General features: G+C 70.9%; 57 protein-coding genes, 1 tRNA gene and 2 pseudogenes (2 of these 60 running past the window's edge). 32 read left to right on the top strand and 28 right to left on the bottom strand.

Going from position 1 to position 55,413, the window contains the following annotated elements:
* Positions 1–71, top strand: the 3' end of a protein-coding gene (locus tag AB0I21_RS09470) for a Swt1 family HEPN domain-containing protein (RefSeq protein ID WP_360559887.1). It extends 3,346 nt beyond the left edge of the window; the window shows 71 of its 3,417 coding nt (coding positions 3,347–3,417); its start codon lies beyond the left edge, outside the window; its stop codon occupies positions 69–71.
* A gap of 62 nt (positions 72–133) precedes the next feature.
* Here AB0I21_RS09470 and AB0I21_RS09475 read toward each other — a convergent pair.
* A pseudogene (locus tag AB0I21_RS09475) lies at positions 134–260 on the bottom strand (IS5/IS1182 family transposase); the annotation flags it as partial.
* 384 nt (positions 261–644) lie between these two features.
* Here AB0I21_RS09475 and AB0I21_RS09480 point away from each other — a divergent pair.
* The 3 genes from AB0I21_RS09480 to AB0I21_RS09490 are packed head-to-tail and all read left to right on the top strand — an operon-like array spanning position 645 to position 4,749.
* Complete coding sequence (locus AB0I21_RS09480) at positions 645–1,664, top strand: hypothetical protein (RefSeq protein WP_360559888.1); 1,020 nt, start codon at positions 645–647, stop codon at positions 1,662–1,664.
* Complete coding sequence (locus AB0I21_RS09485) at positions 1,661–2,941, top strand: hypothetical protein (protein WP_360559889.1); 1,281 nt, start codon at positions 1,661–1,663, stop codon at positions 2,939–2,941. The genes AB0I21_RS09480 and AB0I21_RS09485 overlap by 4 nt, the downstream gene beginning before the upstream one ends.
* Positions 2,938–4,749: an Hsp70 family protein gene (locus AB0I21_RS09490; RefSeq protein ID WP_360559890.1), complete on the top strand. Its 1,812-nt coding sequence runs from the start codon at positions 2,938–2,940 to the stop codon at positions 4,747–4,749. The genes AB0I21_RS09485 and AB0I21_RS09490 overlap by 4 nt, the downstream gene beginning before the upstream one ends.
* A gap of 124 nt (positions 4,750–4,873) precedes the next feature.
* Here AB0I21_RS09490 and AB0I21_RS09495 read toward each other — a convergent pair whose 3' ends face one another.
* The 4 genes from AB0I21_RS09495 to AB0I21_RS09510 all read right to left on the bottom strand — a co-directional run bounded on the left by AB0I21_RS09495 (position 4,874) and on the right by AB0I21_RS09510 (position 8,158).
* Positions 4,874–6,331: a site-specific integrase gene (locus AB0I21_RS09495; protein WP_360559891.1), complete on the bottom strand. Its 1,458-nt coding sequence runs from the start codon at positions 6,329–6,331 to the stop codon at positions 4,874–4,876.
* A gap of 105 nt (positions 6,332–6,436) precedes the next feature.
* The gene (locus AB0I21_RS09500; protein WP_354899651.1) at positions 6,437–6,649 is read right to left on the bottom strand and encodes a helix-turn-helix domain-containing protein; all 213 of its coding nucleotides are present in this window, start codon (positions 6,647–6,649) and stop codon (positions 6,437–6,439) included.
* Positions 6,636–7,337 (bottom strand): hypothetical protein, encoded by a 702-nt coding sequence (locus AB0I21_RS09505; RefSeq protein ID WP_360559892.1) that lies wholly within the window; start codon positions 7,335–7,337, stop codon positions 6,636–6,638. Before AB0I21_RS09505 ends, AB0I21_RS09500 begins: the two co-directional genes overlap by 14 nt.
* On the bottom strand, positions 7,334–8,158 hold the full coding sequence (locus AB0I21_RS09510) for a replication-relaxation family protein (protein WP_360559893.1): 825 nt from the start codon (positions 8,156–8,158) through the stop codon (positions 7,334–7,336). Before AB0I21_RS09510 ends, AB0I21_RS09505 begins: the two co-directional genes overlap by 4 nt.
* 1,062 nt (positions 8,159–9,220) lie before the next feature.
* Between AB0I21_RS09510 and AB0I21_RS09515 the strand changes: the two genes are divergently transcribed.
* Both AB0I21_RS09515 and AB0I21_RS09520 read left to right on the top strand, forming a co-directional pair.
* A complete protein-coding gene (locus AB0I21_RS09515; RefSeq protein WP_360559894.1) occupies positions 9,221–9,610 on the top strand; it encodes a helix-turn-helix transcriptional regulator in 390 nt (129 codons plus the stop codon).
* A 104-nt stretch (positions 9,611–9,714) separates the two neighbouring features.
* A complete protein-coding gene (locus AB0I21_RS09520; protein ID WP_360559895.1) occupies positions 9,715–9,942 on the top strand; it encodes a hypothetical protein in 228 nt (75 codons plus the stop codon).
* Between the two features lie 35 nt (positions 9,943–9,977).
* Here the strand turns inward: AB0I21_RS09520 and AB0I21_RS09525 are convergent, their stop codons facing one another.
* Positions 9,978–11,201: a type II toxin-antitoxin system HipA family toxin gene (locus AB0I21_RS09525; protein ID WP_360559896.1), complete on the bottom strand. Its 1,224-nt coding sequence runs from the start codon at positions 11,199–11,201 to the stop codon at positions 9,978–9,980.
* A 43-nt stretch (positions 11,202–11,244) separates the two neighbouring features.
* Entirely contained in the window at positions 11,245–11,556 is a 312-nt protein-coding gene (locus AB0I21_RS09530; RefSeq protein ID WP_360559897.1) for a helix-turn-helix transcriptional regulator, read from the bottom strand.
* Between the two features lie 186 nt (positions 11,557–11,742).
* Here AB0I21_RS09530 and AB0I21_RS09535 point away from each other — a divergent pair, with 186 nt between their 5' ends.
* From AB0I21_RS09535 to AB0I21_RS09550, 4 genes are all read left to right on the top strand, one after another.
* Positions 11,743–12,171 (top strand): hypothetical protein, encoded by a 429-nt coding sequence (locus tag AB0I21_RS09535; RefSeq protein WP_360559898.1) that lies wholly within the window; start codon positions 11,743–11,745, stop codon positions 12,169–12,171.
* 651 nt (positions 12,172–12,822) lie between these two features.
* Positions 12,823–13,638 carry a hypothetical protein gene (locus AB0I21_RS09540; protein WP_360559899.1) on the top strand — a complete coding sequence of 272 codons (816 nt, stop codon included), beginning with the start codon at positions 12,823–12,825 and terminating at the stop codon, positions 13,636–13,638.
* Between the two features lie 32 nt (positions 13,639–13,670).
* Positions 13,671–15,797, top strand: a complete 2,127-nt coding sequence (locus tag AB0I21_RS09545; RefSeq protein WP_360559900.1) for a DEAD/DEAH box helicase — start codon at positions 13,671–13,673, stop codon at positions 15,795–15,797.
* Positions 15,798–15,861: 64 nt separating this feature from the next.
* Positions 15,862–16,554, top strand: a complete 693-nt coding sequence (locus AB0I21_RS09550) for a hypothetical protein (RefSeq protein ID WP_360559901.1) — start codon at positions 15,862–15,864, stop codon at positions 16,552–16,554.
* Between the two features lie 352 nt (positions 16,555–16,906).
* Here AB0I21_RS09550 and AB0I21_RS09555 read toward each other — a convergent pair whose 3' ends face one another.
* A complete protein-coding gene (locus tag AB0I21_RS09555; protein ID WP_360559902.1) occupies positions 16,907–17,239 on the bottom strand; it encodes a helix-turn-helix transcriptional regulator in 333 nt (110 codons plus the stop codon).
* The gene (locus tag AB0I21_RS09560; protein ID WP_360559903.1) at positions 17,236–17,607 is read right to left on the bottom strand and encodes a type II toxin-antitoxin system RelE/ParE family toxin; all 372 of its coding nucleotides are present in this window, start codon (positions 17,605–17,607) and stop codon (positions 17,236–17,238) included. Before AB0I21_RS09560 ends, AB0I21_RS09555 begins: the two co-directional genes overlap by 4 nt.
* Before the next feature lie 245 nt (positions 17,608–17,852).
* Here AB0I21_RS09560 and AB0I21_RS09565 point away from each other — a divergent pair.
* Together AB0I21_RS09565 and AB0I21_RS09570 are read left to right on the top strand one after the other, a co-directional pair.
* Positions 17,853–17,928, top strand: a tRNA-Arg gene (locus AB0I21_RS09565).
* A gap of 398 nt (positions 17,929–18,326) precedes the next feature.
* Positions 18,327–19,376 carry an ATP-binding protein gene (locus tag AB0I21_RS09570; RefSeq protein ID WP_360559904.1) on the top strand — a complete coding sequence of 350 codons (1,050 nt, stop codon included), beginning with the start codon at positions 18,327–18,329 and terminating at the stop codon, positions 19,374–19,376.
* Here AB0I21_RS09570 and AB0I21_RS09575 read toward each other — a convergent pair.
* Positions 19,360–19,803, bottom strand: a complete 444-nt coding sequence (locus AB0I21_RS09575) for a hypothetical protein (protein ID WP_360559905.1) — start codon at positions 19,801–19,803, stop codon at positions 19,360–19,362. The two genes, AB0I21_RS09570 and AB0I21_RS09575, sit on opposite strands and share 17 nt — an antisense overlap.
* Positions 19,804–19,920: 117 nt before the next feature.
* Between AB0I21_RS09575 and AB0I21_RS09580 the strand changes: the two genes are divergently transcribed.
* Genes AB0I21_RS09580 through AB0I21_RS09595 form a run of 4 tightly spaced genes read left to right on the top strand, consistent with a single transcriptional unit; the run spans position 19,921 to position 23,868 of the window.
* Positions 19,921–20,778, top strand: coding sequence for an ABC transporter ATP-binding protein (locus tag AB0I21_RS09580; protein WP_360559906.1), 858 nt, complete (start codon positions 19,921–19,923; stop codon positions 20,776–20,778).
* A complete protein-coding gene (locus AB0I21_RS09585; RefSeq protein WP_360559907.1) occupies positions 20,775–22,280 on the top strand; it encodes a hypothetical protein in 1,506 nt (501 codons plus the stop codon). Before AB0I21_RS09580 ends, AB0I21_RS09585 begins: the two co-directional genes overlap by 4 nt.
* Positions 22,277–22,768 carry a SigE family RNA polymerase sigma factor gene (locus AB0I21_RS09590; protein ID WP_360559974.1) on the top strand — a complete coding sequence of 164 codons (492 nt, stop codon included), beginning with the start codon at positions 22,277–22,279 and terminating at the stop codon, positions 22,766–22,768. The genes AB0I21_RS09585 and AB0I21_RS09590 overlap by 4 nt, the downstream gene beginning before the upstream one ends.
* The gene (locus AB0I21_RS09595) at positions 22,765–23,868 is read left to right on the top strand and encodes a hypothetical protein (RefSeq protein WP_360559908.1); all 1,104 of its coding nucleotides are present in this window, start codon (positions 22,765–22,767) and stop codon (positions 23,866–23,868) included. The genes AB0I21_RS09590 and AB0I21_RS09595 overlap by 4 nt, the downstream gene beginning before the upstream one ends.
* A gap of 19 nt (positions 23,869–23,887) precedes the next feature.
* Here AB0I21_RS09595 and AB0I21_RS09600 read toward each other — a convergent pair whose 3' ends face one another.
* From AB0I21_RS09600 to AB0I21_RS09610, 3 genes are all read right to left on the bottom strand, one after another.
* Positions 23,888–24,523, bottom strand: a complete 636-nt coding sequence (locus AB0I21_RS09600; protein ID WP_360559909.1) for a response regulator transcription factor — start codon at positions 24,521–24,523, stop codon at positions 23,888–23,890.
* 11 nt (positions 24,524–24,534) lie between these two features.
* Positions 24,535–25,086 carry a DM13 domain-containing protein gene (locus AB0I21_RS09605; protein WP_360559910.1) on the bottom strand — a complete coding sequence of 184 codons (552 nt, stop codon included), beginning with the start codon at positions 25,084–25,086 and terminating at the stop codon, positions 24,535–24,537.
* A gap of 72 nt (positions 25,087–25,158) precedes the next feature.
* On the bottom strand, positions 25,159–26,601 hold the full coding sequence (locus AB0I21_RS09610) for a VWA domain-containing protein (protein WP_360559911.1): 1,443 nt from the start codon (positions 26,599–26,601) through the stop codon (positions 25,159–25,161).
* Between the two features lie 167 nt (positions 26,602–26,768).
* Between AB0I21_RS09610 and AB0I21_RS09615 the strand changes: the two genes are divergently transcribed.
* Positions 26,769–27,254 carry a hypothetical protein gene (locus AB0I21_RS09615; protein WP_360559912.1) on the top strand — a complete coding sequence of 162 codons (486 nt, stop codon included), beginning with the start codon at positions 26,769–26,771 and terminating at the stop codon, positions 27,252–27,254.
* A gap of 78 nt (positions 27,255–27,332) precedes the next feature.
* Positions 27,333–27,743 carry a hypothetical protein gene (locus AB0I21_RS09620; RefSeq protein ID WP_360559913.1) on the top strand — a complete coding sequence of 137 codons (411 nt, stop codon included), beginning with the start codon at positions 27,333–27,335 and terminating at the stop codon, positions 27,741–27,743.
* Positions 27,744–27,798: 55 nt separating this feature from the next.
* Here AB0I21_RS09620 and AB0I21_RS09625 read toward each other — a convergent pair whose 3' ends face one another.
* Together AB0I21_RS09625 and AB0I21_RS09630 are read right to left on the bottom strand one after the other, a co-directional pair.
* A complete protein-coding gene (locus AB0I21_RS09625; protein ID WP_360559914.1) occupies positions 27,799–28,392 on the bottom strand; it encodes a DUF308 domain-containing protein in 594 nt (197 codons plus the stop codon).
* A gap of 80 nt (positions 28,393–28,472) precedes the next feature.
* Complete coding sequence (locus AB0I21_RS09630) at positions 28,473–28,829, bottom strand: DoxX family protein (RefSeq protein ID WP_344501383.1); 357 nt, start codon at positions 28,827–28,829, stop codon at positions 28,473–28,475.
* Positions 28,830–28,937: 108 nt separating this feature from the next.
* On the opposite strand from AB0I21_RS09630, the gene AB0I21_RS09635 reads away from it, so the two are divergent.
* Complete coding sequence (locus AB0I21_RS09635; protein ID WP_360559915.1) at positions 28,938–29,312, top strand: helix-turn-helix domain-containing protein; 375 nt, start codon at positions 28,938–28,940, stop codon at positions 29,310–29,312.
* Between the two features lie 23 nt (positions 29,313–29,335).
* Here the strand turns inward: AB0I21_RS09635 and AB0I21_RS09640 are convergent, their stop codons facing one another.
* The gene (locus AB0I21_RS09640) at positions 29,336–30,097 is read right to left on the bottom strand and encodes a thioredoxin family protein (RefSeq protein WP_360559916.1); all 762 of its coding nucleotides are present in this window, start codon (positions 30,095–30,097) and stop codon (positions 29,336–29,338) included.
* A 204-nt stretch (positions 30,098–30,301) separates the two neighbouring features.
* Between AB0I21_RS09640 and AB0I21_RS09645 the strand changes: the two genes are divergently transcribed.
* Together AB0I21_RS09645 and AB0I21_RS09650 are read left to right on the top strand one after the other, a co-directional pair.
* Positions 30,302–30,970, top strand: coding sequence for a sugar transferase (locus AB0I21_RS09645; RefSeq protein ID WP_360559917.1), 669 nt, complete (start codon positions 30,302–30,304; stop codon positions 30,968–30,970).
* 4 nt (positions 30,971–30,974) lie between these two features.
* Positions 30,975–32,126 (top strand): annotated as a pseudogene (locus tag AB0I21_RS09650) (glycosyltransferase family 4 protein); the annotation flags it as partial.
* 96 nt (positions 32,127–32,222) lie between these two features.
* Here AB0I21_RS09650 and AB0I21_RS09655 read toward each other — a convergent pair.
* Positions 32,223–32,993 carry a DeoR/GlpR family DNA-binding transcription regulator gene (locus AB0I21_RS09655; RefSeq protein WP_360559918.1) on the bottom strand — a complete coding sequence of 257 codons (771 nt, stop codon included), beginning with the start codon at positions 32,991–32,993 and terminating at the stop codon, positions 32,223–32,225.
* Positions 32,994–33,082: 89 nt separating this feature from the next.
* Here AB0I21_RS09655 and AB0I21_RS09660 point away from each other — a divergent pair, with 89 nt between their 5' ends.
* The 5 genes from AB0I21_RS09660 to AB0I21_RS09680 all read left to right on the top strand — a co-directional run bounded on the left by AB0I21_RS09660 (position 33,083) and on the right by AB0I21_RS09680 (position 38,146).
* On the top strand, positions 33,083–33,958 hold the full coding sequence (locus AB0I21_RS09660) for a sugar isomerase (protein WP_360559919.1): 876 nt from the start codon (positions 33,083–33,085) through the stop codon (positions 33,956–33,958).
* Between the two features lie 8 nt (positions 33,959–33,966).
* Positions 33,967–34,815: a PfkB family carbohydrate kinase gene (locus AB0I21_RS09665; protein WP_360559920.1), complete on the top strand. Its 849-nt coding sequence runs from the start codon at positions 33,967–33,969 to the stop codon at positions 34,813–34,815.
* Positions 34,796–35,629 carry a class II fructose-bisphosphate aldolase gene (locus AB0I21_RS09670; protein WP_360559921.1) on the top strand — a complete coding sequence of 278 codons (834 nt, stop codon included), beginning with the start codon at positions 34,796–34,798 and terminating at the stop codon, positions 35,627–35,629. The genes AB0I21_RS09665 and AB0I21_RS09670 overlap by 20 nt, the downstream gene beginning before the upstream one ends.
* A 140-nt stretch (positions 35,630–35,769) precedes the next feature.
* On the top strand, positions 35,770–37,206 hold the full coding sequence (locus AB0I21_RS09675; RefSeq protein WP_360559922.1) for a DUF1996 domain-containing protein: 1,437 nt from the start codon (positions 35,770–35,772) through the stop codon (positions 37,204–37,206).
* A gap of 190 nt (positions 37,207–37,396) precedes the next feature.
* The gene (locus AB0I21_RS09680; protein ID WP_360559923.1) at positions 37,397–38,146 is read left to right on the top strand and encodes a hypothetical protein; all 750 of its coding nucleotides are present in this window, start codon (positions 37,397–37,399) and stop codon (positions 38,144–38,146) included.
* A 15-nt stretch (positions 38,147–38,161) separates the two neighbouring features.
* On the opposite strand, the gene AB0I21_RS09685 is transcribed toward AB0I21_RS09680, so the two are convergent.
* Positions 38,162–38,401 (bottom strand): hypothetical protein, encoded by a 240-nt coding sequence (locus AB0I21_RS09685; RefSeq protein ID WP_344501373.1) that lies wholly within the window; start codon positions 38,399–38,401, stop codon positions 38,162–38,164.
* 137 nt (positions 38,402–38,538) lie between these two features.
* Positions 38,539–40,461 (bottom strand): CHASE3 domain-containing protein, encoded by a 1,923-nt coding sequence (locus AB0I21_RS09690; RefSeq protein ID WP_360559924.1) that lies wholly within the window; start codon positions 40,459–40,461, stop codon positions 38,539–38,541.
* A 41-nt stretch (positions 40,462–40,502) separates the two neighbouring features.
* Between AB0I21_RS09690 and AB0I21_RS09695 the strand changes: the two genes are divergently transcribed.
* Positions 40,503–41,162: a response regulator transcription factor gene (locus AB0I21_RS09695; protein ID WP_344501371.1), complete on the top strand. Its 660-nt coding sequence runs from the start codon at positions 40,503–40,505 to the stop codon at positions 41,160–41,162.
* Here AB0I21_RS09695 and AB0I21_RS09700 read toward each other — a convergent pair.
* From AB0I21_RS09700 to AB0I21_RS09730, 7 genes are all read right to left on the bottom strand, one after another.
* Positions 41,128–41,484, bottom strand: coding sequence for a response regulator transcription factor (locus AB0I21_RS09700; RefSeq protein WP_360559925.1), 357 nt, complete (start codon positions 41,482–41,484; stop codon positions 41,128–41,130). The genes AB0I21_RS09695 and AB0I21_RS09700 overlap by 35 nt on opposite strands.
* 191 nt (positions 41,485–41,675) lie before the next feature.
* Positions 41,676–42,677 carry a hypothetical protein gene (locus AB0I21_RS09705; RefSeq protein WP_360559926.1) on the bottom strand — a complete coding sequence of 334 codons (1,002 nt, stop codon included), beginning with the start codon at positions 42,675–42,677 and terminating at the stop codon, positions 41,676–41,678.
* A gap of 64 nt (positions 42,678–42,741) precedes the next feature.
* Positions 42,742–44,781 (bottom strand): ATP-binding protein, encoded by a 2,040-nt coding sequence (locus AB0I21_RS09710; protein WP_360559927.1) that lies wholly within the window; start codon positions 44,779–44,781, stop codon positions 42,742–42,744.
* Entirely contained in the window at positions 44,778–45,140 is a 363-nt protein-coding gene (locus AB0I21_RS09715; protein ID WP_360559928.1) for a response regulator, read from the bottom strand. The genes AB0I21_RS09710 and AB0I21_RS09715 overlap by 4 nt, the downstream gene beginning before the upstream one ends.
* Positions 45,141–45,190: 50 nt before the next feature.
* Entirely contained in the window at positions 45,191–46,543 is a 1,353-nt protein-coding gene (locus tag AB0I21_RS09720) for a hypothetical protein (RefSeq protein ID WP_360559929.1), read from the bottom strand.
* Positions 46,540–46,761 (bottom strand): hypothetical protein, encoded by a 222-nt coding sequence (locus AB0I21_RS09725; protein WP_360559930.1) that lies wholly within the window; start codon positions 46,759–46,761, stop codon positions 46,540–46,542. The genes AB0I21_RS09720 and AB0I21_RS09725 overlap by 4 nt, the downstream gene beginning before the upstream one ends.
* Positions 46,762–46,820: 59 nt before the next feature.
* Complete coding sequence (locus AB0I21_RS09730; RefSeq protein WP_360559931.1) at positions 46,821–48,044, bottom strand: MFS transporter; 1,224 nt, start codon at positions 48,042–48,044, stop codon at positions 46,821–46,823.
* A 12-nt stretch (positions 48,045–48,056) separates the two neighbouring features.
* Between AB0I21_RS09730 and AB0I21_RS09735 the strand changes: the two genes are divergently transcribed.
* Positions 48,057–48,653 (top strand): VTT domain-containing protein, encoded by a 597-nt coding sequence (locus AB0I21_RS09735; protein WP_360559932.1) that lies wholly within the window; start codon positions 48,057–48,059, stop codon positions 48,651–48,653.
* 78 nt (positions 48,654–48,731) lie between these two features.
* Entirely contained in the window at positions 48,732–49,739 is a 1,008-nt protein-coding gene (locus AB0I21_RS09740; protein WP_360559933.1) for a hypothetical protein, read from the top strand.
* Positions 49,740–49,743: 4 nt separating this feature from the next.
* Here AB0I21_RS09740 and AB0I21_RS09745 read toward each other — a convergent pair whose 3' ends face one another.
* Together AB0I21_RS09745 and AB0I21_RS09750 are read right to left on the bottom strand one after the other, a co-directional pair.
* Entirely contained in the window at positions 49,744–50,817 is a 1,074-nt protein-coding gene (locus AB0I21_RS09745) for a branched-chain amino acid aminotransferase (RefSeq protein WP_360559934.1), read from the bottom strand.
* Between the two features lie 149 nt (positions 50,818–50,966).
* Positions 50,967–51,812 carry a fused MFS/spermidine synthase gene (locus tag AB0I21_RS09750; protein ID WP_360559935.1) on the bottom strand — a complete coding sequence of 282 codons (846 nt, stop codon included), beginning with the start codon at positions 51,810–51,812 and terminating at the stop codon, positions 50,967–50,969.
* A gap of 121 nt (positions 51,813–51,933) precedes the next feature.
* Between AB0I21_RS09750 and AB0I21_RS09755 the strand changes: the two genes are divergently transcribed.
* The 3 genes in view from AB0I21_RS09755 to AB0I21_RS09765 are tightly spaced (at most 2 nt apart) and all read left to right on the top strand, a layout consistent with a single transcriptional unit that may run on beyond the window.
* The gene (locus AB0I21_RS09755; protein WP_360559936.1) at positions 51,934–52,824 is read left to right on the top strand and encodes a xanthine dehydrogenase family protein subunit M; all 891 of its coding nucleotides are present in this window, start codon (positions 51,934–51,936) and stop codon (positions 52,822–52,824) included.
* A gap of 2 nt (positions 52,825–52,826) precedes the next feature.
* Positions 52,827–53,312, top strand: coding sequence for a (2Fe-2S)-binding protein (locus tag AB0I21_RS09760; protein ID WP_344501358.1), 486 nt, complete (start codon positions 52,827–52,829; stop codon positions 53,310–53,312).
* Positions 53,309–55,413: the 5' portion of an aerobic carbon-monoxide dehydrogenase large subunit gene (locus tag AB0I21_RS09765; RefSeq protein WP_360559937.1), read on the top strand. It continues 265 nt past the right edge of the window; only the first 2,105 of its 2,370 coding nucleotides appear in the window; its start codon is at positions 53,309–53,311; its stop codon lies beyond the right edge, outside the window. Before AB0I21_RS09760 ends, AB0I21_RS09765 begins: the two co-directional genes overlap by 4 nt.

Consider the following 55,413-nt stretch of genomic DNA (forward strand, 5'->3'; position numbering starts at 1 on the left):
AGGTCCGCACGGTCTCGGAGAACAGCAACGCGCTGAAGTTCGACCAAGCTGCCTTCGAGGAAGGGCATTGAGTACGACGATGACCGGGCCGACCGGTCGACGCCGGGTGCGGCCGCGCGGTCGGTCTTGATGAGGTGCCGTCGATGGTGACGTGGCCGTAGCCCGCGGCTTTGGCTGCCAGGAGCGCCCCGTGCAAGACACGGTGAACGACCAGCGAGCACGTCGATGTCCTCGTGCAGGTAGTCGTAGCCGGTGGCCCGGGCTGATCGCATTGTCCCGGGCCAGTCGCGATATGCAGTGGTAGGGCCACCTTCACGCCGGGATGCTGCGTCTTTTCGTTGCACCGCAACGGTTTTAGCGTGCCGCAGTGCTGTCGACTGGACGGCTACTCAACGTTACCCGTCGTTACGCGGAATGCCTCACTGGGTGTTGCCACCCGCACAGGGGCCGATGAAGATCGTACTGGCTATCATGAGTCGTCCTGGCGCCGCGCCCCGCACGGGTGCGGTCCCGTCCAACGTCGCAGGCGGGGAAGAATGGGATTCTGGCACACGGGTTACATGGAGTTCCACGAGCTCCCCCATATCGTGCCAGAGCTCGGACCGCCACCGCCGCCCACATTCCCATGCCCCAAATGCGGCGTCGTGTTCGAGTCTGACGAGGACCTGCGCGTCCATCAGTTCGGCGGGCATCACACGATTCAGCCGATGCTCGTTTTTCGCGGACGTGAATGCGGTCGAAGTCGACTCGCCATCACCAAAGAGACATCTACGTCCGATTGGGTGTTTCGCAACGCCAAGGCGATCAGCGTGAACGGCCGCAATTTCTCCGCCAACACCGCGGCGACGTATCTGAGCGAGCAACGCAGCGGTGTGCACGACGTCACGCTGGTCAACGGCGGAGCACGGCAGGAGTTCCAGTTCGCCTTCGCGTTGGCCGACGAGGAGGACCTGCAGAACGTCGACGTAGCGCTGCGGCAGCTCGTGGACAGTGGGGAACTCTCCCACAGCTCGATCAATCACTTCATCATGCGAGGCAAGCATTTCCCGACCGCCCTCTCCTACCTGTCGGGACTCGCGAACTATCTGTACGGGGTGCTGGCGCGCGAGGGTTCGGCCGAATCCGGGCTGGCAGGCCGCCAGGGCGAGCAGGGATATGAGGGCCGGTACAACCAGGCCGTCACTACGCTCGGCGACTTTGACCGTCACCCAGCCGAGGCGATCTGCGGGATCGTGGCGTTTCATTACAGCCAATTCCCGCGGGCCGCTGCCAGAACAAGGAGCCGGCGGGTGGCCGCCGTCTCCCTACGGTTTCGCGAGATCCTCGAAGGCGGAATCCCATCAACCCAACATGATTTGAGGGCCGAGTCGCACACCAGCTGGGACCACGTGCTCAGCGACACGGTCATCGAACGCGTCCTGGCGTGGAGCGCACTGCCACTCGACGGAAGCGCGGGCGAGGCCGTCGAGGAGTTTGGGTCGGTGATCACCGCCCAGCGCCCCCACGACGCTTTCAAACTCCGCCTGGTCGCCGCCGAGCATTACCTCGCAGTCGGCGACCATACCGCAGCGATCCGCAATGCCGACCTCCTGCGTCACGGACGAAACACCGAGCGCTGGTATGAGAACTTCCGCACACGAGTACAAGGAGCGTTGCCCCAGTGAACACCGACCCGAACGGTGCCGGCACAGACGGGCCAGCCGGGGACCCGGCGGACGAGGCCGCGACCGTGCCAAGGCTGGAAAGTCCAGACGCTTCCGAATCAACGGTTGACGCCGACAGCGCTCCAGCATCGCCCGGGCAGGCCGAGCAGGTGCCAGGGTCGGGCGAGCGGGAGCCGCGAAAGGACGCGGCGAGGGCCGGCGCCAAGGCGCCGACGACGGCCAGGAAACAGACGCCGGCGCGTGCGTCCAAGCCCGCCAATCTCCGCGAGCTGATCGAGCGCGCTTACCAGGATCCTCGCCGACATGTGCGCCTGCCGAAGAACGAGCTGTCGGCACTGGTGGTCACGTCGGGTGCGGACATGCCTGGTCCGCAATGGCTGCCAGACCTAGCGAGGAAGGACCCGTTTCTGAGAGTGCCGCCCCGGCTCCTGGCCACGGCGGCAACCTTGGATCCCAACCACCCCGTTCGGCAGGCCCTGATCGACCTGACCCACAGGATTCTGACGATTCATCCGCTCTACCGCCACTACGTTGCCAACCCGACTGGCACGGACCCTGATCAGCCGCCCATCGCCTCAAGCGCGAAGGTGTCGGACGCGGCCAAAAAGGTCACGCCCGAAACCCTCGACGTCGAGCCCAGCGACTACCGGAACGACCAACGCGGACTGCTGAGAGACAACGCAGTCGTTTCGTTTGCGTTGCTGTGGGTGCTGCAGGGCCACTGGACGATCGCCCAGTTCATTTCAGAGATGACCTCGGCCGTGTGGAGCCGGCCGACCACCGAAGCCGTGTCGAGCGCGGACATCGCAGTCGCACTGGTCACTGTCGGTGAAAGACATGCACTCAACCATCTGGTCGGACACTTCCTGGTCGAACTCCAGAAGCTGACCGCTCAGCTCAACCGAGCCAAGGACGAGACCAGCGCCGAGCGGCAACGAGCGGACCGCTCGGAGGCCGACAATCTTGCTCTTCGCGAAGCCCTTGCGTCGGAGCGGTCACGCAGCGAGAGCCTGGCGGATCAGGTCACCGCTCTGACATCTGACATTGAGACCGAGCGCACCAACCGTTTCGTCGACAACAGCCACATGGTCGACGACTACGAGATTCTGCGGACCCAGGTGATCCGGCGGCTGGGCAGCCAAGTCGCACTCCTCAGCGATGGCCTTCACGCCCTGCGTAGCGGCAGCACACCCGTGGCGGAAGAGTTCGTCGATCGCGCGTTGACATCGATCCACCAGGAAGTCGCAAGGCTCAAGGAACTCGGAGGAACACGGTGATCGTCGGCTTCGACTTCGGGACCACCAACAGCCTGGTATCAGTGGTCGTCGGCGACCGTGTCATCGACGTGCTCGACGAGGAAGGCATGCCCCACCCGTCCGTCGTCCGCTACGAAGGCGAGGAGGTCATCGTCGGGCGGGAGGCCCGGCACGCCCTCGAAGAGGCTGGCGTCGGCGTCTACGGCAACACGGTCAAGTCGCCGAAGTTTCTGCTCGGCGAGGAGGTCATCACCGTCGGCGGCGTAGAACGGAACCCGATCGACATTGTCGCCGACGTCATCCGTTTCGTGCGGAGCGAGTCACTCAGAAGCGCGCAGCGGCGGGCACTCGGACAGCTCGACCGCGCGGTTGTGACGATTCCCGTCAATATGAATGGCCCCCGGCGCGCTGCTCTGCGGGAAGCGTTCGCTCGGACCGGCATCACCATCGCCCAGTTCGTCCACGAACCACTGGCGGCGCTCTACGGGCACCTTCGCGGCTCTGCCGACCCGAAGGGGTTGACGAGGAGCTTGATGAAGCGCGACATCCTCGTCGTCGACTGGGGTGGCGGCACACTCGACCTCACATTGTGCCGGCTCCAACCAGGCCGCATTCTCCAACTTCGCAACGGCGGCACCGACGAGGTCGGCGGCGACAGATTCGACCTGGTCATCCGCGATGAGGTCGTCAAACGCTTCTCACTCAAGAACGGCATCACCGACAGCGATCACCCATCGCCCGAGGCCAGGCGCAGATTGCTGCAGGATGCCGAGCGCAACAAGATCGCACTTTCCGAGCGCACGAACGTCACGTTCTACCGGCCGGGCTATTTCCCTGAGTCCGGGAAGACCCTTGAGTATTCGCTAAGCCGCCAGGAACTCGAGGAGATCACCCGGCCCCTCGTGGTCGGCGGAATACGCCACATCGAGTCGCTCCTGGACAGCGTGAACATGTCGCCTGCGCAGGTGTCACTATGCCTGGTCGCCGGCGGTATGGCCGCCATGCCCAGTGTCCGTGGCCGGCTCCACGAGCTGTTCGGGCCAGAGAAGGTCGTCGTACCCAGCAACAGCGCCACACTCATCTCCCAGGGCGCCGCGTGGATCGCGAAGGACTCTCAGCGGCTGGTCCTGGCCAAGCCGCTGGAGCTAGAGATGGCACGAGGCTCGCGCCTCCCGCTGCTACACGCCGGCACTGAGATGCCTGGCGACGGCGAGGTCCGAAACGTGCGAATCCACCTGTACTGCACGGACCCCTCTGACGGCGTCGTCAAGCTGCCCATCGAGGCGCCCACGGCACTGTCCGACCATCCGCAGGCCAGCGACCCTCGGACCAATCTGGGTGTGGTCACCGTTCAGGTTGACGATAAGGCGCCACCGCTGACCGAGAGACTCGAACTCGACGTCATGGTCGACGACGACCTGATTCTCGAGGTGACGGCCACGTCGAGCCAGAAGAAGGACCGGCGAAGCGCACAGTTCCACGACCTGGAGTTCGGAATCGGGCTCCCAGAGTCATCGACCGCCGAGAAACCACCCCCGAAGCCGAAGCGGCGCACACCCCAGCAGCGCGCCCACGGTGTGGGTATACGCGCCAACAGCGCGGTCGAGAAGGACCAGTCACTCGTGCCTGGTGACGTCCTGTACAAGCACAACCCGCGGGCATTCGCAAGGATGCCCGGCACCGACCAAGCAACCCAGCAGCAGTTGCTCGAACACCTCTACTACCAGCCCTGCGCGGTCTGCAAACGTCCCTGGGGGCACGAGGCATGCCGATGCGGCTCAACCCCGAGCCGGTCAACCGGCAAAGCCGGTCGCCCAACGCGACGATAACGGGAACTTCGGACGAGTCACTACGGGAGCGGGCTATGGATGACGAGGAAGCTGATCAGCGACGGAGACGGCTTGGAGGTTATCGGGGGACCTGACGGCTTTCGCGGAACCCGCAACATCCCGATCACAAGGCGGCGGATTTGCCCGCGATTCTGGCGGCGACCGCGTCGGCTGCGTCTTGGTGCATCTGCTTGGTGACGCTTTGGTATGTGTCGCGGGTCAATGTGGTGGTTGAGTGCCCGAGCTGCTCGGACACAACCTTGACGTCGATCCCCGCGTCCAGTGCGATGGTCGCCGCCGAGTGCCGTAGGTCGTGCAGCCGTACCGGTGGCATCCCAGCCTTCCGGGCCAGCAGCCGGAACCGCGCGCTGAACGCGTTCGGATGCCACGGCTGCCCGTCGGGGCGAACGAAGAAGAGCCCGGTGTCCGGCCATGCCTCCCCGGCGGCGAGCCGCCACGTCGCGCGAAGCGCCCTGTACGCCGTGAGCGCTCGAACGGTGTCAGCGTCGAGGGCGATGTCACGGTTCCCGGCCCGGCTCTTCGGCGGTTTCTGGATGGTCCGGTGGCCCATGATGGCGATCTGGTTGTTGATGGTCAGTTCGCGCTTGGCGAGCCGTACCTCAGTGTCCCGCAGGCCGACGGTTTCACCTCGGCGGAGTCCGCGGTACGCCATCAGGTGCAGCATCGGGTGGATCACCTGGTCGTGGTCGGCGACGTAGTCGAGGAATGTGGCGACCTGTTCGGCGGTCCAGACCATGACCGGCCCCGGGACCTCGCCGGTGACCCGCCACCGTTCGACGCGTTCGTCCTCCCACACGATCGGCAGGGCGCGGTCGGCGGGTGTCTTGACGAGCATGGCGGGGTTGGAGCCGACGATTAGTTCGTCGGCGAGGGCGTCGTTGATCGCCTTGCGTAGTACGGCTCGGATGTGGTGCCGGGTGACCGGCCCGGTGGGGCGGACTCGTGCGACGGTCCTGCGCACGGCCGGGTCAGGGCTGGCTTTGAGTGAGCGGATCTCGGCGTTGCGGTGTTCCATGGCGACGAACATCGCCCGTAGGTGGCTGGTGCGCAGTTTGTCGAGGGGTACGTCGCCGAGGTGCGGGATGAGGTGGTTCCGGACGATCGACTCGTACCCGTGGATGGTGTTGATGTCGGCGGTGAGGTGTTCGAGCCAGGTGGTGAGGTACTCGCCGACGGTGGGCATGTCGCCGAGGGGTCCGTCGCCGCGCAGGCGTTGGCGGACGCGGTCGACGTCGGGGAACGGGAGGCGGTGGCGTACCGCGTTCTGGATGACGTCGCCGATCTCGATCTGGCGGCGGCGGTCGCGGCCGGCGAGCGCGAGCAGGGCGCGGGCGTGGTCGCGTTCGGCGACGGCCTGCTGGCGGGTGGCGATGCCGGAGCGGCGCAGCAGCCGCCGTTGCCCGTCAAGCGTGGGTGGGAGTTCGAGTTGGTACGCCCAGTGGCCGTGCTGGGGGTTCCAGGAGCGGTTCGGGCGGCGGAGCTGGGGGCAGTGGGTGCCGTACGGCTTGTCGGTGTGTGGGTCGCGGCAGCCGCAGCGTTTGAAGATGCTTCCTTCTGCCATGGTCGGTGGTGTGCTCCGATCAGGGTGGGCAACGGTTTGTCGTGGTCCATCGACGCTCGCCTCGCCAGCGTGTTCAAGTCGTGGCGAGCGAGCGCCGGCGGTTGCTTACGCGTCGAGGTGGATGGCGGCGAGCAGCGGCGCGGTCGGTACGCGGTAGACGGCGCCGACCTTGAGCAGCGGCACCGGGAACGCGCCACGGCGGGCGAGCTTGTACGCGGCGGACCGCGAGATGCCGAGGATCTCCGCGGCGGTGGTGAGGTCCGTGGTCGGCCCGAGCGCCCGGAGCCGCTCGGGAGTCCAGGCGCTACGCGCGGACATATGAGTACCCGCCGTCGGCGACGGCCTCGTCGGACGGCCGCTGCGGGTCGTGGATCGGGTGCACCGACGGGTCGAGCTGCTCCGCCTCGGGGAGTTCGTGCAGGGCGAGGCGTTCGCCGCGGACGTGCCAGGCGAGTTCGCCGGGGCGGCTGGTCGCGACGGTCAGCCCTCCTGAGTGGCGTCCGAAGCGGTCCGGGTCGTCGGTGGTGACGAGCAGCAGGCTGACACCGGTGTCGGCGGCGAGGCAGCGGTACCGGCGCAGCCAGCGCGACGGCGGTCCGCCAGGGTCGCGCTGGTACCAAAACCCGATGCGCTTGCCGCGGTGCAGGTACTCGCCGTACGGAGCGGGTACGGACCGCCAGGCCCGAAGGTCAGTGCCGGCCTGCGTGCGGGCATGGGCGGCCAGGTCGACGAAGAACTGGTTGACGGTGAGATCCGGCTCGCCGGGAACGGGCCGGCGCAGCTGGACGCCGAACCGCCCGAGCAGCCAGGTCGAGTCGACGCGGACGAGCCAGCCGCGGCGGGCCAGGGTCCGCAGCCGCCGCCCAGCGCCGGCTGACGTGGAGTCGTAGCCGAGCGCGGTGAACTGCTCGGTGGTCAGGGCCCGGTGCTCGGCGAGCATGTCGATGGCCCAGCGGTCGCGCGGCATGAGGCCGCGCAGGTCGGTGAGGGAGAAGGTGGTCTTCACGGTTGTGCGCCTCCGGTAGGAAGGTCAGCGAGGGTGAGCGGGCCGGGGTGGCCGTGCAGCCACCAGGGCCCGGTGGCGGGGTGGGTGCCGGGGACGCGGGCGGCGGTGGCGACCGGTGCCCCGAGCGGGCCGAGATCGGCGAGCCGCTGGTGCAGGTGGTGTTCACGATCGGGGGAGTGCAGCCACAGCAGCACCGGCCACGCCGGCCCGCCGAGCGCCGTGAACCGGGCGTACCCGGCGACCTTGCGCAACAGCTCGGTGAGGGGTTCGCCGCCGGTGTCGTACTCGAGGAAGAACGGCACCCCGGACCAGACGCCGTGCCCGTCAGGGCGGATGAGGGTCTGCGTGATGAGCTCCACCCGGTCGCCTGGTCCGGCGAACGCGCCGGGTGTGCTGCACCGCGACTCGGGCCACCACCGTTCCAATGCGTGTGGGGAGTGGCCGGCGAGTTGGGTGAAGAAGCCGTTGACCCCGAGGCGGTGCTGCAGGATCCGGGAGGCGGTCCAGCGGCGGCGGATCGCCTTGGCGTATCCGGGTCTGGGTATCGGCTCGTCGCGTTGCGCGGCGACGACCTCGGCGCCGAGCTGGTCGATGACGTAGTGGAACGGGTACGAGCCGCCCTCGGCCCGGAACGGCCGGAACCGGTCCACCACCTTCAGCGCGGTGAGCCGGTGCAGGCGGTGCTGTGCGAAGTCCAGCGACGGGAACAGCGCCTCAGCGATCTGCCCGGTCGTCAGGACCCCGTGGTCGTAGAGCCAGTCGAGGAGTTGATGGTCACGGGCAGTCAACACCGACTGCACCCGCAAGACCTGATCAGGCACGGTGATTCCCTTCATCTGGTACAGGGGGAGAGGGGGAACACAACGTGTCTCTGAGCCGCCGCACGAACGGCGGGACGGGCCACGTGCTGCAGGGACAGCGGCCGGCGACCTCCGTTGCGGGGTCCGGATCAAGACGGACGCCATGACGGCGGTCAACAAGGACGCCAGCACCGACGGCAAAACGCCTACCGACCTCACGGGGGCCGTGGTTGACGGCGGCGGCACCTGCTCGATCGGTCCGCGGGGACCGTCACCGACCGTCGAGCCCCTCATCCCCCTATCCGCCTTTGTGAGCGCTGGCGAACACCCCCCACCGCTCACAACCGCTCACAGGCGTTCCGGGCCGGGTTTGTGAGCGCGCCGTGAGTCGCTGTGAGCGCCGGACCGGGCTCCCTGTGAGCGTCACGTGGTACGGCAGGATCCGCCTTGTGAGTGCGTGCGAGCTGCTGTGAGCGCCGGGCGTGCGAGCCGCTCACACCGGAATCGGCCGCTGTGAGCGGTTGTGAGCGCCGACGGGCCGGTCAACGCGCGGCCGTCGTGTCACGCGGACTGCTGACTACCGGCGGCAGAGCGTGGACATGCACACGTCAACGACGAGCATCAATGACATCACTCGCGTGTCATCGCTGCGTCAACGACACAAGTCGATGTCAGGAGCCGCCTGTCACGGCGCGCCGCCGGATGTCACTCGCGTGTCAATCCACTCGCGCGCAACGCGCGGTGGGTCGATGTGACATGTCACCCCCGACGAGACGGCATGTCAAACAGCAGGTGAGGCATCAATTAACCTTGATGGAGGGCTACACCGCGGCGGTCATGTCAGCCGTGACACCGCGGAATGTCGGCGAAGATCATCGATTGACATCGCCGCAAGCTTGGGCGTGACACGCCCCGCTGTCACAGTCGCCGCATTCGATGTCATTCCCCGGTGACACGATCCCCGCCAGTGTCGCGTCACGCGCCGGTGACGATGTCACAGCGCTGTCCACGCCGCGTGTCACAACCGTCGCGTCCCGTGCCGGTCCCCCTGCCGGCGGTGGTGCCGCGACGGCCGGCCGAATCATGTCCATCGACAGCGACGACTTGACTCCGTGGCAAAGGCGAGCGTTCATCGACGTCCAGCCATCCCGGAAATTCACCGGCAGGGGAGGACTCGTGTCAGACGTACCGCCGCGCCACGACCCAGCGACCGCAGGCAGCTTCGGCCAGCTGATCACCCGCCGTAGGCACCAACTCGGCCTGACCCAAGGCGACCTGGCAGACCAGCTGTGCGCCAGATCCGGACGCCCGACCTTCACCCGCCACGAAATCTCGCGGTACGAACGCGGCCTGCGCATCCCGACCACACCGCTGCTGACCGCCATAGCCGACTCACTCGATCTTCCCATGGCTGTCCTGCGCCGGACCGCAGCCGCCGACCGGAAACGCCGGCACGCGGGGAGCCGACGTTGAGCGCCACCCACCGGGTCGTCCGCCCATCCTGGACCTGCGCCGCCGACGGACTTCCATGGCCGTGCACCGAGGCGCAGCGGAGCCTGCGAACCAACGACCCGGCCATGCTGCGCCAGACCATGGCCAACCTCATGGCCATCGCCCAACGAGAGCTGGACGACACCGACCCCGCAACGCTGTACCGGCGCTTCCTCGCCTGGACCCTCGAACCCGACCAGCGATGCGCCATCTGCGGCAGCCGCCGCCACGCCGTGATCCCCGGCGTACCGCCGCGCCTCATCCCGTGCGACGGCCTACGAGCAGTCGTTGCCGACAGCGACCGACCCGCGTGATCGTCGAACGCGGCGACGGTGGCAGTTGCCGATGGTCAGGCCTGGTCGTAGTGGATGTACGGATTCAGGACCTGCCGCTGCCACAGCTGGCTGCGCTCCGCCGCCGTCAGCTGCGCCTCATCGGCGGCGTCCTGCCACTCACGGCGGATGACCTCGATCTGGGCCTCGATGATCTGGTCGGCGTCTTGGCTGGAGAGCAGGAAGTCGGGCGCGGCCTTGCGGCACAGCCGCAGCTGGCTCGCACGTTCGCCGGGCACTCGGGTGATGTTCAGGGCCTGATTGGCGATCTCGCCGCTGCGCGGCTGGGGGCACAGGTCGTACGCGGGGGTCAGCGACAGCTGCGCGCCGTCCCAGAACGCGGCGTGGTTGCGCAGGTGATCATCGGTGTTGCCGATACAGACGTTGAAGACCATCCGCGCGAACAGCTCACGCAGATGCTGGCTGGGGTCGGTGAACTGCTTGCGGACCGCGTCCGCGAGATCCGGGTAGCCGGCGTGCCGCGCGCCCATCTCGTCCTCGCCCAGGATGGTCAGCGCCGAGACCATCATGCGCCGCTGCCCGGGTACCGCGGTGCGGTCGAAGCGTTCCACGAGCAGCACGCCGCGGCCGGCGCAACGGATGACCTCGCAAGCAGCGACGTTCAGGCCCACCCGCCGAGCCAGGATCATCCCGACGGCCTCCGCCTTGACCACGGGGTAGTAGTCACTCGTCGAGGACAACTTGGCGATCAGGTGGTGCCCCCGGTCGAGCACGGTGACCTTGGGACGCGCGCCACCGATGGACGTGCCCCGCGTCAACGCCTCGCCCAGCGCGGGTGACAGCGGCCGGCCCGCCTCGAGCGCCTCGGCGGCACCGATGAGCTCGGCCAGCTCGGCCGTCTCGTTCCGCGCGACGTACTCGGTGGCGCTGGCCTGGAAGTCCAGCCCGCCGACGCGGTCGGAGCCGGAGGTCAGCATGTACGTCAGCTCGTCCAGGGCCGCGGTGTCCGCGTCGCGGTCGAGGTGGCCGAACCGGCGAGCCAGGATGACGCGCCGACCCCACGCGTCAGGGCTGGCGTCGCGGAGGCAGCCCGCCAGCGGCAGGTTCCGCCGCGGTTCGATCGGCCCCTCCCGCAGCGGCAGCTCGGGCGCGTACAGCGGGACCGCGTCGGGACGCGCCAGGTAGCTCTGGCCGTACGCGAACACGTACCGGTCACCGTCCACGGCGACGACCCGGCCCGCGACCACCGGCTCCGTGGCGCCGGGCAGCCAAGCCCACACAAAGGCATCCCGCGGTGGTGCCATGCCGCTCCTCCGTACGAGGTCAGAAGTTGTCGTCGACGACGAGCGCCGGCTTCGTCACCCGAGCCGGCAGCAGGGCCAGCCGCTGCCTCGCAGCCGCGGCCAGGGCGGGCAGCTCCCGCTCGTCCGCACCGAACAACGGGACGCCGACAAGCACCGCGGCCTCGAACGCCAGGCCGACCGCCACGGTCGGCTCACCCCGCTCGAGACGCCCGATGGTGTGCGGCTGCACACCCACGCGCTCAGCCAGGTCCGCGACAGTCCAACCACGCCCCTTGCGGGCCGCGGCGATCTGGGACCCGAGCAGCACAACAGCAGCCCGAGTCGTCGGCATGTAGGACCTTGTTCGCTTTGCCATCACGCCCTCACCTTCGATAAAACAACGCTAACACTGCTTTGCAGTCGTTTTATCAACATCGACGAGTCCTGGCGCGCGTATCGCCAGTCCGTAGGTGAGGAGTGGCCAGCTATGCCATGTACTTGACGTACGTCGAGCGCGTCGCATGCTGGTCGGGAACGTTTGGGGGATCTCACGTCCGTTGCCGCGCATTTCGACAACTACTCAACCGCACGAGCGCACTTCAAGGACCTGCTCGACGCCGCGCGCCGCGGCCGGGTGGCGACCGTGCAACGGGAGACCGGCCGGGCTGCGGTCGTCGATGCCGAGCGACTGCGTGCCACCCTCGTCGGTGTCCTACCGCGGCCGCAGGTGGTGGCCGAGGACGGCGGCTGGTCGGTGTTCCTGCCCGGGGTGCCGATAGCCGCTGACGCGGCGACGTTCGACGAGGCGATCAAGGAGATGATCGTGGCGTTGCGGGAGTACGCCGACGACTGGCAGGAACACCTGCTGGACGCGCCGAACCGCCGGAACAACTGGGCGTTGGTCCAGGTGATCGAGCTCAGCGACGACATGCAGCTGCGCGAATGGCTGGTGGGCGCGGCCCGATGAGCTGGCCGGCACCGACACGCCAGGATCACCGGAAGCTCTGCGAGATCGAAGGAGGGGAGCCCACCCGGATCGTTCGTGGACCGACCAACACCGCCATGTGACAGACGAACTCGCGCGGCCCCAACATCTGGAGCCACACCATGCGCGGCCAACTCGACGTCACCGAGGACGTCTTCTTGAACTGTGTACGCGCTGGCATCACACCAGCCCGCGGCAAACCCAAAGCGCCAACAGCCGAACCGACCTCAGCAAGGTGGTGCACCTGCTCATCACCCGGGTCGGCCTCGCCGAACCAGACGTGGCGCGCATGGCCAAGGACGAAGCCGTCGCCGGCCCAACCAGCACTGGGCCGAAGACAGCTGACACACCCTGTGAAGGCCCACGAGCGCGATCTCAACCTGGCGAACTCCGTACGAGGTAGGTCGACGCGGCAGCACTGGCCCACACGCCTTCACCAGCTATTGAACCCTTTCGGCACTTGTCTAGCTAAGCGGCTTCGGCAGTCCACCCAGGGTCGACCCACCGACCGTCGCCTTCCACTCGACCGCCAGTGGCGCGTTGCTTCGCGCGTTTCGAGCCAGCCCGAGCTGCAACCGAACAACGCGGGTGACCGCCTTGTGCCCGTGGTTATTCCACGCTAATATTGCGTGGGTGAGCCTCCAGGACCCGCGTGGAACGCGACAAGAGTTGAGCAGTGTGCTGCGCGACGAGATCGCGTTGCTCGACGCTTTGCTCGAGGTCCTCACGGACCCGTCGACGGCCACCGCGGAGATCGCGTCTGCGATTGCCGGCCTGGAGCAACGCGGCGAGCAGCGTGGTCGGCTCCTGCGCAGCCTGCGGGAGGAGGTTACCGAGGAGCGGATGCGGGAGGAGGAGCGTTCCGTCCGTCAGTACGTGCTTCGCGCGCTCAGTGAGGTCGGTGTGCCGCAGAACGCTGGCTTCATTCAGGAATACGTTTGGGCACGCGAGACGGTCGATCTCAACACCCGAGGCTTTGGGGCGCTTCGGCGCGACGAGCGGCGTTCCTGGAGCCGTTCCGGTGGCGCACGTGTTGCCTACATCGTTCCTGCCCTCGACGCTGCCGGCCATGCGATGTCCCGTTGGTTGGCGAGGTCGGATTGGCCTTTGGAGACGCGCATCGTCACCGTGCCCGACGGCGAACGCCTGCTGGACGTCCACAAGGTGCGGGCGCTGTTGGATGCCCGCGGCTCGCGGGAGCCGCAGGCTCTAGGGGATCCACTGGCCCCCCTGATCGAGCGGTACGCACGGGAGGTGCTCGACATCGCTCCTCCATCCGGTGACCGAACGGCGGGCTGGAGTGACTGGGCCGCTGACGTCGCCCGGCAGGTCGATGCGCGACTTGCACAACTGAGTGACGTGGTCGCCGAGGCGCAACGGGTAGCGACCGCATCGGTCACCGCGCTTCCCAGGGAATCCCAACTCTGGGGAGCGAGAAGATCTCAGTGACCAATCCACAAACGGCGATGCGAGGCTTCAGAATGCGCGAGCTCACGTCGGAAGAGCGCCTCAAAATGCAGCAACTGCGGCTGCGGGACTACTGGTCCGCGCGCGCGGTCGGCGCCGAGATCGAGGCCTCGGGTCCTGCCACCGCAAATCAGTCCCTCGACCTACCCCAGCAGTGGAGATTGACCGGTGGGCTCACCCTGGCACCGTGGCAGCGCGAGGCGGTCGACGCGTGGTTTTCCGCCGGCGGTCGGGGGACGATCAAGGTCGTCACCGGTGCGGGCAAGACCGTGGCCGCACTGGCCGTCGCCGAGCGCCTCCAGAGGGATGTGCCGCAACTGCGGGTGGTGATCGTCGTTCCGACGATCGTTCTCATGCAGCAGTGGCACGAGGTGCTGGTGTCCCGCTCAAACCTTCCGCCGACCGCGATCGGCCGTCTGGGCGGCGGGCACTCCGACGACTTTGACGCCCAGAAACGGGTTCTTGTCGCGGTCCTGTCGTCGGCCCGTAAGTCGTTGCCAACGATGGTCAGGAAGTCCGCCGTCGGCGACCGGCTGCTCTTCGTCGCCGACGAGTGCCATCGCCTCGGCGCGCCAGAGATGTCGGCGGTGCTCGAAACCCCCCGACGGTTCTCTTTGGGGCTCTCGGCGACACCCGAGCGGGACGACGATCCATCCGGTGCGGCCATGGATGCCGACAGCGACCGTGAGATTGGCGACGTGGTCTATGAGATGTCATTTGCCCAGGCCATTGAGCAGGGCGTGCTGCCGCCCTTCGATGTCCAGCACTTCGGCCTGTCACTGAGCGCCGACGAGGCGCGCCAGTATCAGGCACTCACCCACTCGATCAACGATGCTCGCCGGGAACTGATCGCTGCCGCGCCACCATCGCAACGGCAGAATCTCATGGCATGGGCCCGGCGCTCCGCCAAACGGCGAGTCGGGGACCAGGGCGAGGTCGCGGCGAGATTCGTCGCCGAAACGACGCGACGCAAGCAACTCCTCTACCGGGCGGGAAGCCGCCTCGACGCAGCCCAGGAACTCGTTCTGAGCGCGCTGCGGGAGCGCGCCGACGCCAGAGTGATCCTCTTCCACGAGAGCATCGAGGAGGTCGGCGTCCTGTTCGACCGGCTCGGGTCGGCCGACGTGCCCGTGGTCATGGAGCACAGCGAACTCCCGCAGGAGCTCAGGGACCGGAGCCTGGAACTGTTTAGGGCCGGCGACGCCAAGGTGATCGTCTCCGCACGGTCACTCATCGAGGGGTTCGACGTCCCGGAGGCGGATCTCGGCATCATCGTCGCCTCAACGAGCTCGCCGCGCCAGCGCATCCAGAGCATCGGCCGGGTACTGCGCAAGCACCGGGACGGCGACGGCGCCGACAAGTCGTCCCGGATCTGTGTGCTGTTCGTTCGCGGCACCGTGGACGAAGCGATCTACGAGCGCGAAGACTGGGGCAAGCTCGTCGGGGTCGACCGGAACCGTTACTTCGCCTGGGACCTCCCTGCACAACCAGTTGAACTGCCTGGTCCGCCACGGAACCCCCTGCCGAGCGAGGTCGAGATCGACTTCGGTCAGCTGCGGGAGGGTGACGCATACCCGGGGCAATACGAGGGCGACGAGTACTCGGCGACCTCTGCTGGCAACGTGCACGATGCGGACGGGCGGGTCGCCGCGAACCCGCAGAAGGTGCCCGCGATCGTCACTCGGCTCAAGGGCCAGGCCGGCCGGTTCCGAGTGACGCGGCAGGCCCGCGCGATCCTGGTCCTGGCCCGAGACAGCGACGGCAGTTGGGGCACCATCTACGGCGGGTTGCTGGCCGAGGCGTTCAGCTTCAGAGATGCCGCCGACCAAATCATAGATGTCGATGTCATGGGCATTCAGCCCGGAGATGCCTACCCCGGACCGGTGGAACCAGCGGAGGAGTTCCGCTTCCGTCAAAGGGCCGGCGGCGTCATCGCGAAGCGCGTACCCCGCGGTGAGGTGTTCGCGCTCGGACCGGCCGCCGAGCAACTCCTTATCGAGGTCCGACACCTGGCGAAGACCCGGAATACCCTGTCGCGGGTCCTAGTTAACCGCCTGCGACACGCATTCTGGTTCGAGAATGGCGAACCGAGATTCATCACCGCGCTCGATGAAGACCTGACGTTCCCTGAAATGCCGTGAGTTCGACCGTACACACGACTGCACGCCCCACACCTCCACCTGATCCCAAGGAGGATCGCGCTCGATGAGCACCGTCATCTCCCCGTTCACCGGAAACTGCCCGAAGAACGTGTCCAAGGACGCGAAGTACGCCATCCGAACCAGTCCGCGCGGCCCGGTTGTCGCCCTTACCTATCAGCACCCGAATGGAGAGCGCTGGCTGGCCACGACGGCGGACCACCCCGACCTAGTACACATGGTCAACCGGGTGAAGGTCGAGATGGGCTATGCGCCGAACGGCCCCTTCTACATCAACGAGCACTCGCAGGTGATTGTGCCCGTAGCGATCGGCGGGGACACAACCTACTACCTTGCCGACGAATATGACCTGGCCCTCGAGTTCGAGTTTGAGGGCAACATTCTGAGCGGCAACGCGCTCGACGATAATGGCGACGCCCTAGAGCCGGGCGACCCGTGGACTGGACCGCACCCCGGCATCCCCTATGTGCTCAAGTCTGGCAAGGCGGAAATCTACTATATGGCGACGCCGCGCCCCAACGTAGAGCGGCCGGAGTTGCTGAGCTCACACGTCGGTAAGGACCTCACCCGAGTCATTGCGGAGCGGGTCCGCCGCGTTAAGGGCTGGGATGGCGGACGGTTCTACGTCAACGAGTGGCGTGAGATGTTCGCGCCGGTCAATGGCGGGACCGGATGGGAGTACATCTACATCGGCCACCTCGCCGAGAACGACCCATGGTTTCCGAAACCAATCTGCTGATCGTCCGTCAGGCGCTGGGTGCCGATGACTACCCTCGGCATCTGGCGCGATCTGGCGCTTAGTACGTACCAGCGAGGACCAGCGGCTCGTCGCTTTTGTGGGTGGTCCCGGCGCCTGCGGTGGGCGACCATGCAAGCGTGCCGTTGAGCGTGCGGCCTTCATAGATACGGAACGCGGCATCGATCGTCGAGTTCCTCATGCCTGGCCGCCAGTACGCCGTCCACCGCCAGGCCCGTAGCCATAGGCCAAGCAGCGAGGCGCCAAGCGGATGCTGTCAGTGCGCCGGCTCACCAGCTGGCGAATGCGTCGCCTACTCGATGTCTACGGTTCTCAGCTTCGGCAGGCGGCCTTCTCAGGCCACGTTGAGCTGGATGTTGCCGATACGGGCGACAATATCGAGTTGGCCGCCGAGTCCGACCACATAAGCCCTCAGCGTCTCCAGGCCGACGGCGTCGCCGTTCTCGATCTGGCTGATGCGCGCCTGCGTCAGTCCGGTCGCTTCGGCCAGTTGGGCCTGAGTCATGCCGAGTTGCTTGCGGATGTCAGCCAGTTGAGCGCCGCTGACCGATGCCAGCATCTGCTCTCGCATTTCCCGGCGCCGGGTGACTCGCTCGGTGCTGTCCCAGGTCGGGTCGGCGGCACGAGCCTTGGACTTGACGTCCCGCCAGTTCGAAGCTTCGGTCATGACTGGCCCTCCTCTTTCAGTGCTGCGAGATGGTCGGCATACCGAGAGTCCGCGAGCGGGATCGCTTTGCGGTACCACGTCTCCCACCGCCCGGACTTGTCCCCTGCTACCAGGAAGATCGCCTCACGTGCAGGATCGAACGCGAAGACCATCCGAACCTCGGAACGGCCGGCAGAGCCTGGCCGCAGCTCCTTCATGTTCTGGTACAGGCTGCCTTTCAGCCGGTCAACCAGCGGCCGGCCGAGTGCCGGCCCCTGCTCGGCCAGAACGTCGATCGCCTCCGCCACGAGGTCTGCTGTCACCACGTCGGTGCGACACAGTTCCAGGAACCATTCCTCGACCTCGGGATGCAGCCGGACCTCCCACATACCAGCAGTATAAGCCAGACTTATATTCTGGCTCCAGCGGCCACGCACCAACTCGACGAGTGATCGGCGAAGCGAACCGTCCAGGGTCACTGCGAACCAACCGGGCATACCGGACGGACCCCGCCCATCGCAAACGCCGATTGTGTGATCGGCCCCCGCCTCCACCAGCCCGAACGAATCCAGGTCACGCCGGGGCGGGATATGCCGACGCAGGTCAGCGTGGGCGTCGGTACACTGTGCTCCGCGCCCTCGTAGCTCAGGGGATAGAGCAACGGTTTCCTAAACCGTGTGTCGCAGGTTCGAATCCTGCCGGGGGCACCAGGTCACAGGCTTATGGCACGTTCTTCCTGATCTTGCGTGCCATTCGCGTGCCACTAGCCTTCCTGGCCACCTGACCATCGCGATGAGCAGGGTACCGACCGCGAGGTCGACGATGTTGTTGGCGAGGCGGTCGGTGACCATGCCGCGGACGGTGAAGCCGCCGTCGACGGTGACCGCGACCGTGGCGTAGAGCAGGTGCAGCAGCCCGGCGCTCAGCGCAGCAGGCGCAGCGGCGCGGTCTCGGTAAGGGCGTTCGGGAAGCGGCGGTGGAGCGCGATCGCTGCGCAGGTCGGTGTCGGCGGCAGCACGATGAAGTGCGGCATCGTGCCTCGCGCGAAGCACTATTCTCGCTTGCTATGGGCCGGCGGCGGGAGGGGTGGGCCGGGCCAGGGGTGTGGGTGAAACTGGTCCTGCTGGTGCTGCCGGTCGGGGCGCTCTGGTTGTGTGCGTTGCCGCGGACCGGGGGTGCGGGGGTGGTGGCCGGGGCGGACGCGCTCGCCGCCGTCGCCGTCGCGGCGCTCGCCCGGGCGCCGCGGCCCGCGATGGTCGTGGCCGCGGGGTCGGTGCTCGCCGACGTGGTGTACCGGGGGGCGCCGGAGCCGGCGGCGTTGTGGGCGCCGTTCGAGTTCGTGGGGCTGGGGGTCCTGCTGGTGGCGCTCGCAAGGCGGGCGCCCGCGCCCGCCGGGGTCGCCGTCGGGGTGGCGATGACGGCGCTGCCGTTGCGGATGTCGCTGCACGTGCCGGGGGACCGGGTCGAGGCGTCGGTGCTGCTGGTGAGCGCCGCGTTCGGGGCGACGGTGTGCGTGGCCGGCGCCGGGCTCTACCTGCGGCTCGGCGACCACCGCAGGCGCGAGGCCGAGGAGCGGGCCCGCCGCGCGCACCGGCTCGACCTGGCCAGGGACCTGCACGACCTGGTCGCGCACGAGGTCACCGGGATCGTGGTCGCGGCGCAGGCGGCGGGGCTGGCGGAGATCGAGGCGGCCGGCCTGCGCGCCCTGGACGGGATGGACCGGATGGTCAGCGCGCTGCGGGGGCCCGCGTCGCAGCGGGTCCTGGGCGTCGGGGACCTGCCGGAGGTGGTGGAGCGCTTCGGTGCGACCGGTCCCGCCGAGGCACATCTGTACATGACGGAAATCCCGGCGATGTCGGCCGAGGCTTCGAAGGCGGCCTATCACGTCGTGATCGAGGCGCTGACCAACGTCCGCCGGCACGCCCCGGCCGCGACCGGGGTGACGGTGACCGTGAGCGTCGCGGACGGCCGGGTCGGGCTGGTGATCGTCAACGACCGCAGCGGATCGACGGCGGTCAGGGACGGCGGCGGGAGCGGGCTCGCCGGCCTGCGGGAGCGGGTCGAGGCGCTCGGCGGCGAGCTGCACGCGGGGGCGCGGGACGACGGCTGGCAGGTGACCTGCCACCTGCCAGCCGGTCAGGTCACGCGTCGCTGGTGAGTGTGATGAGCAGGATGGCCGCGAAGACCAGGATGAACGGCATGAGCAGCCCGATGATGCTGATCGGCCGGGCGAGCAGCCGCTTGCCCGGGTTCATCGGCTGGCGGGCGCCGCCGTACGGCGAGGGCTGCGGCGGCGCGAGGTTCGCGACCTTGCGCCGGTTGATGATGTTCCAGAGCACGACGAACGGCGTGATGAAGAACGAGCCGTAGCTGTACCACCCCTGGATGAGGGTCTTCGACGTCATCTCGCGGAACGTGGCCATGCCGCAGTCGCGGCAGAACGGCCCGTCGACGTGACGGAACTGCATGACGATGATCAGGCCCCGGTGCCCGCGGAACTTGGTCTGCGCGGTCGGGACGTTGTTGCAGAACCGGCAGGGGGTGAGCTGCGCGGCCTGTTGTTGCTGCTGAGCCGAGATGGCCATGGTTCATTCCTCCCGTGGAAGCGGCAACAGGCTACGGCATCCCACCCGCACGTGGGGGGCGCTTTTCTCTCCCGTTCGGCAGATGTGCCCACCGCGGGCGGCCGCGAGGCTGGACCCATGCTTGAGCTGATCGACATCACCAAGGTCTACAAGGGGCAGAAGCGCGCGGTCGACGGCCTGACGCTGCGGCTCGGGCCCGGCCTGGTGGGGCTGCTGGGGCCGAACGGCGCGGGCAAGTCGTCCCTGCTGCGCATCGCGGCGACGGTCACCCGGCCGACCCGGGGGCAGGTCCGCTTCGACGGCGCCGACGCGGTCGCCAGGCCCGCCCCGCTGCGAAGAGCGCTCGGCTACCTGCCGCAGGACTTCGGCGTGTACCCGCACCTGACCGGCCACGAGTTCCTCACCTACCTGGCGGCGGTCCGCGGCCTCTCGCACCGGTCCGCCCGCGCCCGCGTCGGCGAGCTGCTCGACCTCGTCAACCTCGCCCACGCCGCGAAGCGCCCCCTCGGCGGCTACTCCGGTGGCATGCTGCGCCGGGTCGGCATCGCGCAGGCGCTGCTCGCCGACCCGCGGGTCATCGTCGTCGACGAGCCCACCGCGGGCCTCGACCCCGAGGAGCGGGTGCGCTTCCGCAACCTGCTGAGCGACCTGTCCGCGGACCGGTCCGTGCTGCTGTCCACGCACATCGTCTCCGACGTCGAGTCGGTCGCGACCAGGATCGTCGTCATGGCCGCCGGCCGGATCCGGTTCGACGGCGACCCCGGCGACCTGGTGCGCAGCGTCGCGGGGCACGTGTGGGAGCTGCCGGTCGCCCCCGCCGACCTGCCGGGCGTCCAGCAGCGCATGCCGGTGACCAGGCAGATCCGCACCGGCGGCCACGTCAGGGTCCGGGTGCTCGCCACGCAACGCCCCGCCCCGGACGCCGCCCCCGTCGCGCCGGACCTCGCCGACGCCTACCTGGCGGTGACCCGGTGACCGCCGTCGTCGGCCTCGCGGTCGCCGACTTCCGGGAGCGGGTGCGCCGCCCCGCGTACCTCGTGATGCTGATCTCGGCGGTCGGCCTGGGCTGGCTGGCGGTGCCGCCGACCGACGCCCGCTGGGTGGTGCTCGACGCCGGCGGCTACCGCGGCACCTACACCAGCGCCTATGTCGGCCTGGTGACCGCCCTGACCAGCGCGTTGTGGCTCACGTTCGTCGGGTTCTACCTGGTCCGCGACGCCGTCGCCCGCGACGTCCGCACCGGGGTCGGCCAGCTGCTCGCGGCGTCGCCGCTGCGCACGCCGGTGTACCTGGCCGGCAAGTTCGCCAGCAACCTGCTGGTGCTCGGCTCGATGGCGGCGACGCTCGCCGGCACCGCGCTCGCGCTCCAGCTGCTGCGCGGCGAGTCGCGGACCGTCGACCTCGTGGGGCTGCTCACGCCGTTCGTGTTCCTGGCGCTGCCGATGCTGGCCGTGACGGCCGCCGCGGCGCTGCTGTGGGACGCGACGCCGGTGCTGCGCTCCGGCTTCGGCAACATCCTGTGGTGCTTCGTGTGGATGGTCGGCGCCATCGGCGGCCAGTCCGCGTCGGCACCGCTCGGCGGGATCGGTGTATCGCAGCTGGCGGGCACGATGCCGGCGACGTCCGACTCGTTCGGCCTGGGTCTGATGTACGTGGACACTCCACTTCGGACGTTCGACTGGCCGGGCCTGCCGCTGGATGCGCCGTTCGTGGCCGGCCGGGTCGCGCTGACCCTGCTCGCGGTGGCCGTGGCCCTGCTGCCGGCGCTGTGGTTCCACCGCTTCGACATCGCGGCCCGCGGCCCCGCCACGGCGGTCTCCGCCGGTGAGCCGAGGACCGTCTACAAGGGACTCCCGCAGACGCCGGCGGTGGCGACCGGGTCCGCGGTGCGGCTGCCGTTCGCCGAGCTCCGCGTCCTGCTGCGGGGAACGCCCTGGTGGTGGTGGACCGGTGCGGCGCTGCTGGCCCTGCTGGGGCTCGCCTCCCCGGTCGATCCCGGCTCCGTGCTCGCCGTCGTGTGGATCTGGCCGGTGATCCTGTGGTCGCGGCTGGGCACCCGGCGCGAGGCGGGGGCGATCCTCGCGGCGTATCCCGGTCCGCGCCGGCGCCTTCTCGCCGAGTTCGCCGCGGGTGTACTGCTGGCGGCCGGCACCGCCGCGCCATCGGCGATCCGGATGGCCGCCGAGGCGGACCTGGCGGGCCTCGCGGCGTGGGCGGCCGGCGCGCTGTTCATCCCGGCGCTCGCCCTGGCCCTCGGTACCCTCACCGGCGCCGCACGCACCTTCCAGGCGGTCTACACGATCCTCTGGTACATGCTGATCAACGACGTCGCGGCGGTGGACTTCATGGGCGCCCTGCCCTCGGGCGGCCCGCCGCCGGCTCTGGTCGCGGCCTCGGCGCTGGCGCTGCTGGGAATCGTGTTCTTCTTCCGGACCGGCAGAACATTCGGCGGCCGTGGAAGCGTCTGTTGGGGGTGACGTTCGAGGAGTTCGTGCACAGCAGGGGCGCGGCCCTGGTGCGCTTCGCCCGGTTGCTGACCGGCGACGAGCACCGGGCCGACGACCTGGTCCAGGAGGTCCTGGCCAAGGCGTTCGTGCAGTGGCGGCGGGTGTCGGCGGCGGAGCGCCCCGACGTCTACGTCCGCCGGATGCTGGTCAACGCCAACACCTCCTGGTGGCGCCGCCGCTCCAGCGGTGAGGTCACCGTCGCGCTGGTCGCCGCGCCCACCGCCGCCCCCGACATCGGGGTGGCGGTGGCCGAGCGGGACGCCCTGTGGCGGATGGTCCTCGCCCTGCCGGTGCGCCAGCGGGCGGTCCTGGTCCTGCGCTACTACGAGGATCTCGACGACGTCGCGATCGCGGAGATCCTCGGCTGCTCGGCCGTCACCGTCCGAACCACCGCGATGCGCGCCCTCACCACCTTGCGCGCCCGTCACCAGCCCTCTTCCTCCCGGAGCGTCTCATGAGCACCCAGCTCGAGCAGGACCTGGCGGCCACGTTCGGCGCCCACGACGGCGACGTCGTGGACACGTCCGCCCTCGCCGACGCCGCCGCGCGCCGCGGCCGCCGACTGCGGGCCCGTGCCTATGCGGTGCGCGGCGCCGCGCTCGTGGCGGTCGTCGCCGCCGCCGGCGCGGTCACCGTCTCGCGGTCCCCGGGCGTGCCCGGCCCGACCGGGCAGGCGTCCCAGAGCGTGGGTGCCGACTGGACCAGATACCCGCCGCCGGGCGGCTGGTCCGTCCCCGGCCTGCCCGCGATCGCGGTGCCCGCCGACCCGTCGAGGATCGGCACCGACCCGGCGCTGCTGCACTTCACCGTCGACGAGTGGAGCGTGGTGTCCCCGTACACCACGTGGCGCTCGACCGGCGGCGTCGAGACGATCGAGTTCGCCCGGGACGGTGCCACCTACAAGGTGTCCCTGGCGAAGACGACCGCCCTCCTCGACCGCCTCCTGGAGGACGAGAACCGCGACCCTGCCGGCCACCTGCCCACCGCCACCGACCGGGGCGACGGCCTCTTCGTCTTCACCTCCGGCCCCATGCAGCGCTTCTACTACCAGCGCTGGCAGCCGGTCCCCGGCGTGTGGGCGCAGCTCTTCGCCGAGGACGCCGCCACCGCCGACGCCGCGCGGATCAGGTCCCGCGTCCGCCTGGACGTCACGCTGCGCTGCACCGCGCCCGTCCAGCTCACCGTCCTCCCGGCCGGCGCCGGACTGCTCGGCTGCGAGACCACCCTCGCCGGCAATGACCTCCCCGGCCGCCTGCTCTTCGCCACCCTCTGGGCCGGTGAGAACACCGTCGACCGCGCCGAGATCTCGATGCGGCACGCCGGTCTGCCCGCCACCTCGGCAGCCCCGACCCTGACCATCGGCGGCCACCCCGCGGCCGTCTTCACCGACGACCGGTTCCGCCCTTCCGTCGAGTTCCCCGACGTCAATGAACTGCGGATCCACATCGCCGGCACCGGCACGTACACGAGCCCGGCGCTCCTGACGATCGCCGAGGGCATCCGGGTGGCCCGCACCCCCTTCGACCCGTCCACCTGGGCCGACCGGCTCGTCCCCTGACGCGCCGGCGCGGGGCCTGTCACGCCACGGTGCCGGTGTCCCAGGCCCAGACGGCGATGCCGACGCGGTTGCGGACGCCGAGCTTGCGCTGGATCGCGGCGACGTGGGTCTTCACCGTGCCGGCGGAGATGAACAGCTCGGCACCGATCTCCGCGTTGGTCCGGCCCGCCCCGACGTGGGCGGCCACCTCCAGCTCCCGCTCGGTCAGCGCCTCGACCGGCGCGGGCCGGGCCGGGCGGGGTCCCGTGACGTGCTTCAGCAGCCGCACCGTGATCGACGGGCTGATCAGGCTGTCCCCGGCGTAGGCGGCGCGGACCGCCTCGGCCAGCAGCGCCGGGCCGGACCGCTTCAGCAGGAAGCCGGACGCGCCGTCGCGCAGCGCCGGGTACACGTACTCGTCGAGGTCGAACGTGGTCACCACGACGACCCGGGTCGGGCCGCCGGCGAGGTGCCGGGTGACGGTCAGCCCGTCCATCCGCGGCATCCGGATGTCGAGCAGCGCCACGTCGGGCGTGAGCTCGCGGGCCAGCCGCAGCGCCTCCACCCCGTCGGCCGCCTCCGCGACCACGTCCAGGTCGGGCTCGGCGCCGAGGATCCGTCGCAGCCCGTCGCGGACCATCGGCTGGTCGTCGGCGATGAGCACCCGGATCGTCACAACTGAGCAGCCTAGGCGAGCTGCGCCGCCCCGAACGACACGGAGAAGCGCTTGCACCAGATCGTCACGGAGCGCAGGCCCGCGAGGTCGGTGCCGGCGGGGATCGCGTAGGCCTGGTCGCCCTTGTTGCCCTTCAGCCTGCCCAGCTCGACGTACCGGCCGTCGTCGAAGACCGACCAGCCGGCCTTGCCCGCGACGACCGGCTGGTCGGTGAGCCAGACCCGCAGGTCCGGCCCGTCGGAGGTGCTCAGCCCGGCGATCTCCAGCCGGTGGGTGCCGTCGGCCGCCCGGACCAGCCGCGCCGTCCCCGACGTCTCGTGCTCGTGCGTGACGAACGCGCCGCCGGCCACGACGACCGGCGCCACGACGACCGGCGCCGCGGTGCCGCTCTGCGTCGCGCCGGCACTCCCCTGCGCCTGGCCCGTCACGGCCGGCCCGGTCGGCGCCGTCAGGGCCTCGTGCACGGTCGTGTCGGTGAACAGGCGCCAGGGCGCGAACCAGTACAGGCCGAACCCCAGCACGACGACGAGGACGACGGCCGGGACGGCCAGCTTCCATCTCATGCGCTTCAGTGAACCGGCCACCCGTTCCGCGCGGCCAGCCTCCGCGTGCTTACCGGGTGCTTACGGTTCGCCTCATGAGGGCAGGATGCGGGCCGCCGCGGCGGCGGTGTGCCAGCGGCTGACGAAGCCGAAGATCTGGCCGTACAGGTCGTCGTCGGAGAACTGGTCGATGTCGTCGATCGGGATGAAGCCCGCGTTGTCGACCAGGCCGCCGCGGACGTTGTCGAGGCGGGCGAGGACGCCGTAGTCGGCCACGCCGAGGCCGAGGAACATCCAGTACACGGGGCGGTCGCTCGAACGGACCAGCAGCTCGGTGATCTGCTTCTCCGCGTGGACGCCACCGTCGGACCAGAACAGCACGAGCGTCGGGTGGGGTGACGGCTCGGCGGCGGTCCAGTCCAGGATCTCCTTCATGACGCGGGGCTCGAAGTTGCCGCCCTCGGCGCGCTTCTTGTCGGCGGCCAGGCGGTCGAGGTAGTCGTGGGCGTCGGCGACGCGGACCGGAGCGGAGCGGACCGGGAAGTCGCCGAAGAACCACACCTCCATCTCGCCGTTGTCGTCGAGGAGGTCGGCGATCACGACCATCCGCTCCAGGGAGCGCTGCATGACGCCGCTGCGGAAGAGCTTCTTCGTGGAGCCGCTGCAGTCGATGGCCAGCACCACGCGGAACGTGCGCCCGTCGAGGCCGCTCTTGACGAGGGAGACGGCGACGGCGTACTTGCGCAGGTCGACGTTCGACGCGCCGGGCGCGGGCTTGGCGAGGCTGATCTGCTTGGCCTTCGTGAGGCCGACGGCCGGCGCCGCAGGCGACGGGCCCGCCGACGGTGGCGGCGGCGCGAAACCAACCGGAGCCGCGGCCGGCGGCGGTGCGAACCCGACCGGCGCGGCGGCCTGAGCAGGCTGCGGCGCGAAACCGACCGGAGCAGCCGGAGCGGCCGAGGGCGGTGGGGGCGGTGGGGGCGCGAAAACCGGGGCCGCGGCGGCCGGGGGCGCGGGCTCCTCGTCGACCGTCAGGCCGGCGTCGGTGACCAAGCCGCGCAGGCCGTCGGTGAAGCCGTCGCCGACGCAGCGGACCTTGATCGCGTCGCGGTGGCGGTAGACGTCGCCGACGATGAGGGCGTCCTGGACGTCGGGGGTGCCGAGGTCGAGGCCGTACAGCTCGCCGTCCGGACCGTGCACCGAGGCGCGCAGCCCCGGCACCGCGGCGAAGGTGCCACCGGCGACGGTCAGGCCGATCCTGACCCGGACCGTGGAGCCCGACCAGCCACCCGGGGTGACCTGGAGTTGGTGCCGGGTGACGCCGGCGACGGTCTGCGGCGGCAGCCACCGCGCCCCCGCCCCGCCGGGCTGGTTGTAGAAGACCATCGCCTCGTCGCCGGGAGCCCGGCCGGACTCGTCCAGCAGAAACGCGACCAGGTCGACCTCAGGTCCCGCCGAGTGGCTCACTTCCACGGTGTAGGACGCCGCCACCGGCAACGCCGTGTTCTGCCCTCGGGCCAGGATCGCAACGGTCACGCCGACGATTGCACCACAACGAGGCCAGTCCCTGACCGGCCTGACCGGCCGAACTGTCATGCCGCCCGGGTGGGGTGCAGGCCCGTGCCCCCCAGGAATCTGGAACTCGTAAGCGCACGGGCCGACGCCATGGCCCGTGACGACGGATCGCTGATCAGGGAGTATCCATGACCAGTTCCACTGCCGAGCGTGGCCGCACCGAGACCAGCGAGCGCGAAGAGGAAGGCCCGCTGCACCCGCTGCTGCTGGCCGCGCTCATGTCCCGCCGCGAGGAGCGCGGCGAAGGCATCTTCGAGCACCCGCTCCTCCTCGCGGCGCTCGCCCGGCGCCGCGGCGAGGAGGGCGAAGGCAGCATGATCGAGCATCCGCTGCTGCTCGCCGCGCTCGCCCGGCGCCGCGGCGAGGAGGGCGAGAGCATGATCGAGCACCCGCTGCTGCTCGCGATGCTCGCCCGGCGCCGCGGCGAGGAGAGCGAGAGCATGATCGAGCACCCGCTGCTGCTCGCGATGCTCGCCCGACGCCGCGGCGAGGAGAGCGAGAGCAGCATCATCGAGCACCCGCTCCTGCTCGCCGCGCTCGCCTCGCGGAAGCGGCGGGGCAAGAACATCGTCGAGCACCCACTCCTGCTCGCCGCGCTGATGGCGCGCAACTGACCCGACCATCCCGGTCCCGTCCCCGGCCGTACCGCGGCCGGGGACGGGACATTCGCCGATTTCAAGGGAGGCACCATCGTGGCGGCTGAATCGTCGACACCACACGATCCCGACCAACCACAGCAGGTCGAGGCACTCATCGACGAGCTGATCCTGGAGATCCTCGACAGCGCCGACCAGGGGCAGATCACGAAGGCCCCCGGCCGGGGCCGCGGCCCGATGCCGGGAGGCCTGCTGGAGAGTCTCCGGGCCGGCATGGCACGGGGCGGCATGGCGCGGGGCGGGTCGACGCTGGAGCGGATGCTCATGGCCGAGGCTCTCGCCGGGGTGCTCGCCGACGCGCTCGCACCCGCCCTGGCGGAGGCGCTCGCCCCCAGGATCATGAAGGTCCTGCAGGGCAACGAGGGGGACGAGCCGGCCGGCGACGCGCGGACACCCGCGAAAGCGACGCCGAGCCGGTCGCACACCCGCAAGTCAGAGTCGAAATAGCGCGGCGGCCGCTCCCCCACCAGGAGAGCGGCCGCTTTGCTCGGCACGTGCTGGTTTACGGGTGAGCCACCGGCCGGACCGCGGCGGCGTCGCGGCGCATGATGAAGGCGCACGCGATCTCCGCGCACCCGATCACCAGCGCGCTGATCCCGGTCAGCAGCACCATCGCGGTGAGCGTGACGCCCGGCCACATGACGAACACGAGCCCGACGACCAGCGAGGCCACGCCCATGGTCGTGAGCCACACCCGCGTCCTGCCGTGCGTCATCAGCCCGATGCCGATCTCCGACAGCCCGGTCAGCAGCCAGGCCAGCCCGACGATCAGCGCGAGGGCCACCACGCCGGCCATGACGTCGCGCAGGCACGCGATGCCCACCACCACCATCGCCGCGCCCACCACGCCGGTCATCAGTCGCCGCCCCGCCGCATGATGGTCGGTGAGGGCCGCCGCGAGCCGCATGACGCCCGCGACGAGCAGCCAGATGCCGACCAGCGCGCCGAGGACCCGCAGGGTCTCGCCCGGCCAGACGAGCACCACGAGCCCGAACAGCGCGGTGGCCGCGCCGAGCACCAGGGTCTGCCGGAACGGCACCGCCGCCTGCGACGACTTCTGCACCGCACCGCCGTGTCTCGCTGAGAACGTCGCCATGTCCCCTCCTTCTCACCTTCGTTCCACCCCACGATTCACCCGCATACGAGCCACGTCATCGCCCGTCGAGGGTGGGGATGTCAGAAGGCGAGCCAGACGGCCGCCGCCGCGGCCACGAGCAGGCCGATGTTGAGCCCGATCAGCCGGGCCTCGCCGCGCGACAGGTGCACCGCGATGCCGCCGACCTGGATCAGCACCAGACCCGCCGCCGCCGCGACGGCCAGCCACGGCGCGATCCCGGTCAGCCGCGGCAGGATCAGGCCCGCCGCGCCGAGGACCTCCAGCACGCCGATCGTCCGGACGAGCGGCATCGGGACCCGGTCGACCCAGCCCATCATCGGCAGCAGCCGCTCCTGGCTCTGCGTGATCTTCTTGCCGCCGGCGTACAGGTAGAACACCGCGAGCAGCCCGCCGACGATCCAGTACGCGATCTCCATGTGCGCCCCTCACCAGGATGGTTACCAGTCGTAAGTGACCACATGGTGCGTCACTATTGAGGGGCTTACAAAAGGCACACGCGTGTGCGTGACGCACAAGGGATGGTCATGTCCGAGTACGAGCACACCTGCATGATCCGGGGCGACGGCGGCCGGACGATCCGCGCGATCCTCGACCAGATCTGCAACAAGTGGACCCTGCTGATCGTGGCCACCCTCGACCAGGGGACGCTCCGCTTCACCGACCTGCACCAGCAGATCCCGGGCATCTCACAACGGATGCTGACCCTGACACTGCGCCACCTGGAGCGCGACGGCCTGGTCGCCAGGACGGTGCACGCCGAGGTCCCGCCCCGCGTCGAGTACACGCTGACCTCGACCGGCAAGAGCCTCATCGCACCCGCGCTCGCCCTCGCCGGCTGGGCCATCGAGCACGTCCCGCACATCGAGGCGAGCCGGGCGGCCTACGAGGCACGCGCCTGAGCGATCGGGCGGCCCACGAAAGGTCAGTACTCGTCCTTGCGCCGCCACCAGATGCCGGTCTCGTTGCGCCCCAGCGGCGCCCGGTCGAGCCACTGGTACATGCCCCAGATCGCGTCCACGCCGCGCTCGTAGGTGGAGTACGTGTGGTGGACGGCGCCGTCCTCGTCGCGCACGAACGCGCTCAGGCCCGGGCCCTGCTGCCGGTAGGTGGACCAGTCGACGCCGACCCCGCCGGCGAGCTCGAGCACGTCGGGGCGCATCTCTCCGGACTCCGGCTGCCGGACGTCCATCTGCCGGTAGTTGTACTCCACGCTGCCGGACCGCCACTCCTCGGCGGAGTGCGTCACGCGGAAGTCGTAGTTGAAGTCGCTGCCGGCCGACGACGCCCACGGGAACGTCCAGCCCATCCGCTCCCGGTACGCCAGCAGCTTCGCCAGCGGCGCCTGCGACACCGCGTGCAGCGTCACGTCGTGGTTCGCGAGGTGGACGACGGACCCGTTGAAGCCGTCCGCGATCGAGGAGCACGACGGGCAGCCCGCGGTGTAGTCCGGCCCGAACATGAAGTGGTAGATCAGCAGCTGCGACCTGCCGCGGAACAGGTCGGCGAGGGTCGCCGGCCCGTCCTCGGTGTCGAAGCGGTACTCCTTGTCGATCCGCACCCACGGCAGCTCCTGCCGCTGCCGGGCCACGGCGTCGCCGCGCCGGGTGAGCTCCTTCTCGGCCTCGAGCAGCTCCAGCCGCGCCGCCAGCCACTCCTCGCGCGTCCCGACCTTGTGGTCGATCATCTCTTCCCCCTGACTCCGGTCTCCTGTAGCAACCCAACGGTTGCACAATCTCGGACCGAACGCAACCAGAAGGTTGCGTCAATTTTCGTGTAAGCAATGCGACACGGGCTTGCGGACCGGTCGCCGACTACGACAGCGTGCACTCGTACTTTCACCGACAGCGATGTGTCCGCACGCCTTGCACAGTCACGGGGGTGACCGAGCTTGACGGTTGAGTTCGCCGCGGTTGCCGAGGGGGAAGTGCTCGCCAGGCGATCGGCGCGGCAGCTCGCGGAGTCGGTGGCGGCGCTCGCGCTCATTGTGCTCTTCTCGCCGCTGCTGCTGGCGGCCTACGCCGCGGTCGCACTGACCAGCCCCGGGCCCGCCCTGTTCCGGCAGGACCGGGTCGGCCTGCGCCGCCAGGTCTTCACGATGTTCAAGTTCCGCACCATGTACGACGGCAACGACGACACCGAGCACCGCCGCCTCATGCGCGAGCAGCTCGTCGCCGAGGTGCCACCCACCGGCGGCGAGCCCGGCATCTACAAGTTCGCCCGCGACCCCCGCGTCACCCCGATCGGGCGGCTGCTGCGCCAGTACAGCGTCGACGAGCTCCCGCAGCTGTGGAACGTCGTGCGCGGCGAGATGTCGCTGGTCGGCCCGCGCCCCTACGTCCCGTGGGAGGCGGAGCTCTTCCCCGCCGACGTCGAGCGGCGCTTCAGCGTGCGGCCCGGCATGACCGGGCTGTGGCAGGTCAGCGGCCGCAGCACGCTCGACTTCCGCAGCGCGCTGCGGCTCGACGTCCACTACGCCGACAACCGGTCGCTCTGGCTGGACCTGCGCATCCTCGCCCGCACGGCGATCGTCGTGTTCGACCGCTCGGCGAGCCGGTAGCCGGATGCCTCGGCCTCCCCGCCCGCGGGTCCGGCACATCGCGATCGTCGTGGCCAACCTGCCCGCCGAGCGGGACCGCCGCGTCATCCGCGAGAGCCTGTCGCTGGAGTCGCGTGGCTACGGCGTGACGATCATCGCCCCGCGCGGCGCCGCGCGCGGAATCCTGCCGGGCAGCCGCGACGTGCGCCTGCGCCCGTACCCACTGCTGGTCACCGGCTCCGGCGTCGTCACCTTCGCCCTCGAGTTCGTGTGGTCCTTCCTCTGCGTCGCCGTCCGCCTCGCCGGCGAGGTCCTCCGCGGCCGCGCCCACGCGGTGCAGGTCTGCAACCCGCCCGACGTGTACTGGCCCCTCGCCCTGGTGTTCCGGCTGCTGCGCCGCCCCTGGGTCTTCGACCACCACGACCTGTGCCCCGAGATCCTGGCCACCCGCAGCGGCTCGGACGGCGGGGGGCTCGCGTTCCGCGTCCTCGTCCTCTTCGAGTGGCTCACCCTGCGCACCGCGACCGCGGTCTTCGCCACCAACGAGTCCTTCCGCGCCAACGCGCTGCGCCGCGGCGTGCCCGCGCACAAGGTGACCGTCGTGCGCAACGGGCCGTCGGCGCGCGAGGTCGGCGTGGCGCCCCCCGCTCCCGCGGCCGGGCACCGGATCGCCTACCTCGGCGTGCTGGGCCCCCAGGACAACGTCGAAGGCGCCGTCCTCGCCGCCGAGGAGCTCACCCGCCACCGCGGCCGCACCGGCTGGCGCATGGTCATCGCCGGCGACGGCGAGTCTCGGCCCGCCCTCATGAAGCTCACCGCGGACCGCGGCCTGACCGACGTCGTCGACCTCCCCGGCTGGCTCGACGCCGTCGAGGTCGACGCCCTCCTGCGCACCGCGACCGTCGCCATCCAGCCCGACCTGCCGACCCGCATGAACGACCGGTCCACCATGGCCAAGACCGTCGAATACCTGGCCCGCGGTGTCCCGGTCGTCGCCGCCGATCTCACCGAGACCCGCCGCACCGCGGCCGGCGCGGCGCTCTACGTCCCCGCCGCCACCCCGGCCGCCTTCGCGGCCGCCCTCGACGCGCTGCTCGACGACCCGCCCCGCCGCGCGGCCATGAGCGCCGCCGGCCGCCACCGCTTCGAGACCTTCCTGTCCTGGGACCACCAGGCCGAGGCCTACCTCGCCGTCTGGTCCCGGCTCCTGCCCACCGCCGCCACCCGGATCCCCGCCCAGCGCCCGGCGCCCGGCCCGGCGCTCCGCCACAGGTCAGACGCAGATGACGGCGACGCCGGTGGCGCGGACGGCGGCGAGCTCGGCGGGGTCGGCGGTGGAGTCGGTGACCAGGGTGGAGACCTCGGCCAGCGGGGCGATGGTGGCCAGGCAGTCGCGGCCGATCTTTGAGCCGTCGGCGACGACGATGACCTGGGTGGCGCGGCGGAGCATGGTGGCGTTGGTGTTGGCCTCGATGTCGTCGTGGGTGGTGAGGCCGCCGGCGGCGGTGATGCCGTCGACGCCGATGACGGCCGCCTGGAGGTGGAGTCCGTTCAGGGTGCGGTCGGCGATGGGGCCGACGAGCTCGTAGGACTGGGTGCGGGTGACACCGCCGGTCATGATCAGCTTCAGCCGGGGGCGCAGTGCCAGCTCGGCGGCGATGTTGACGGCGTTGGTGACGACGGTCAGGTCGACGCGGGTCGCCAGGAGCCGGGCGAGCAGGTGGGTGGTGGTGCCGCCGGTGAGGCCCAGGGTGAGCGGGCCGTGCGGGAGCAGCTCGAACGCGCGCTGCGCGATGCGGGCCTTGGCCTCGCGGTGCTGGCCGGTGCGGTAGCGGACCGGGAGCTCGGCGAGGGACGGGGACGCGGCGACCGCCCCGCCGTGGGTGCGGGCGAGGAGCTGCTGATCCTCGAGCGTCTGCAGGTCGCGGCGGATCGTGGCGGTGGAGACGCCGAACTCCGAAGCGAGGGCGCCGGCGTCGATGGAGCCGCTGCCCGAGACGCGGGACAGGATCGCCGAGACGCGGTCGGCGCGGCGGCGGCTCACCCGATCACCGAACAAAACGCGCAGTTCAGAATGTCCACTTGTGCAAGATACCTTGTGAGGCGAGCAGGAAACGCGCAACCCTGGTTGGCATGACGGACACCGCGAGGGAGATCGCCAGCCAGCCCGAGACCTGGGCGCGAGCGGCGACCGTGGACGGCAGCGCGCTCACCGGACGGGGCGAGCGCACCCTGGTGCTGGGGTGCGGCACCTCGTGGTTCATGGCGCAGAGCCTGGCCGAGCTGCGCGAGGCCGCCGGCTTCGGCGAGACCGACGCCGTGTGCGCCTCCGAGTTCGTGCCGCGCCGCCGGTACGACCGGGTCATCGCCCTCACCAGGTCGGGCACCTCGACGGAGGTGCTGGACGCGCTGCGGCGCCTCCCGGGGAGCCCGCACCGGGTGGCGGTGACGGCTGTGGACGGGGAGCCGGTCGACGACCTGGTCGACGAGCGGATCCTGCTGGACTTCGCCGACGAGCGCAGCGTCGTGCAGACCAGGTTCCCGACGACGCTGCTGGCGGTGGCCCGCCACGCGTACGGCGAGGACCTGTCACACCTGGTCGAGGACGGCGCGGCGGCGCTGGCGGCGGAGCTGCCGGCGGCCGTGCGGGACGTCGGGCACCTGGTGTTCCTCGGCACCGGCTGGACCGTCGGGCTCGCCCACGAGGCGGCGCTCAAGGTCCGCGAGGCCGCGCAGGCCTGGTCGGAGTCCTACCCGGCGATGGACTACCGGCACGGCCCGGTCGCGGTCGCCGGGCCGGAGAGCCTGGTGTGGGCGTTCGGCGCGGTGCCGGACAGCCTCGACGACACGATCCGCGGCGCCGGCGCCACCCCGGTGCGCAACGGTCTCGACCCACTGGCCCAGCTCGTGCTGGCGCAGCGCTTCGCCGTCGCGCTCGCGGAGCACAAGGGCCTCGACCCGGACCGGCCGCGGCTGCTGACCCGGTCCGTGATCCTGACCCAGCCATGATCCTCACGGTGACGCTGAACCCCGCGCTCGACGTCACGTACACGGTGGACGCGCTGGTGCCGCACGCCACGCACCGCGTCACGGCGGTGCGGGAGCGGGCCGGCGGCAAGGGGCTCAACGTCGCCGCGGTGCTGCACGCGCTCGGCGAGCCGGTCCTCGCGACCGGGCTGCTCGGCGGGGCGACGGGCGCGGCCGTCGCCGCCAGGACCACGGTGCCGCACAGCTTCACGACCATCGGCGGGGAGACGCGGCGGACCGTGACGGTCGTCGACCGGGCCGACGCGACGGGGCTGTGGGAGCCCGGGCCGGCCGTCACGCCGGACGAGTGGGGCGCGTTCCAGGAGCACTACGCGGCCCTCGTCAAGGACGCCGAGGTGGTGGTGCTGTCCGGGTCGCTACCGCGGGGTCTGCCGGCGGACGCCTACGCGACGCTGGTCGGGCTCGCCCGCCGGTACACCTGCCGCAGCGTCCTGGACTCCAGCGGTGACGCGCTCCGGATCGGCGCCGCCGCCGGCCCGGACGTCGTGAAGCCCAACGCGGCCGAGCTGCACGACATCCAGACGCCGCTCCGGGCGGTCGTCGAGACGCACGGCCCGCGAGGGCTGATCGCGCGGACGCCCGAAGGGTCGTGGCGGGCGACCCCACCCGAGGTGGTGACCGGCAACCCGACCGGCGCCGGCGACGCGTGCGCGGCCGCCCTCGCACGGGGGCTGCGGCACGGCACGCCCTGGCCGGAGCTGCTCGCCGACGCGGTCGCCCTGGCCGGCGCCGCCGTCGCCGCACCGGTCGCCGGAGAGATCGACATCAACCACTACCGAGCAACGAGGGAACGGGTCCATGTTCAGCCCCACGGGTGAGATCGTCGAAGCGGCACGCAGCGCGAACGTGGGCGTCGGCGCGTTCAACGTCATCACCGTCGAGCACGCCGAGGCGATCGTCGCGGGGGCGGAGGCGGCGGGCCGCCCCGTCGTGCTGCAGATCAGCGAGAACGCGGTGAAGTTCCACGGGGGGCGCCTGGCGCCGATCGCGGCCGCGGCCCGCCGGGTCGCCGAGCTGTCGTCGGTGCCGGTGGCGCTGCACCTCGACCACGTGGAGAGCGACGAGCTGTTCGACCAGGCCGCGGCGCACGGGTTCGGATCCGCGATGTACGACGCGTCGAAGCTGCCGTTCGAGGCGAACGTGGCCGCGACGAAGGCGGCGGCCGAGCGGGGCCGGGCAGCCGGGATCTGGGTGGAGAGCGAGCTCGGCGAGGTCGGCGGCAAGGACGGCGCGCACGCGCCCGGCGTGCGGACCGACCCGGCGGAGGCGGCGGCGTACGTGGCGGCGACCGGCGTCGACGCGCTCGCCGTCGCGGTCGGGTCGAGCCACGCGATGACGACCCGGACGGCGGCTCTGGACCACGCGCTCATCGCCGCCCTGACGGCGGCGGTGCCCGTCCCGCTGGTGCTGCACGGCTCCTCGGGCGTGCCCGACGACGAGCTGCGCGCGGCGGTCCGCGGCGGCCTCGTGAAGATCAATATCGGCACGGCGCTGAACGTCGCGTTCACCGGCGCGGTGCGGTCGGCGCTCCAGGACGCGGCCGTGGTCGACCCGCGCAAGTACCTGAAGGCCGCGCGGCAGGCGATGGCCGACACGGTGACGCACGCATTGCGGGTCGTGACCGAGCTTTAGGCCACCTTTACGTTCGACTTAGATCTCCCCCGAACGCTTGAGAGAGCGCTCTCCTGGTGTCTACGGTCGCGGTGCTCGCATCGACCAGACCCGTTCCCGGAGGGCTCATGCCGACCCAGCGGCAGACCAGACGACGCACCTTGCTCGCACTTCTCGCCGTGCCGGTCGTCGGCGCGGTCGCCACGACCGTCATCGTCACCACCACCGCCGGCGCCGAGCAGGCCGACACCGCCGGGCTGCTGCAGGCCGAGGCGTGGAGCGCCCAGTCCGGCGCCAGGACCGAGAGCACCGGCGACACCGGCGGCGGCAAGAACGTCGGCTGGCTCGCCAACGGGGACTGGATGCGCTACGACGGCGTGGACCTCGGCGGCACGGGCTCGCTGACCGCCGGCGTCCGGGTCGCCGCGGCCAGCCGGGCCGGTGGCACGGTCGAGCTGCGCGCCGGCACGCAGACCGGTGAGCTGCTCGCCAGCTACCCGGTGAACTCCACCGGCGGCTGGCAGACGTGGACCACGAAGACCGCCGTCAGCCCGACCACGCTGACCGGCAGGCAGACGGTCTTCGTCGTGCTCAAGAGCGACCAGCAGAGCGACTTCATCAACATCAACTGGCTGCAGTTCAAGCGGACGCCGACGGCGACGGTCCCCGGCTCGCCGACCGCTCCGGCATCGCCGACCGCCTCGGCATCGCCCTCCGCTTCAGGAAAACCGCCGGCGCCGCAGACCGGCTGGCCGACCGTCGACCCGGCGAAGCAGGCCGCGGACACCGCCGCGTTCTTCGCCCGCAAGCCGAAGCCGGTCACGAACAACCCGGTGAAGGTCCCCGAGTTCAACGCGCAGTGCACGGTGAGCCACCACAACAACGACGACCCGATCGTCTTCCCCGGCCTGACCGGCGCCGCGCACAACCACACGTTCTTCGGCAACAAGACCACCGACGCGGCCTCGACCACCGAGAGCCTGCTGGCGGGCAACACGACCTGCAACCCGACCGGCGACCACTCGGCGTACTGGATCCCGACGCTGTACCAGAACGGCAAGGTCGTCGACCCGAAGGGCGCGGTCACCGTCTACTACGGCTCGCGGCTCAAGGACCCGAGCAAGACGCAGCCCTTCCCGACCGGGCTGCGGATGATCGCCGGCGACGCGAAGACCCAGACGGATACCCCCGACAAGCAGGGCAACCACTTCTGGTGCGCGGGCATCGGCGGCGCCACCGGCCGCACGCCGGACGGCGAGTACCCGGTCTGCGCCCCGACGGCCGAGCTGGTCCGCCAGATCACGTTCCCCGACTGCTGGGACGGCGTGCACCTGGACAGCCCGAACCACAAGGACCACATGGCCAACGGCGACTACACCGGCGCCTGCCCGAAGTCGCACCCGGTGCCGATCCCGTCGGTCTCGTTCGTCATCGCGTACCCGCTGAACACCAACACCACCGGGATCACGCTCTCGTCGGGCAACGGCTACTCGATGCACGCGGACTTCTTCAACGCGTGGGAGCCGGAGGAGCTGGCCCGGCGGGTCCGGGACTGCCTCGACCAGGGCTACAAGTGCAACTCGGCGGGCAACTTCTAGCCGTTTCCCGCCAGAGCTCGCAATGGCCATCCGCCGCCACGGGTGGCCATTGCGCTGTTCAGGGATGGCCGGGTTCACGGCCGGGGTTCACAGCCGGCTGCCAACCTGGCCGGACCGCGTGCACAGGGACGGGGCCGAGAGTTGCTTCCAGCGGCCCTCCGGGAGCGGGCCGACCGAGACCGGGAGCGACATGATGACCAGCACCGAGCAGCCCACCCCCGTCTGGGCCACCCCCGTCGACAACACACCTGTGCCGGACCTGACGGCACCGGCCTACCAGGGCCAGACTCCGGCCGCGGTCATCGAGGGGCCACCCGCACAGCGCCCGGCGGCCGGGTCGTCGCGGCTCAGGACGGCGATCGTCGGGGCGGTCGCGGCGCTGGTCATCGGCGGCGGCGGGTTCGCCGTGATCAGGTCGTCGCAGGACAGCGCGGCGCCGGCGAGCCAGCAGGCCGGCACGCAGAGAGGTCAGGGAGCGCAGGGGGCTCAGGGGGCTCAGGGGGCTCAGGGGGCTCAGGACGGTCAGGGGGGCCAAGGGGCGCAGGGCGGCGCACCGGACGGCGGTCAGGGTGGGCTCGGCGCGATGGGCGGCGGGATGGGCGGCGGGATGGGCGGCGGGATGGGCGGCGGGATGGGGCGGGGTGCCGGTGGGCTCGCCGGTGTCATGTACGGCGACTTCGTCGCCTCCGACAGCAACGGCGGCTACGTCACCAGGCGGATGCAGACCGGCACGGTCACCGCGGTGAGCGCCACGTCGATCACCGCGAAGAGCGCCGACGGGCACGCGACCACGTTCGCGGTGACGTCGGCGACGACGGTCAGCGGTGCAGGCACGATCGGCGACGTGCAGGTCGGCGACACCGTGACCGTGGTCGGCACGGTCACGGGCGACACCGCGAGCGCCACCGCGATCACCGCCACCGTTCCTGGGGGGAACTGAGAAACATCGGGGGGATCAGGCGTCGGCCAGGGCGCGGGTGCACAGCGTGCGGGCCCACTGGATGCGGTCCAGGGCCACCTCGGGGCGGTCGCCGAAGACCTCGGCGGCGCGGGCGTAGCACTCGTCGGGACCGAGCTGATCGAGGGTCCGGTCGACGGTGTCGCGGACGGTCGCGTCGTCCAGGTCCGCGTGGTTGGGAGTGTCGGAGACGAACAGGGCCATGCACAGGACCGGGTCGACGAGGCAGGTCGTCATGGTGGCTCACCTCTCGGAGAGGTCGTTGTTGTCCTGTCCACCGTCGCTCGGGTGAGGGGGCGGGGCATCTGCGCCAGCATGCGTCCGGGGCTGCGGGTTTCCGGACCCGGAGATACCGGCTGGCAGCCACCGGCATCTCAACTGGCCTCACCCTTCATGGACCCGTCCCTCAGGGGAATTCTGCAGGACAATGTGGTGCCGTGACCGGGCCGGCTGGCGATGTGCATCGTGCCGCCGAGCGCGGCGATCCGGTCACCGAGGCCGATCAGGCCGGTGCCCAGGTGCGGGTCGGCGCCGCCGGTGCCGTCGTCCTCGATCGAGAACTCCAGCGCGCCGCCGTCGAGGTCGTCGGCGACGGACCCGCGGACGGAGATCAGCGTGGGGTGGGCGTGCCGGATCGCGTTGGTGAGCGCCTCGGCGATCACGTAGTACGCGCCGATCTCGATCTTCGTGTCGAGCCGCGAGGGCAGGTCGAGCCGCACCTCCACCGGCACCGGCGACCGGCGCCCCAGCGACTTGACCGCCGGCACCAGCCCGCCGTCGGACAGGATCGACGGGTGGATGCCGCGGGCGAGCTCGCGCAGCTCGTCGATCGCCTCAGCCAGGTCGGTGCCGATGTGCGACAGCCGCTCCCGCAGGTCGCCGCCGGCCTGCGCCTCGGTCGCCCGCAGCTGCAGCAGCAGCGCGATCAGCCGCTGCTGGGTGCCGTCGTGCAGGTCGCGTTCGATCCGGCGGCGGCCCTCGTCGGTCGCGGCGACGACCCTCGCCCGCGAGGCGGTCAGGTCGGCGCGGGCCTGCGAGCTGGCGATCGAGCTGGCGACCAGGTCGGTGAACTCGGCGGCGCGGGCGGCGTCGTCCTGCAGCAGCGGCCGGGCGCAGGTCGACAGGGCCTTCAGCACGCCCCAGGTGCGGCCGGCGACGAGGACCGGCGCGCCGATCGCGGAGCGGATCGAGAGGTCGCCGAACTCCCGGGCGAGGAAGCCCGCGTTCGAGGGGCTCTCGATGTGGACCGGCTTGCCCGAGCGCAGCACCCGCCCGGCCACGCCCTCACGATCCAGGATGACCTTGCCCGGCGAGATGCGGTGCGCGGCGTCGGCGCTCCAGGTCGCCACGACGGTGCCCTCGCCGTCGGGTTCGAAGCGGACCAGGGCGGTGGCGTCGGCGCCGAAGAGCTTGCCGGCCTCCTCGGTCACGGCGCCGAACACGGCCACCGCCGGCCGGCCCTTGGCCGCGACGGTCGCCACCCTGCGCAGTGCCGCCTGCTCGGCGGCCACCGAGCTGAGCGTGGAGCGGCTGCGTCTCAGGGCGCCGACCATCGAGTTGAACGTGCGCTGCATGCTGCCGATCTCGACCGCCCCGTCGGTGGCGACCCGGACGCTCAGGTCGCCGCGGGCGACTTCGTCGGCCGCCGAGACGAGCCGGCGCAGTGGCCGCACCACCATCACGGCGAGGGAGCGGGTCAGGATCGCGACGCCGAACATGGCGGTGGTGAAGCCGCCGATGCCCGCGACGAGGGCCCGCCGCCCGGCGAGCATCGACTCACGGCGGCTCTGCTCGACGGTGCGGCGCTGGGCGGCGGCGAAGTCGTCGAACTCCTGGCGCAGCGCGGAGATCTGCCGCTGCCCCTGAAGGACCGATGTGGGGCTGATGTTCTTCGGCACGGCGCCCTCCTCCAGGGCGATGGAAGGGTCGGCGTAATCGTCGAGATAGTTGGTGATGTCCAGGTTGAGCACGGCGACGCGGGCGGTCTGCACGCGGTCGCCGGCGACGGTCGCGGCCAGCTCCTGCTGCTGTGCCGGGATCTGCTCCTGGGCGGCCTTCCACGGCACGAGCACCGCGGGGTCACGGGTGAGCGCGAAGCCGCGGCGGCCGGCCTCGACGTCCAGCAGGAGCCGCTCGAGGGTGGTGGCGGCGGAGACCGATCGCTCGGCCCGGGTGACTGCGAGGACGGATTCGCGCAGCTGGTAGACGGACAGGAGGATGGCGGCGAACGCCGTGCTGATCAGCAGTGTGAACAGCGCGCAGGTGACCCCTAGGCGGAGCGTCAACCCCCCGTGCATGGGGTGTCCTTACCCCCTAACGCGGGGATATGTTGGATTTGATGACATCTGTGGTGGTCGCTGACGATGACGTGCTGCTCCGAGAGGGCCTCGCCAGCCTGCTCGACCGTCATGGGTACACCGTGGCCGGAGTTGCCGACGACGGATCGCACCTGCTGCGGCTGGTCGAGGAGGTCAGGCCCGACCTCGCGGTGGTGGACATCCGCATGCCCCCGACACACACCAACGAGGGGCTGGCCGCGGCGCGGGAGATCAGGAGCCGGTTCCCGTCGGTGGCGATCCTCGTGCTGTCGGCGTTCGTCGAGGTGGAGCACGCGATCGAGCTGCTGGCCAGCGGCGAGCGGATCGGGTACCTGCTGAAGACCCGGATCACCGACGTCGAGGAGTTCCTGGAGACGCTGCACCGGGTGCAGGACGGCGGGACCGTCGTCGACCCGGCGGTGGTGCAGGAGCTCGTCGCGGCGCACCGGCGGCGGGACCCGCTCGACGTGCTGAGCCCCCGGGAGCGGGAGGTGCTCGCGCTGATGGCGGAGGGCCGGTCCAACGCGGGGGTGGCGAAGCAGCTGTGGGTCACCGAGGGCACCGTCGAGAAGCACGTCAGGTCGATCCTGACCAAGCTCGACCTGCCGGAGACCGACGAGACCCACCGCCGGGTCCTGGCGGTGCTCACGTTCCTTGAAGCCGCGTCAGCAGGCACTTGATCGCCGAGGCGGACAGGTGCTCCTTCGGCAGGAAGCCGATCGCCCGGCTGTCCGCGAGCAGGTCGGCCACCTCTTCCGCGGAGAACGCCGACACCATGATGACGGGGCTCTCCTCGATCCGGGCGGCGAGATCGAACCCGCTCTCCGCCCCGAGGCCGACGTCCACCAGCACCACGTCCGGCCGCTGCGCGTCGATCGCCCGCAGCGCCCCCTGGCTGTCCGCGGCGTCCCCGACCACGGCGATCCCCTGCGCGGTCAGCAGACGTTTGGCTCCCGCGCGGAAGCGCTCCGAGTCGTCGACGATGACGCAGCGGATCGTCATACCTTGAACGGTGCCAGCCCAGCCGCCCGCTGACCTTACGGCTAGCCGGAAAGACCGGATGTCACCACCACGCCCACCACCCCGGGCCGGCGGTGCGGCCGATCGCCATGAGCCCGGCCGCCACTTTTGCCGACCCTCGGATGCGGGCCGGGCGGGGCGCCGGAGCGCCCCGCCCGGTGTCGAAGCGGAAGCTAGACGGTCACGAGGTCAGCCGCCGGCTCCGCCGCGGCGGGGCGGCGAGTGGTGCGCAGCGCCGCCAGGCCGGCGAGGGCCAGGCCGAAGGCCGCCCAGCCGAGCAGGACCCAGACGTGCCCGGCGGCGGCGTGACCGTCGAAGAAGGCGGTGCTGCGCAGCAGGGAGCCGGCCGCCCCCGGCGGGAGGAACTGGCCCAGGGCGCCCCAGCCCGACGGCAGCATCTCCGGGGCGCTGGTCAGTCCCGACAGCGGGTTTCCCAGCAGCATCATGGTCGCCGCGCCGAGGCCCAGGCCGGCCGGGCCGAGCAGGGACTCCAGGCCGAGGATGGTCAGGGCGGTGGCGGCGATGCCGAGGGCGACGGCGCCGGCGTTGAGCCAGTAGGAGCCCTCGACCGAGCCGAGCCAGAACTGCAGGATGCCGACGAGCGCGAGCCCACCGGTGACCGAGAAGGCGAGCGCGCCCACGAGGCGCCGGCCGGCGCCGACGACGAGGGTGGTGAGCAGGCCCGCGGCCGCGATCCCGCCGAGGACGAGCGGGAGCGCGCCGGCGGCCAGGCCGGCGCCGCGCTGGTCGTCGGCGGGCAGCGGGACCAGGTCACGGACCGGGACCGCCGGCTCGGTGGCGCCGAGCGCCTGGGCGACCTGCTGGAGGGCCTGGGCGACGGACGGGCTGGCGGCCGAGGCGATGATCAGCTGCGGCCGGCCGGTGGAGAGGTCGATGGCGCCGTAGACGTCGCGGTCGAGGATCAGCCGCTCCGCGGCGGCGGTGTCGCCGACGACGGTCACGTCGAAGGTGCCGGGGCGCTTGGCCGCCAGCTGCTGGGTGACCTGCGCGGTGGCGGCGGCCGGGCCGGCGACGGCGATCGGGATGTCGTGCACGCTGGAGCGGCTCGCGGGCCAGGCGAACGCGATCATCATGACGCTGAGCAGCGCGGTGAGCAGGAGCACGAGCGCGCCGACGCGGGGCCAGGCCGACGGTGGTGCGGCGGTGGTTGCCATCGGAAGTCTCCTAAAAAGAACGTTCGTTCGCGTACAACGAGCATGCGCCGCCCCGTGGAACGCGTCAAGAACGAACGTTCGCTTTGGCGGCGTGGTGTACGACACCCCGCGTCGCCTTCGGCAGCGTGAACGCGAACCTGGTGCCGCCGCCGGGGTTGTCCACGGCCACGATCTGGCCCCCGTGCCGCTCCACGATCCGCTTGCAGATCGCCAGGCCGAGGCCCGTGCCGGCGTACCCGGCAGAGCGGTGCGCCCGGTGGAAGTTGGTGAAGATCGCCTCGTGCTGCCCGGCGGGGATGCCGATGCCGTTGTCGGCGATCTCGACCCGGACCAGCTCCGCGTCGACGCGCTCCGAGCCGATCTCGATCCGCGGCACGACGCCCGGCGCGGTGTACTTCACCGCGTTGCCGACCAGGTTGTCGACGAGCTGGCGCAGCAGCACCGGGTCGGCGTGCACGTCGTGCAGCCGGCCGAGGACGAACTGCGGCGCGGCCGCGTCGCCCGCCGCCGCCAGGTCCGCACGGGCCATGGTCACGTCCGCGACGAGGTCCCGCAGCGGGACGTCGACGGGCGCGATGACGGCGTTGCGGGTGGTGGTGTACGCGAGAAGGTCGTTGATCAGGTGCCGCATGCGGCCGGAGGCACGCACGATCCGGCTGAGGCTGTCGGTGGCGTCGTGCCGCTCGGCCGATTCGGGCATGCCACGCAGCGTGTCGTCGAGGTTCTCGGCCCAGCCGTCGATCGTGGTCAGCGGGTTGAGCAGGTCGTGCGCGACGACCCCGGCGAAGGACGCCAGCTCGTCGCGCTGCCGGCGCTCGGCCGTGACGTCGTGGAAGACGACCACCACACCGTCGTCGCCGTGCAGGCGGCGCGCGCTGACGCTCACGATCCGCCCGTCGGGGACGCCGCTGTTGCGCACCAGCAGCTCCACGTTGCGCACGTCCTCGCCGGCGAGGGCGCGGGTGTGCGCCATCTCCTCCTGCGGCAGCCGGGTGCCGTCGGGGCGGAAGAGGCCGTAGTGGTCCGGGTCGGCGATGGCGGCGGTGCCGCTGGTCACCCCGCCGAGCAGGGCGACCGCGGCCGGGTTGCGCATGGCCCAGCTGCCGTCGGCCCGGATCACGGCGAGGCCGTCGCTCATCGAGTCGACGATCGTGGTCAGCAGGCCGGCCTGCGCCGCCGCGGCCCGGCCGGTCTCGGTCAGCCGGTCCAGCAGCTCGGCGCGCTCGTCGCGGCCCAGCGCGATCGACAGCCCGACGATCGCGACCATGCCGACGAAGGCCTGCGCGACCAGCGCCCGCGTCTGGTGCGACGCGATCGTGGCGAACGGGCCGTCGCCGTGCAGCGTGAACAGGACGGCGACGGCGCCCAGGCACAGGTCGTGCAGGACGACGAACGTGGTGTGCAGCCGCAGTGCCGCCCAGACGGTGACGGCGAGCAGCGGAAACGCCAGCGGCAGGCCGTGGTTGAGGGCGAAGCCGACGACGTACGCGCTGATCGAGCACACGACCAGCGCGAGGTACTCGGCGAGCCGCACCGGCGCGACCCGCCTGAGGCGGATGCCGTTGCGCCAGTGGTGACCGACCCGGAGCCCGACGGCCAGGATGAGCAGGATGCCCACCGTGTTGCGGGTGAGCCAGACGGCCGCGTCCATCCAGGAGAAGTGGCCCGAGACGAGCCAGACCGCGGTCGGCCCGATCGTGGCGCCGGCGAGCGCCCCGGCGCCGGTCGCGACCAGCATCCGCCAGAGGTCGGAGGAGCGGGCGAGCGGCTCGTCCCCGCCGGCGCCCCACAGCCGCGGGCTGAGCCGCGCGTGCACCCGCAGGAACACGGCGACCTGGACCAGGTTGGCGACGAAGAACCACAGCGCGAGGACCAGCGGCGCGCCCGTCGCCACGTTGGCCGCCACGGTGATGACCCCGAGCATCACCGGGTCGGCCCAGCGCAGCCGCGCCCTGCGCTGCATGGAGAACCACAGGACGGTGACGCCGGCGGCCGGCCACACGAGGCTGAGGCTCGTGCCGTCCATGATGGTGAGCCGCCCGGCGAACGTGGCGAGGAGGCAGAGCAGGGACCAGACCGCGGTCCGCGCGAGCGAGCCCGTCATCCGGGCACCAGCACCATGTCGAGCGCGGTGCGCAGGCTCTCGCTGGTGAAGGGTTTGCGCAGGTACAGCGCGCCGGTGTCGCGGACCCGGGCCACCACCGTGCCGTCCCACAGCACGGTGAGGAACATGGCGGGCAGGTCGGCGCGCTGCCGGCGGAGCAGGTGCAGCAGCTCGATGCCGTCCATGCCGGGCAGGTCGACGTCGAGGATCGCCGCCTCGGGCAGCCCGTGCGTGGCGACCGCCTCGAGTGCCTCGGCGCCGGTGCCGGCCGCGAGGACCTCGTGCCCGTCGGCGCGCAGACGCTTGACGATCAGCTCGAGGACGTCCTGCTCGTCGTCCACGACGAGAATCCGTGCCATGCCGGCCCCCTGCCTGTCCTCCTGCTGATCGACAGGCGGGGGGCCGATGTTCAGCGTTTCGTGGGGACGACGTCCTGCAGGTGACGGCCGTTGACCGAGGACCGGCGGCCGGCGTCGACCTCGCGCTTCCAGGTGCGCACGTAGTTGGACGCGGTCAGCCGCTCCACGTCGTTGAGCTCGAGGAGGTCCCCGACGAACGAGGTCAGGGCCATCGTGTCGCGGGGGTCGTTGTCCGGGACGTGCTCGTGCAGGGCCGCGTGCACCTGGCTGCGCAGCGACCCCTCCCGGATCGACCTGGTCGGCGTCAGCGTGGGCTCCTCGGCGATGTCGACGGTGGTCGTCACCTTGGACTGGCCGCGGGGGCGCCGGGGCGTCGGCGGCGGGAGGATCTCGGCGATCTCGCCGCGCCACTCACCCAGCGGCGAGGCGGCGGGCTCCCGCGGCTCAGCCGCGGGAACGGGAGCGGCGGCGGGCGCTTCAGGCGCCTCGGCGACCTCGGGCGCCTCGGGCAGGGTCAGCTGCTCCTCGGCGGGCTCCTCGGCCGGCTTGTTGACCAGGGCCTCCGCGAGCACGGGGCGCCGCGCCGGCTCGTCGACGACCGAGATCACCTGGGCGTCCGACGCGAGACGGGCCGGGGCCAGGTCGGCGGCGATGAGCGCGGTGAGCCCGTCGTAGTCGGCGCCGTCGGCGAGCCGGACGGCGATCTCGTCCAGGTCGTAGACGGCGACCGCGATGTCCGCCGTCGTCGGGTCGACCGCGGCGCGGATCTTGCGGTGCAGCACCTTGGCGATCGCCTTGGTGCGCACCTCCTTGCGCTTCTCCGCGCGGGCCGCGGCCAATGACGTGTAGAGCCCGAGCCTGTCGTCGGCCTTCGCCAGGTTCTTCGCGCGCAGGGTCATCCAGGGGTGCCGGATCCAGTGGCCGACCACCTCGTACGCCGGCGTCGTGGGCGGCAGGTCGCCGGTGGCCCGCAGCCGGTCGCGGCGCTGGTTCTCGGTGTGCATCAGCCACACCAGGTAGCCCAGCGCGGACATGCCCGCGAAGAAGCCGGCGAGCAGCTTGTTCTCGTGCGCCAGCCAGTTGAAGGCGACCGCGAAGCCGGCGATGGCGGCGGACAGCACCCGGGAGGCCGTCGCCCGCTCGCCGAGCCGGCGCCGCACGTCGGCGTTGGCCAGGACCACGATGCCGCCCAGCTCGAGCGCGCCGACGGCCGGGACGGCCCACAGCAGCGGGATGCCGAGCGCTTCGACCGCCCCGGACACCTGCCCGGCGAGGGCGACCAGCAGCACCACGAAGTAGAACAGCTGCCGCATGTATGACGTGCGCCGGACCGTGCGCTGCAGGTCGGCGTCGAGTTCGACGATTCCGGGTCGTGAGGTGCGGTGGGCGTCCGGTGCGGTCACCGGTTTCTCCTGTCATCCGTTGCCGGCAGCGGGTAACCCCGCGCCGCGAGGAACTCGGCCAGCGCGAGGTCCACGGAGCTCTGCACCGTGGTGTTGTGGTCCTCGACGAAGCGCTGCAGGGTCTGCTCGATCTCGACCCTGACCCGGGTGTTGAGCTGCACCCGCTCGGACCGGGCGCGCTGCGGCGGCATCGCCACCGCGTTGTCTGTCAGTTCCAACCCACACTCCTGCTAGCCGTTTGCTAGCGGGGACGCTAGCAAAGGACGCGTCGATATCCTCAATCGACGCGCCGACCCCGCAGGGCGACCCCGGTGAGTAAGGCACACGTCACTCCACCGGCCCCGGCGACGATCAGCGTCGCCGGGGCGCCGGCGGCGTCGATCAGCAGGCCGCCGGCCACGTAGGACAGCGCGGCGGCGGCCCCGACGGCGCCGTACAGGTTGGCGAAGACCCGCCCGAGCAGCGCGTCCGGCACGAGCCGCTGCAGCAGCGTGTTGCAGCCCACGTCGATCGCGGCGATGCCGATCCCGCGCGCGGCCTGCATCGCGAACACCACCGCGGCGGCCCCCGCGACGTGCGCGAACGCGCCGGTGAGGAGGTTGCCGGCGGCGCTGACCGCGAGGCCGGCGGCGAAGAGCACGGTCATCCGCGCCCGGCCGGCGCGCCCCGAGAGCAGAGCGTAGCCGGCGGTGAGGCCGAAGCCGACCGCGCCGAGCAGCAGCGCCGCCACGGAGTCGCCCGCCCGCAGGTCGTCCTTGGCGAGCACGACGAGGGCGACGTCGTCGACGCCCGTACACAGGACGACGGCGCAGAAGCCGAGCGCGACGACCCGGACCGTCCGGTGCCGGGCCAGATACCCCAGACCGGTCCGGGCGCCCTTCCACAGCGACCCGGCCTCCGGCACCGACGCCCGGATGCGCGGCAGCCGGGTCAGCAGGGCCGCCGACACCACGAACGACGCCGCGTCGGCGGCGAGCACGCCGCGGGTGCCGAGCCACGGCAGCAGAGCGGCGGCGAGCAGCGGCCCGGCGAGCTCGGCGACGTTGGTGACCAGGCCGAGGCGGGCGTTGCCGGCGGCGAGCCCTTCGGCCGGCACCAGCGACGGCACCGCCGCCCGCGACGCCGACTGGAAGACCTGACCGGCGACCGCCCGGGCGGCGACGAGCGCCAGCAGCAGCCACAGCGACGGCAGGAACAGCGCGATCGCGGCGACCGCCAGCGCCTGGGCGAGCTCGCAGCCGATCATCAGCCGGCGCCGGTCGAACCGGTCGGCGAGCGTCCCCGCGAACGGCGCGACGAGCGACGGCACGAAGTCGCCGGCGAGCAGCAGCGCGGCGACCGCGAGCCCCTGACCCGTCGCGCCGGCGACGTGCAGCATCAATGCGACCATGCTGAGGGTGTCGCCGGCGTACGAGATGCCGCGCGCCCCGAGAAGGACACCCAGACCCCTCGGGGTTGTCTCGGGGTCGCTCCCTGATGCGTCTCTTATCCGCGCGGCCATACCTTCATCCACATGACCGAGTGGCTCGAACCGCTGTACAGCCTGCCCGCCGCCCTGCTGGGGCTGGCGCTGGGGCTCGTCATGCTGCTCGACTCCATCCCGCTGCTCGGCATCCTGATCCCGGCCGACGTCGCCATCCTCACCACGGCCGGCGCGGCCGACCCGGTCAGCAGCCTCGGCTGGATCATCGCAGGCTGCCTCGCCGGCTGGTCACTGAGTTTCCTGGCCGGCTGGGCCTTCGGGCAGCGGCTGCGCGAGGGCCGGTTCGGCCGCTGGATCGGCGAGGCGCGCTGGGCGAAGGCCGACCACGTGGTGCGCACCGGCGGCAGCCGCATCCTGGTGACCGCGCCGTTCCTGCCATTCCTCAACACGCTGGTGCCGCTCGCGGCCGGCGGGCTGCGGATGCCGTACCTGCGGTTCCTGCGCTCCGCCGCGCTCGGCTCCGCGCTGTGGGGCGGGCTCTACGTCGGGCTGGGCGTGCTCGCGACCCGGCTGTCGGGGCTGCTCCCCACGGGCAACCTGACCACGGTCGCGACCATCGGCTTCGGCCTCACGTTCGGCTGGGTGGCGCTCTTCACGACCCGCCGCATGGCCACTGTCGGTAACTGATCGGACGCGTTCTCGGTCCTGTGCTTCCGGGTGACAGTCGGTAATCTGACGGCTGACCAGCCCCCGGAAGGGACTCCGTTGCGCAAGCGCATCATCGCCTCGCTCCTCGCGGCGCTCATCGTGGTCGGCGGCTGGGCGGTGCCGGCCGGCGCGGCGCCCGGCGACCCGACGGCCGCCCCCGACGAGGGCAGCGCCAACATGACCCTCGGTGAGCTGCTGGACAAGGCCAACGGCGAGTTCCTGGACGCCCAGGGCATCCTGGAGGTCTCCAAGCAGCGCCAGGCGGAGCTCACCACGAAGGTCGCCGCCATGCAGGCCGAGCTGGACGTGATCCTCGCCGAGGTCAACATCATCGCCGGCGCCGCCTACCGCAGCGGCGGCATCCGCACCACCGCGGCGCTGATCCAGAGCGAATCGACCGAGTCCTTCATCGAGCGCACGATGATGGTCAACACGGTCGCCCGGTACAACGACCGGAAGATCGGGCAGCTGACGAAGCTGCAGAAGGAGCTCGGCGAGGCGAAGAAGGCCGTCGACGCGGAGGTCGCGCAGCAGCAGGCGCAGACCGACATCATGGCCAAGAAGAAGAAGGACGCCGAGGCGGCGCTGGTGAAGATGGGCGGCCGGGCCAACGGCTACGTCAACGTCAACTCACCGCTGGCGACCCCGGCCCCGCGCAACGCCAACGGCTCGTGGCCGAAAGAGAACTGCATCATCGACGACCCGACCACGACCGGCTGCATCACTCCCCGGATGATCCACGCGGTGAAGGAGGCCCAGAAGGCCGGCTTCACGCGCTACTACTCGTGCTTCCGGCCCTCCGGACCGTATGAGCATCCGAAGGGCCGGGCCTGCGACTTCGCCGCCCAGTCGGGCGGCTTCGGCGGGGTGGCCAGCGGCGGCGACAAGACCTACGGCACCAACCTCGCCGCCTACTTCGTCAAGAACGCGAGCGCGCTCGGCGTGCTCTACGTGATCTGGTTCCGCCAGGTGTGGACGCCGGCCGCCGGCTGGCACTCGTACAGCGGCGGCAACGGCGACCCGTCCAGCGACCACACCAACCACGTGCACCTGTCGATGATCTGACCGCCTACAGGGGCAGCCGCCAGCCGAAGGGGTCCTCCTCGGTGCCGCGCTGAATGCCGACGAGCGTGTCGCGGATCTTCGCGGTGAAGGGGCCCTCGACCGCGCCGGCGATGGCGAACTCGCCGTCGGTGGTGCGGGCGGTGCCGATCGAGCTGATGACGACGCCGGTGCCGCTGGCGAAGGTCTCCTTCAGCCGGCCGGAGCGGGCGTCGTCGCGCCACTCGTCGAGGCCGTACGGGCGCTCGGTGACCGTGTAGCCCAGGTGGGCGGCGAGGCGCAGCACCGAGTCGCGGGTGACGCCCGGCAGGATCGAGCCGTTGAGCGGCGGGGTCACCAGCTCGCCGTCGTAGACGAAGAACAGGTTGTTGCTGCCCGCCTCCTCGATGTACCGGCGCTCGACCGAGTCGAGGAACACCACCTGGTCACAGCCGGCCTCCTGGGCCTGCGCCTGCGCGCGGAGGCTGGCGGCGTAGTTGGCGGCGGTCTTCACGGCGCCGGTGCCGCCGGGCGCGGCCCGCGAGTACTCCTGCGAGACCCACATCGTGACGGGCTTCGCGCCGCCGGCGAAGTAGGCGCCGGCCGGCGAGGCGATGACGGCGTACAGGTACTCCGACGACGGCCGGACCCCGAGGAACGGGTCGGTCGCGATCATGAACGGGCGCAGGTAGAGGCTCTGCCCCTCGCTCGTCGGCACCCAGTCGCGGTCCGCCTCGACGAGCACCCGCAGCGACCGCAGGAAGAGCTCCTCGGGCAGCCGCGGCATCGCCAGGCGCTCCGCCGTGACGTTGAGCCGGCGGGCGTTGGCGTCCGGGCGGAAGAACGCGACGCCGCCGCCGGGCTGGGCGTAGACCTTGAGACCCTCGAAGATCTCCTGCCCGTAGTGCAGGGCGGCGGTCGCCGGCGAGAGCGCGAGCGGGCCGAACGGCTCCAGCTTCGCGTCATACCAGCCCTTCGTGTCGGCATACCGCACGGTGACCATGTGATCGGTGAAGACGCGACCGAAACCGGGGTCGCTCATCAGGGCGGCGCGCTCCGCGGCAGAACGGCGGGTGGCGGCGACGGTGGCGAATTCGAGCATCCCGCGACTGTATTCGCTCACTGAACGATGCCTAAGCTCCTTCCCGGGGACTGGGCGGTAGCTTCAACGGCGGTGATTCCGCGGCGGTGGTTTCAGCGGTGGTGATTCCGCGGTGGTGGTTCAGCGGTGGTGGTTCAGCGGTGGTCGCTTCAGAATAGGTCCTTCGGGGGCAGGGGCGACTGGGTGGCGACGTCGTCGGTCACCACGCGGGCGCCGGCGACGAGACGGTCCAGGTCGTCGCCGTGCACGAGCCGCGCCGGGAACGCGTCCCCGGCACCCGCCCGGGCGAAGCCGGCGACGGGGAGCGGGGCCGCCGACGCGGCCAGCACGACATTGCCGAAGCGGCGGCCGCGCAGCACGGCCGGCTCGGCGAGCAGGCACACGTCCGCGAAGAGCCGGCGCAGCGTCGCGACCTGGCCGCGCGCGAACGCCAGGCCGGTGCCGTCGGCGAGGTTCGCGGCGTACACGCCGCCGGGGCGCAGCAGCCGGGCCGCGGCGGTGACGAACTCCAGCGACGCGAGGTGCGCCGGCACCCGGGCGCCGCGGTAGACGTCGGTGATGATGAGGTCGAAGCGGCCGCCGGACATCGACTCCACAGCGGCTCTCGCGTCCATGGCGCGGACCCGGATGTCGGCGCCGCGCGGCAGGGGGAGTTCCCGCCGCACCAGGTCGATCAGCGCCGCGTCGAGCTCGACGACCCGCTGCGAGGAGCCGGGCCTGGTCGCGGCGACGTAACGGGCCATCGTCAGCGCGCCACCGCCGAGGTGCAGCACCGACAGCGGGGTGCGCGCGGGTGCGATCCCGTCGACGATCGAGGCGAGGCGGCGCATGTACTCGAAGTCCAGCCGGCTCGGGTCGTCGAGGTCGACGGCCGACTGCGGATAGCCGTCGACCAGCAGCGTCCACCGGCCCGGCCGCCCGTCGTCGGGGAGCAGCTCGGCGACACCGCCGTCGATCTCACTGACGATGCCGGACCCACGCTTCTGACGACCCATGGATCACACCGTAGTTACAGTTCACGAGAAGAATTTTTGTCACCGGGTGTTGTTCAATGTCGCCTTTAGGACGAACATCGTCCCGTTGGTGCCCGAACGACACTCCTCACGCGGAGGCGCGATGCAAGTACCCGCCGCATTCGAATACGCGAAAGCGACGACGGTGAGCCAGACCCTCGAACTGCTGTCCCAGTGGGGCGAGGACGCCCGGGTCATCGCCGGCGGTCACAGCCTGATCCCGATGATGAAGCTCCGGCTGGCCCGGCCGACCGCGCTGATCGACATCAACGACGTCAGCGAGCTGTCCTACATCCGGGTCGAGGGCGGCGAGCTGCGAATCGGTGCGCTGACCCGGCACGCCGAGCTGCTCGACTCCGCGCTCGTCGAGGAGCACTACCGAATCTTCCGCGACGCGGAGCGGGTGATCGCCGACCCGATCGTGCGCAACCGAGGCACCGTCGGCGGGTCGCTGTGCCAGGCGGACCCGGCCGAGGACCTCTCCGCCGCGTTCGCCGCGGTCGACGCGTCGGTCGTGATCCAGGGTGCCCAGAATGGTGTTCAGAGGTCGCGCACCGTGAAGCTGACCGAGTTCCACGTCGGGCCCTACGAGACGGTCGTCGAGGCCGGCGAGCTGCTCACCGAGGTGCGCGTGCCGATCCGCCCGGGTGGCGGCTCCGCGTACACGAAGGTCGAGCGCCGCGTCGGTGACTGGGCGGTCGCCGCCGCCGGCGCCGCGATCTGGACCGACGCCGCGGGCACCGTCAGCAACGTCGGCATCGGCCTGGCCGCCGTGGGCGCCGAGCACTTCCGGGCCGCGGAGGCCGAGGCGTACCTCGTCGGCAAGCCCGCCACGGAGGAGAGCTTCGCCGAGGCGGGGCGCATCGCCGCCGAGCACAGCAACCCGGTCGCCGACCAGCGCGGACCGGTCGACTACAAGCGCCACCTCGCGGGGGAGCTGACCGTGCGCGCGCTGCGCGCCGCGGCCGCCCGCGCGCGTGGGCAGGAGGCCTGATCATGCAGATCACCGTGACGGTGAACGGCGAAAGCCACACCCGCGACGTGGAGCCCCGGCTGCTGCTGGTGCACTTCCTGCGCAACGAGCTCGGCCTCACCGGGACGCACTGGGGCTGCGACACGTCCAACTGCGGCGTGTGCACCGTGACCCTGGACGGCGTGCCCGTCAAGTCCTGCACCGTCCTGGCGGTGATGGCCGACGGCAAGCAGGTCGGCACCGTCGAAGGGCTCGAGCGTGCGGACGGCCTGGACCCGGTCCAGCAGGGCTTCGTGCAGTGCCACGGCCTGCAGTGCGGCTTCTGCACCCCCGGCATGATGCTCACCGCCCGCTGCCTGCTCGACAAGAACCCCGACCCGTCGGAGCAGGAGATCCGCGAGGCGATCTCCGGCCAGCTCTGCCGGTGCACGGGTTACGAGAACATCGTCCGCTCGGTCCGCTGGGCGGCGGAGCACGAGGCTGCAGCGAAGGCCGAGGTGACGTCATGACCGTGACCGAGACCCCCATGGGCTTCGGCCGCATGCACCGCAAGGAAGACGCGCGGTTCGTGCGCGGCAAGGGCAACTACGTCGACGACGTCAACCTGCCCGGCATGCTGCACGGCTCGTTCCTGCGCAGCCCGTACGCCCACGCGAAGATCGTCTCGATCGACACGAGCGCGGCGGAGGCGCTGCCGGGCGTCAAGGCCGTCATCACGGGTGCCGTCCTGGAGACGCTGAAGCTCGCGTGGATGCCGACCCTGTCCTACGACACGCAGGCCGTGCTCGCGACCGACAAGGTCCGCTTCCAGAACCAGGAGGTCGCCTTCGTCGTCGCCGAGAACCACTACATCGCGCGGGACGCGCTCGAGCTCATCGAGGTCGAGTACGAGCCGCTGCCGGTCGTGGCGGACGCGAAGCAGGCCCTCGCCCCGGACGCCCCGGTCATCCGGGACGACAAGGAGGGCAAGACCGACAACCACATCTTCGACTGGTCCGCCGGCGACGCGGAGAAGACCGACGCGGTCTTCGCCTCGTCGGAGGTCGTGGTCGGCGAGGACATCCTGTACCCGCGGGTGCATCCCTCGCCGCTGGAGACGTGCGGCGCGGTCGCCGACTTCGACAAGGTCAGCGGCAAGCTGACGATCTACTCGACCACCCAGGCGCCGCACGCGCACCGGACCGTCTACGCGCTCGTCGCGGGCCTGCCGGAGCACAAGATCCGGGTCATCTCCCCCGACATCGGCGGCGGCTTCGGCGGCAAGGTCGGCATCTACCCCGGCTACGTCCTGGCGATCGTCGGCTCCATCGTCACCGGCAAGCCGGTGAAGTGGATGGAGGACCGCAACGAGCACCTGACGGCCACCGCGTTCGCCCGCGACTACCACATGCGCGGCGAGATCGCGGCGACGAAGGACGGCAAGATCCGCGCCCTGCGGGTCAAGGTCCTCGCCGACCACGGCGCCTTCAACGGCACCGCCCAGCCGACCAAGTTCCCGGCCGGCTTCTTCCACATCTTCACCGGGTCCTACGACCTGGAGGCGGCGTCCTGCGACGTCACCGGCGTCTACACCAACAAGGCACCCGGCGGCGTGGCGTACGCCTGCTCCTTCCGGATCACCGAGGCGGCGTACCTCGTCGAGCGCATGATCGACGTGCTGGCGTTCGAGCTGAAGATGGACCCGGCCGAGCTGCGGCTGAAGAACCTGCTCAAGCCGGAGCAGTTCCCGTACACCACGCCCACCGGCTGGGAGTACGACTCCGGCGACTACCCGCGCGCGCTCCGGCTCGCCATGGACATGGTCGAGTACGACAAGCTCCGCGCGGAGCAGGCCGACAAGCTCAGCCGCGGCGAGTACATGGGCATCGGCATCAGCTTCTTCACCGAGGGCGTCGGGGCCGGCCCCCGCAAGCACATGGACATCCTCGGCCTGGGCATGGCCGACGGCGCCGAGCTGCGGGTCCACCCGACCGGCAAGGCGGTGCTGCGGCTGTCGGTGCAGACGCAGGGCCAGGGCCACGAGACGACGTTCGCGCAGATCGTCGCCGAGGAGCTGGGCATCTCGCCGGACGACATCGACGTCGTGCACGGCGACACCGACCAGACCCCGTTCGGCCTCGGCACCTACGGCTCGCGCTCGACGCCGGTCTCCGGCGCGGCGACCGCGATCGTGGCCCGCAAGGTCCGCGACCGGGCCCGGATCGTGGCGTCGGCGATGCTCGAGGTGTCCCCGGACGACCTGGAGTGGGAGAAGGGGAAGTTCTTCGTCAAGGGCGACCCCGACCAGGCCAAGACGATCCAGGAGATCGCGATGGCCGCGCACTCCAGCCTGGAGTTGCCCGAGGGCGTCGAGGGCCACCTGGACGCGACGACGGTCTACAACCCGCCGAACCTGACCTACCCGTTCGGCGCGTACATCTGCGTCGTCGACGTCGACCCGGCCACCGGCCAGGTCAAGGTCCGCCGGTTCATCGCCGTCGACGACTGCGGCGTGCGGATCAACCCGATGATCGTCGAGGGCCAGGTGCACGGCGGCCTCGCCGACGGCATCGGCATGGCGCTCATGCAGCTCATGGCGTTCGACGAGGACGGCAACCACCTCGGCGCGTC

This window comes from Dactylosporangium sp. NPDC050588, from assembly GCF_040654975.1.
Classification (GTDB): Bacteria; Actinomycetota; Actinomycetes; order Mycobacteriales; family Micromonosporaceae; genus Dactylosporangium; species Dactylosporangium maewongense.

Coding starts and splice junctions, on each gene's coding strand:
- AB0I21_RS09495 (WP_360559891.1), bottom strand. CDS start 6,331: ATGGCAGAAGGAAGCATCTTCAAACGCTGCGGCTGCCGCGACCCACAC.
- AB0I21_RS09500 (WP_354899651.1), bottom strand. CDS start 6,649: ATGTCCGCGCGTAGCGCCTGGACTCCCGAGCGGCTCCGGGCGCTCGGG.
- AB0I21_RS09515 (WP_360559894.1), top strand. CDS start 9,221: ATGTCCATCGACAGCGACGACTTGACTCCGTGGCAAAGGCGAGCGTTC.
- AB0I21_RS09520 (WP_360559895.1), top strand. CDS start 9,715: ATGCTGCGCCAGACCATGGCCAACCTCATGGCCATCGCCCAACGAGAG.
- AB0I21_RS09530 (WP_360559897.1), bottom strand. CDS start 11,556: ATGCCGACGACTCGGGCTGCTGTTGTGCTGCTCGGGTCCCAGATCGCC.
- AB0I21_RS09545 (WP_360559900.1), top strand. CDS start 13,671: ATGCGCGAGCTCACGTCGGAAGAGCGCCTCAAAATGCAGCAACTGCGG.
- AB0I21_RS09550 (WP_360559901.1), top strand. CDS start 15,862: ATGAGCACCGTCATCTCCCCGTTCACCGGAAACTGCCCGAAGAACGTG.
- AB0I21_RS09555 (WP_360559902.1), bottom strand. CDS start 17,239: ATGACCGAAGCTTCGAACTGGCGGGACGTCAAGTCCAAGGCTCGTGCC.
- AB0I21_RS09560 (WP_360559903.1), bottom strand. CDS start 17,607: ATGTGGGAGGTCCGGCTGCATCCCGAGGTCGAGGAATGGTTCCTGGAA.
- AB0I21_RS09575 (WP_360559905.1), bottom strand. CDS start 19,803: ATGGCCATCTCGGCTCAGCAGCAACAACAGGCCGCGCAGCTCACCCCC.
- AB0I21_RS09580 (WP_360559906.1), top strand. CDS start 19,921: ATGCTTGAGCTGATCGACATCACCAAGGTCTACAAGGGGCAGAAGCGC.
- AB0I21_RS09595 (WP_360559908.1), top strand. CDS start 22,765: ATGAGCACCCAGCTCGAGCAGGACCTGGCGGCCACGTTCGGCGCCCAC.
- AB0I21_RS09605 (WP_360559910.1), bottom strand. CDS start 25,086: ATGAGATGGAAGCTGGCCGTCCCGGCCGTCGTCCTCGTCGTCGTGCTG.
- AB0I21_RS09615 (WP_360559912.1), top strand. CDS start 26,769: ATGACCAGTTCCACTGCCGAGCGTGGCCGCACCGAGACCAGCGAGCGC.
- AB0I21_RS09625 (WP_360559914.1), bottom strand. CDS start 28,392: ATGGCGACGTTCTCAGCGAGACACGGCGGTGCGGTGCAGAAGTCGTCG.
- AB0I21_RS09630 (WP_344501383.1), bottom strand. CDS start 28,829: ATGGAGATCGCGTACTGGATCGTCGGCGGGCTGCTCGCGGTGTTCTAC.
- AB0I21_RS09635 (WP_360559915.1), top strand. CDS start 28,938: ATGTCCGAGTACGAGCACACCTGCATGATCCGGGGCGACGGCGGCCGG.
- AB0I21_RS09640 (WP_360559916.1), bottom strand. CDS start 30,097: ATGATCGACCACAAGGTCGGGACGCGCGAGGAGTGGCTGGCGGCGCGG.
- AB0I21_RS09660 (WP_360559919.1), top strand. CDS start 33,083: ATGACGGACACCGCGAGGGAGATCGCCAGCCAGCCCGAGACCTGGGCG.
- AB0I21_RS09670 (WP_360559921.1), top strand. CDS start 34,796: ATGTTCAGCCCCACGGGTGAGATCGTCGAAGCGGCACGCAGCGCGAAC.
- AB0I21_RS09680 (WP_360559923.1), top strand. CDS start 37,397: ATGATGACCAGCACCGAGCAGCCCACCCCCGTCTGGGCCACCCCCGTC.
- AB0I21_RS09685 (WP_344501373.1), bottom strand. CDS start 38,401: ATGACGACCTGCCTCGTCGACCCGGTCCTGTGCATGGCCCTGTTCGTC.
- AB0I21_RS09690 (WP_360559924.1), bottom strand. CDS start 40,461: ATGCACGGGGGGTTGACGCTCCGCCTAGGGGTCACCTGCGCGCTGTTC.
- AB0I21_RS09695 (WP_344501371.1), top strand. CDS start 40,503: ATGACATCTGTGGTGGTCGCTGACGATGACGTGCTGCTCCGAGAGGGC.
- AB0I21_RS09700 (WP_360559925.1), bottom strand. CDS start 41,484: ATGACGATCCGCTGCGTCATCGTCGACGACTCGGAGCGCTTCCGCGCG.
- AB0I21_RS09705 (WP_360559926.1), bottom strand. CDS start 42,677: ATGGCAACCACCGCCGCACCACCGTCGGCCTGGCCCCGCGTCGGCGCG.
- AB0I21_RS09710 (WP_360559927.1), bottom strand. CDS start 44,781: ATGACGGGCTCGCTCGCGCGGACCGCGGTCTGGTCCCTGCTCTGCCTC.
- AB0I21_RS09715 (WP_360559928.1), bottom strand. CDS start 45,140: ATGGCACGGATTCTCGTCGTGGACGACGAGCAGGACGTCCTCGAGCTG.
- AB0I21_RS09730 (WP_360559931.1), bottom strand. CDS start 48,044: ATGGCCGCGCGGATAAGAGACGCATCAGGGAGCGACCCCGAGACAACC.
- AB0I21_RS09735 (WP_360559932.1), top strand. CDS start 48,057: ATGACCGAGTGGCTCGAACCGCTGTACAGCCTGCCCGCCGCCCTGCTG.
- AB0I21_RS09745 (WP_360559934.1), bottom strand. CDS start 50,817: ATGCTCGAATTCGCCACCGTCGCCGCCACCCGCCGTTCTGCCGCGGAG.
- AB0I21_RS09750 (WP_360559935.1), bottom strand. CDS start 51,812: ATGGGTCGTCAGAAGCGTGGGTCCGGCATCGTCAGTGAGATCGACGGC.
- AB0I21_RS09755 (WP_360559936.1), top strand. CDS start 51,934: ATGCAAGTACCCGCCGCATTCGAATACGCGAAAGCGACGACGGTGAGC.
- AB0I21_RS09760 (WP_344501358.1), top strand. CDS start 52,827: ATGCAGATCACCGTGACGGTGAACGGCGAAAGCCACACCCGCGACGTG.